This is a genomic window from Collinsella aerofaciens (genome assembly GCF_040926185.1).
GTDB classification, from domain to species: domain Bacteria; phylum Actinomycetota; class Coriobacteriia; order Coriobacteriales; family Coriobacteriaceae; genus Collinsella; species Collinsella aerofaciens_BC.
On sequence record NZ_JBCOIQ010000008.1, the window covers coordinates 1 to 57,671 of the forward strand.

Annotated in this window: 48 protein-coding genes (1 of these 48 running past the window's edge); 27 read left to right on the top strand and 21 right to left on the bottom strand. The window is 61.3% G+C overall.

Going from position 1 to position 57,671, the window contains the following annotated elements; all coding sequences use genetic code 11:
• The first annotated feature begins 312 nt into the window (after window positions 1-312).
• From AB5750_RS04985 to AB5750_RS05005, 5 genes are all read left to right on the top strand, one after another.
• The gene (locus AB5750_RS04985; RefSeq protein WP_368145606.1) at window positions 313-1,743 is read left to right on the top strand and encodes a 6-phospho-beta-glucosidase; all 1,431 of its coding nucleotides are present in this window, start codon (window positions 313-315) and stop codon (window positions 1,741-1,743) included.
• A gap of 225 nt (window positions 1,744-1,968) precedes the next feature.
• Window positions 1,969-2,364, top strand: coding sequence for a hypothetical protein (locus AB5750_RS04990; RefSeq protein ID WP_368145607.1), 396 nt, complete (start codon window positions 1,969-1,971; stop codon window positions 2,362-2,364).
• 6 nt (window positions 2,365-2,370) lie between these two features.
• Window positions 2,371-3,768 (top strand): histidine kinase N-terminal 7TM domain-containing protein, encoded by a 1,398-nt coding sequence (locus AB5750_RS04995; protein WP_368145608.1) that lies wholly within the window; start codon window positions 2,371-2,373, stop codon window positions 3,766-3,768.
• A 2-nt stretch (window positions 3,769-3,770) separates the two neighbouring features.
• Complete coding sequence (locus tag AB5750_RS05000; RefSeq protein WP_368145609.1) at window positions 3,771-5,264, top strand: sensor histidine kinase; 1,494 nt, start codon at window positions 3,771-3,773, stop codon at window positions 5,262-5,264.
• Window positions 5,261-5,881, top strand: coding sequence for a response regulator transcription factor (locus tag AB5750_RS05005; RefSeq protein WP_368145610.1), 621 nt, complete (start codon window positions 5,261-5,263; stop codon window positions 5,879-5,881). Before AB5750_RS05000 ends, AB5750_RS05005 begins: the two co-directional genes overlap by 4 nt.
• A gap of 108 nt (window positions 5,882-5,989) precedes the next feature.
• Here the strand turns inward: AB5750_RS05005 and AB5750_RS05010 are convergent, their stop codons facing one another.
• The 6 genes from AB5750_RS05010 to AB5750_RS05035 form a co-directional block, all read right to left on the bottom strand.
• Complete coding sequence (locus AB5750_RS05010) at window positions 5,990-6,832, bottom strand: hypothetical protein (protein WP_368145611.1); 843 nt, start codon at window positions 6,830-6,832, stop codon at window positions 5,990-5,992.
• 80 nt (window positions 6,833-6,912) lie between these two features.
• Window positions 6,913-8,154 carry an SPFH domain-containing protein gene (locus AB5750_RS05015; protein ID WP_368145612.1) on the bottom strand — a complete coding sequence of 414 codons (1,242 nt, stop codon included), beginning with the start codon at window positions 8,152-8,154 and terminating at the stop codon, window positions 6,913-6,915.
• Window positions 8,155-8,202: 48 nt separating this feature from the next.
• Window positions 8,203-9,525, bottom strand: coding sequence for a hypothetical protein (locus tag AB5750_RS05020; protein ID WP_368145613.1), 1,323 nt, complete (start codon window positions 9,523-9,525; stop codon window positions 8,203-8,205).
• A gap of 24 nt (window positions 9,526-9,549) precedes the next feature.
• Window positions 9,550-10,287, bottom strand: coding sequence for a DUF4428 domain-containing protein (locus AB5750_RS05025; RefSeq protein ID WP_138340566.1), 738 nt, complete (start codon window positions 10,285-10,287; stop codon window positions 9,550-9,552).
• 232 nt (window positions 10,288-10,519) lie between these two features.
• Window positions 10,520-12,031: a nucleoside hydrolase-like domain-containing protein gene (locus tag AB5750_RS05030; RefSeq protein ID WP_368145614.1), complete on the bottom strand. Its 1,512-nt coding sequence runs from the start codon at window positions 12,029-12,031 to the stop codon at window positions 10,520-10,522.
• 266 nt (window positions 12,032-12,297) lie between these two features.
• Window positions 12,298-13,635: a prolyl oligopeptidase family serine peptidase gene (locus AB5750_RS05035; protein WP_368145615.1), complete on the bottom strand. Its 1,338-nt coding sequence runs from the start codon at window positions 13,633-13,635 to the stop codon at window positions 12,298-12,300.
• A gap of 490 nt (window positions 13,636-14,125) precedes the next feature.
• On the opposite strand from AB5750_RS05035, the gene AB5750_RS05040 reads away from it, so the two are divergent.
• On the top strand, window positions 14,126-15,553 hold the full coding sequence (locus AB5750_RS05040) for a PTS transporter subunit EIIC (protein WP_329738869.1): 1,428 nt from the start codon (window positions 14,126-14,128) through the stop codon (window positions 15,551-15,553).
• A gap of 210 nt (window positions 15,554-15,763) precedes the next feature.
• Complete coding sequence (locus tag AB5750_RS05045) at window positions 15,764-17,077, top strand: glycoside hydrolase family 140 protein (protein ID WP_368145616.1); 1,314 nt, start codon at window positions 15,764-15,766, stop codon at window positions 17,075-17,077.
• 103 nt (window positions 17,078-17,180) lie between these two features.
• Here the strand turns inward: AB5750_RS05045 and AB5750_RS05050 are convergent, their stop codons facing one another.
• A complete protein-coding gene (locus AB5750_RS05050) occupies window positions 17,181-17,822 on the bottom strand; it encodes a TetR/AcrR family transcriptional regulator (protein WP_368145617.1) in 642 nt (213 codons plus the stop codon).
• A 307-nt stretch (window positions 17,823-18,129) separates the two neighbouring features.
• Between AB5750_RS05050 and AB5750_RS05055 the strand changes: the two genes are divergently transcribed.
• The 4 genes from AB5750_RS05055 to AB5750_RS05070 all read left to right on the top strand — a co-directional run bounded on the left by AB5750_RS05055 (window position 18,130) and on the right by AB5750_RS05070 (window position 23,908).
• Complete coding sequence (locus AB5750_RS05055) at window positions 18,130-19,422, top strand: MFS transporter (protein ID WP_368145618.1); 1,293 nt, start codon at window positions 18,130-18,132, stop codon at window positions 19,420-19,422.
• A gap of 87 nt (window positions 19,423-19,509) precedes the next feature.
• Window positions 19,510-21,042: a DUF5605 domain-containing protein gene (locus AB5750_RS05060; protein ID WP_368145619.1), complete on the top strand. Its 1,533-nt coding sequence runs from the start codon at window positions 19,510-19,512 to the stop codon at window positions 21,040-21,042.
• A 111-nt stretch (window positions 21,043-21,153) separates the two neighbouring features.
• On the top strand, window positions 21,154-22,065 hold the full coding sequence (locus tag AB5750_RS05065; RefSeq protein ID WP_161160607.1) for an ROK family protein: 912 nt from the start codon (window positions 21,154-21,156) through the stop codon (window positions 22,063-22,065).
• Window positions 22,066-22,372: 307 nt separating this feature from the next.
• Entirely contained in the window at window positions 22,373-23,908 is a 1,536-nt protein-coding gene (locus AB5750_RS05070; RefSeq protein ID WP_368145620.1) for a helix-turn-helix transcriptional regulator, read from the top strand.
• A gap of 181 nt (window positions 23,909-24,089) precedes the next feature.
• Here AB5750_RS05070 and mgtA read toward each other — a convergent pair whose 3' ends face one another.
• Entirely contained in the window at window positions 24,090-26,858 is a 2,769-nt protein-coding gene (gene mgtA / locus AB5750_RS05075; RefSeq protein WP_368145621.1) for a magnesium-translocating P-type ATPase, read from the bottom strand.
• A gap of 437 nt (window positions 26,859-27,295) precedes the next feature.
• Between mgtA and pyrE the strand changes: the two genes are divergently transcribed.
• Window positions 27,296-27,979, top strand: a complete 684-nt coding sequence (gene pyrE, locus AB5750_RS05080) for an orotate phosphoribosyltransferase (protein ID WP_117848347.1) — start codon at window positions 27,296-27,298, stop codon at window positions 27,977-27,979.
• Between the two features lie 468 nt (window positions 27,980-28,447).
• Window positions 28,448-29,068 (top strand): helix-turn-helix domain-containing protein, encoded by a 621-nt coding sequence (locus AB5750_RS05085; protein WP_195363482.1) that lies wholly within the window; start codon window positions 28,448-28,450, stop codon window positions 29,066-29,068.
• Between the two features lie 138 nt (window positions 29,069-29,206).
• On the opposite strand, the gene AB5750_RS05090 is transcribed toward AB5750_RS05085, so the two are convergent.
• The gene (locus AB5750_RS05090) at window positions 29,207-30,061 is read right to left on the bottom strand and encodes a MurR/RpiR family transcriptional regulator (RefSeq protein ID WP_368145622.1); all 855 of its coding nucleotides are present in this window, start codon (window positions 30,059-30,061) and stop codon (window positions 29,207-29,209) included.
• A gap of 42 nt (window positions 30,062-30,103) precedes the next feature.
• The gene (locus AB5750_RS05095) at window positions 30,104-32,704 is read right to left on the bottom strand and encodes a glycosyl hydrolase family 2 protein (protein ID WP_368145623.1); all 2,601 of its coding nucleotides are present in this window, start codon (window positions 32,702-32,704) and stop codon (window positions 30,104-30,106) included.
• A gap of 116 nt (window positions 32,705-32,820) precedes the next feature.
• Between AB5750_RS05095 and AB5750_RS05100 the strand changes: the two genes are divergently transcribed.
• From AB5750_RS05100 to AB5750_RS05115, 4 genes are all read left to right on the top strand, one after another.
• Window positions 32,821-33,828, top strand: a complete 1,008-nt coding sequence (locus tag AB5750_RS05100) for an AraC family transcriptional regulator (RefSeq protein ID WP_368145624.1) — start codon at window positions 32,821-32,823, stop codon at window positions 33,826-33,828.
• A 173-nt stretch (window positions 33,829-34,001) separates the two neighbouring features.
• Window positions 34,002-35,450 carry a glycoside hydrolase family 1 protein gene (locus tag AB5750_RS05105; RefSeq protein ID WP_368145625.1) on the top strand — a complete coding sequence of 483 codons (1,449 nt, stop codon included), beginning with the start codon at window positions 34,002-34,004 and terminating at the stop codon, window positions 35,448-35,450.
• A 267-nt stretch (window positions 35,451-35,717) separates the two neighbouring features.
• A complete protein-coding gene (locus AB5750_RS05110) occupies window positions 35,718-36,254 on the top strand; it encodes a PTS sugar transporter subunit IIA (protein WP_055310775.1) in 537 nt (178 codons plus the stop codon).
• Between the two features lie 235 nt (window positions 36,255-36,489).
• Window positions 36,490-37,047: a hypothetical protein gene (locus tag AB5750_RS05115; protein ID WP_055310036.1), complete on the top strand. Its 558-nt coding sequence runs from the start codon at window positions 36,490-36,492 to the stop codon at window positions 37,045-37,047.
• Between the two features lie 317 nt (window positions 37,048-37,364).
• On the opposite strand, the gene AB5750_RS05120 is transcribed toward AB5750_RS05115, so the two are convergent.
• The 8 genes from AB5750_RS05120 to trxA all read right to left on the bottom strand — a co-directional run bounded on the left by AB5750_RS05120 (window position 37,365) and on the right by trxA (window position 44,609).
• Entirely contained in the window at window positions 37,365-38,033 is a 669-nt protein-coding gene (locus AB5750_RS05120) for an HAD family hydrolase (RefSeq protein ID WP_368145626.1), read from the bottom strand.
• A 126-nt stretch (window positions 38,034-38,159) separates the two neighbouring features.
• Window positions 38,160-39,194, bottom strand: coding sequence for a hydrogenase expression/formation protein HypE (hypE, locus tag AB5750_RS05125; protein ID WP_195192682.1), 1,035 nt, complete (start codon window positions 39,192-39,194; stop codon window positions 38,160-38,162).
• A gap of 29 nt (window positions 39,195-39,223) precedes the next feature.
• Window positions 39,224-40,336, bottom strand: a complete 1,113-nt coding sequence (gene hypD, locus AB5750_RS05130; RefSeq protein ID WP_368145627.1) for a hydrogenase formation protein HypD — start codon at window positions 40,334-40,336, stop codon at window positions 39,224-39,226.
• On the bottom strand, window positions 40,336-40,596 hold the full coding sequence (locus AB5750_RS05135) for a HypC/HybG/HupF family hydrogenase formation chaperone (RefSeq protein ID WP_368145628.1): 261 nt from the start codon (window positions 40,594-40,596) through the stop codon (window positions 40,336-40,338). The genes hypD and AB5750_RS05135 overlap by 1 nt, the downstream gene beginning before the upstream one ends.
• A 131-nt stretch (window positions 40,597-40,727) precedes the next feature.
• Window positions 40,728-43,196 (bottom strand): carbamoyltransferase HypF, encoded by a 2,469-nt coding sequence (gene hypF, locus AB5750_RS05140; RefSeq protein ID WP_368154933.1) that lies wholly within the window; start codon window positions 43,194-43,196, stop codon window positions 40,728-40,730.
• Between the two features lie 103 nt (window positions 43,197-43,299).
• Window positions 43,300-43,818: a nickel-responsive transcriptional regulator NikR gene (nikR, locus tag AB5750_RS05145; protein WP_368145630.1), complete on the bottom strand. Its 519-nt coding sequence runs from the start codon at window positions 43,816-43,818 to the stop codon at window positions 43,300-43,302.
• Window position 43,819: 1 nt separating this feature from the next.
• Window positions 43,820-44,068, bottom strand: a complete 249-nt coding sequence (locus AB5750_RS05150) for a hypothetical protein (RefSeq protein WP_117746515.1) — start codon at window positions 44,066-44,068, stop codon at window positions 43,820-43,822.
• 220 nt (window positions 44,069-44,288) lie between these two features.
• Window positions 44,289-44,609 carry a thioredoxin gene (gene trxA / locus AB5750_RS05155; protein WP_117776407.1) on the bottom strand — a complete coding sequence of 107 codons (321 nt, stop codon included), beginning with the start codon at window positions 44,607-44,609 and terminating at the stop codon, window positions 44,289-44,291.
• Between the two features lie 201 nt (window positions 44,610-44,810).
• On the opposite strand from trxA, the gene tnpA reads away from it, so the two are divergent.
• The 3 genes from tnpA (at window position 44,811) to AB5750_RS05170 (ending at window position 47,054) form a co-directional block, all read left to right on the top strand.
• The gene (gene tnpA / locus AB5750_RS05160; protein ID WP_195364121.1) at window positions 44,811-45,206 is read left to right on the top strand and encodes an IS200/IS605 family transposase; all 396 of its coding nucleotides are present in this window, start codon (window positions 44,811-44,813) and stop codon (window positions 45,204-45,206) included.
• Window positions 45,207-45,211: 5 nt separating this feature from the next.
• The gene (locus AB5750_RS05165) at window positions 45,212-46,393 is read left to right on the top strand and encodes an RNA-guided endonuclease TnpB family protein (RefSeq protein WP_368145631.1); all 1,182 of its coding nucleotides are present in this window, start codon (window positions 45,212-45,214) and stop codon (window positions 46,391-46,393) included.
• Window positions 46,394-46,484: 91 nt separating this feature from the next.
• Window positions 46,485-47,054, top strand: coding sequence for a hypothetical protein (locus AB5750_RS05170; protein ID WP_368145632.1), 570 nt, complete (start codon window positions 46,485-46,487; stop codon window positions 47,052-47,054).
• A gap of 63 nt (window positions 47,055-47,117) precedes the next feature.
• On the opposite strand, the gene AB5750_RS05175 is transcribed toward AB5750_RS05170, so the two are convergent.
• Together AB5750_RS05175 and AB5750_RS05180 are read right to left on the bottom strand one after the other, a co-directional pair.
• Window positions 47,118-48,395 (bottom strand): GHKL domain-containing protein, encoded by a 1,278-nt coding sequence (locus AB5750_RS05175; protein WP_368145633.1) that lies wholly within the window; start codon window positions 48,393-48,395, stop codon window positions 47,118-47,120.
• Window positions 48,395-49,117: a LytR/AlgR family response regulator transcription factor gene (locus tag AB5750_RS05180; protein ID WP_368145634.1), complete on the bottom strand. Its 723-nt coding sequence runs from the start codon at window positions 49,115-49,117 to the stop codon at window positions 48,395-48,397. Before AB5750_RS05180 ends, AB5750_RS05175 begins: the two co-directional genes overlap by 1 nt.
• A 292-nt stretch (window positions 49,118-49,409) precedes the next feature.
• Between AB5750_RS05180 and nadA the strand changes: the two genes are divergently transcribed.
• Genes nadA through AB5750_RS05200 form a run of 4 tightly spaced genes read left to right on the top strand, consistent with a single transcriptional unit; the run spans window position 49,410 to window position 53,277 of the window.
• The gene (gene nadA, locus AB5750_RS05185) at window positions 49,410-50,435 is read left to right on the top strand and encodes a quinolinate synthase NadA (RefSeq protein ID WP_349090100.1); all 1,026 of its coding nucleotides are present in this window, start codon (window positions 49,410-49,412) and stop codon (window positions 50,433-50,435) included.
• Window positions 50,436-50,491: 56 nt separating this feature from the next.
• A complete protein-coding gene (locus AB5750_RS05190; protein ID WP_368145635.1) occupies window positions 50,492-51,868 on the top strand; it encodes an FAD-binding protein in 1,377 nt (458 codons plus the stop codon).
• A gap of 3 nt (window positions 51,869-51,871) precedes the next feature.
• Complete coding sequence (gene nadC, locus AB5750_RS05195) at window positions 51,872-52,732, top strand: carboxylating nicotinate-nucleotide diphosphorylase (RefSeq protein WP_368145636.1); 861 nt, start codon at window positions 51,872-51,874, stop codon at window positions 52,730-52,732.
• A complete protein-coding gene (locus AB5750_RS05200) occupies window positions 52,732-53,277 on the top strand; it encodes a transcription repressor NadR (RefSeq protein ID WP_368145637.1) in 546 nt (181 codons plus the stop codon). Before nadC ends, AB5750_RS05200 begins: the two co-directional genes overlap by 1 nt.
• Window positions 53,278-53,370: 93 nt before the next feature.
• Here the strand turns inward: AB5750_RS05200 and AB5750_RS05205 are convergent, their stop codons facing one another.
• Window positions 53,371-53,622: a ferredoxin family protein gene (locus tag AB5750_RS05205; RefSeq protein WP_158564522.1), complete on the bottom strand. Its 252-nt coding sequence runs from the start codon at window positions 53,620-53,622 to the stop codon at window positions 53,371-53,373.
• Window positions 53,623-54,151: 529 nt separating this feature from the next.
• On the opposite strand from AB5750_RS05205, the gene dnaK reads away from it, so the two are divergent.
• The 3 genes from dnaK to AB5750_RS05220 all read left to right on the top strand — a co-directional run.
• The gene (dnaK, locus tag AB5750_RS05210) at window positions 54,152-56,044 is read left to right on the top strand and encodes a molecular chaperone DnaK (protein ID WP_368145638.1); all 1,893 of its coding nucleotides are present in this window, start codon (window positions 54,152-54,154) and stop codon (window positions 56,042-56,044) included.
• Window positions 56,045-56,046: 2 nt separating this feature from the next.
• Window positions 56,047-56,889, top strand: a complete 843-nt coding sequence (locus AB5750_RS05215) for a nucleotide exchange factor GrpE (RefSeq protein ID WP_368154935.1) — start codon at window positions 56,047-56,049, stop codon at window positions 56,887-56,889.
• Window positions 56,890-56,997: 108 nt separating this feature from the next.
• Window positions 56,998-57,671, top strand: the 5' portion of a protein-coding gene (locus tag AB5750_RS05220; protein ID WP_195503000.1) for a DnaJ C-terminal domain-containing protein. It continues 292 nt past the right edge of the window; 674 of the gene's 966 nt are visible here — the first part of the coding sequence; its start codon is at window positions 56,998-57,000; the stop codon falls past the right edge of the window.

Sequence of the window (57,671 nt, forward strand, 5' to 3'; positions counted from 1 at the left end):
ATTACGAGCTCCTGTGCGAATTGAAGGGAGCGCTCCCGCAAACTGCCTATTGACAACTTATAGGAGCGTCGGTTTTGATGGCGTCAAAGGCGGGTCTGGTTGAGTTTTGCCAAAAAGTCTACTCACTTGACGTTCGCGGCGTGTGGGCGGGTGCTTTTTCGTGCACGCGAGGTATCAAAAAGTGTCAGGAGCGCACCGTCTGCCGATATGCGGGAGCGAAAAGAAGTGTCGACCTGCGCCGTTGCCGTTGAGCGACGTGCCGTTTATAGAGATACTGAGCCTATGACAAACAGCGTATGAAAGGATCGATGCATGGCTTTCCGTAATGACTTCCTGTGGGGCGGCGCGACGGCTGCCAACCAGTGCGAGGGCGCCTACAACGTGGACGGCCGCGGCCTGGCCAACGTGGACGTGGCCCCGCACGGCTCCGAGCGCTTCGCGGTGGTCTCCGGCCAGCGCAAGATGCTCGACTTCGAGGACGGCTACTACTATCCCGCGCAGACCGGCATCGATTTTTACCATCACTACAAGGAGGACATCGCCCTCTTTGCCGAGATGGGCTTTAAGACCTTCCGCATGAGCCTGGCATGGACCCGTATCTTCCCCAACGGTGATGAGACCGAGCCCAACGAGGCCGGCCTGGCCTTCTACGAGGACGTGTTCCGCGAGTGCCAGAAGCACGGCATCGAGCCGCTCGTGACCATCACGCACTTCGACTGCCCAATCCACCTCATCAAGGAATACGGCGGCTGGCGCAACCGCAAGCTCATCGACTTCTACAAGAACCTCGCGACCACGATCTTCACTCGCTACAAGGGCCTGGTGAAGTACTGGCTCACCTTTAACGAGATCAATATGATTCTGCACCTGCCGTTTATGGGTGCCGGCCTGGTCTTTGAGGAGGGCGAGAACAAGGAGGCCGTCGAGTACCTGGCCGCCCACAACGAGCTCGTCGCCAGCGCTTGGGCCACCAAGATCGCCCACGAGATCGACCCCGAGGTCAAGATCGGCTGCATGCTCGCCGCCGGTAGCTACTATCCCTACAGCTGCCGTCCGGGCGACGTGCGCCAGGCTCAGCTCGACAACCAGGACAACTACTTCTTCGTCGACGTCCAGAGCCGTGGCTATTACCCGGCCTATGCCGTCAAGAAGCTTGAGCGTCTGGGCATCGACGTGGGCATGACCGACGAGGACCGCGAGATTCTGGCCGCCAACACCGTCGACTTCATCAGCTTTAGCTACTACAGCACCCGCTGCTCCGCGGGCGCCGACAATCCCGATGTCGAGAAAACCCAGGGCAACGCCTTCGCCGGCGCCAAGAACCCCTACCTGCAGCAGAGCCAGTGGGGCTGGGCCATCGATCCGCTGGGCTTCCGCATCACCCTCAACGACCTGTACGACCGCTATCAGAAGCCGCTGTTCGTGGTTGAAAACGGTCTGGGCGCCAAGGACGTTGTCGAGGAGGACGGCTCCATCAACGACGACTACCGTATCGACTACCTGCGCCAGCACATCGCTGCGATGCGCGACGCGGTGACTGAGGACGGTGTCGACCTGCTGGGCTACACCACCTGGGGCCCGATCGACCTGGTCTCGGCCGGCACGGGCGAGATGTCCAAGCGCTACGGCTTCATCTACGTCGACCGCGACGATGCCGGCAACGGTACCCTCAAGCGCTCCAAGAAGAAGAGCTTCGACTGGTACAAGAAAGTTATTGCTTCGAATGGCGAGGACCTGTCCTAAGGGCACCGAGCCCCCAACCTCATAGTCTCCTAACCAAAGCGCCCGGCGAGTAGTTTGTGCTTGCCGGGCGCTTTGCCGTCCGCGGATTTTGGGACATGCGGCCCGTTTTTTGAGCCCGCCTGTCGGTACACTAAAAGCACTATGGGTACCCGCGAGCGACATATCGGCCATGCGGCCGCCCGATCCGCGCCGGTAGCGGATCCCAGGGGCGGCAGGCTCTTCGCCATGCCGCGATTCCTTGTTGGCATAACACATCAGGTGTACCGTCACCGCGTCTTTGCTATCGCCGGCGCCATCACCGCGCTGTTCCTCATGCTTTTGGCAGTCTTGCCGGCGCTGTTTGCCTCCGACCCCAAGCTTTCCAACGCCGTGCCCGCCTATAGCGAGGTGTCCGAAGAGGTCGTGGATGCGCTCGTCCACTCGAGCTCTCTCCCGTTGCTTGTCGCCGCAATTATATTTTCGATCTGGGGTGTATCGGTCTATCTACGCTGTTTGGACTATGTGTTGCGCCGCCGCCTTGTTGCCGTCGCCACCATCTGTGCCCTCTGGATGATTGAGGTCATCCTCAAATACAAGTCGTTCACGCCGTTCTATGCCACCGTGCTGTGGTACCTGTACTAAGTGCCCATGACGCTCATTCCGCTCCTCTACCAGCTGTGCGGCCTGCGCCTTGCAGGGTTGGAGCAACATCGTGCGGGTCGCCGCTACCGCACAGCCCTGTGGATCGCGGCCATCCTGCTCATTGGGTTTGTGCTTACCAACGATTTTCACCAACAGGTCTTTCATTTCGATCGCTCGAGTGAAACCTGGAGTAACGATTACACGTACGGCTGGGGCTATTTTGCCGTTCTGATATGGACGGCCTTTAACTTTGTCGCCTTTTTCATTTTGGTGGGTCGGTCATCGTCCTTCCGTATCCAACGTTTTTCGGGCACGGCGGCACTCGTGCTGCTGGGCGGCGCGTTCTTTGCCATTTCGTACGCCCTGCGCGTGCCTTGGGCATGGAAGCTCAACTTTTCGCTCGTCTATTGCGTGCTGTGCGTGGTGACGCTCGAGATTTGCCTCGATTGCGGCGTCATTCCGTCGTACCACGGCATTGCCAACATTTTCGACACCCTGCCGCTCGATCTTAAAGTTATAACGCGCGACCTGCAGGAAGTCTATGCCACGCCGGTATCAAAGCCGATTCCGGCGGGTGTGCGCGAAGAGCTGCGCGCTCAGGAGCACGGGCATGCCCACGCCTTTACCGTGGCGTCCGATCCCGATGTGATGTACCGCGCCTTCCCACTGCTAGGCGGATCGGCATTGCTCGCCCAAGACGTATCGGAGCTCAACGAGCTCAATCGCGAGCTGGCGTACCGGCGCATGGAATTGCAGCGCCAAAACGAGCTACTTACGGCCGACTACGATCTTAAGACGCATCTTGCCGACCAGGAGGCCGAGGCCTTGCTGGTTAAAGATGTCGACCAGGCGCTTGCCCGTGCACTTGATGAGATGTATGGCGTGCTGAGCTCGTTGCCGCCGCTGGCCGACGAGGCGTCTTCGCGCGAGCGCTTTCGCATGCTGCAATGCGCCAAAATGCTTGTCGCCTATTGCAAGCGCAAGGGGTCGCTTACTTTGGCACAGCACGGGGAGAGTGGCTTTGATCGCGACCGCATCCAGCTAATCGCTAACGAGCTGGCAAGTGACCTGCGCACCATCGATGTTGATTGCGCCTCGATTATCGCCATACGACGTCCGATGCATGCCAGCACGGTAAGCGCGCTGTATGACTGCGTGTACGACTTTGCGTTTTTCTCCTACACCACCGATCATCCGGCGCTCATGTACCACTTGAGCGATCACGATCCGTGCAGTGTTGAGCTGCGTGCCACGCTCTTCTCCGACGACGAGGAAGACCTGTCACAGACGCCTGCCGCGCATGAACTCGAGCGCGAGTTGCAGGGTCGCAACGTGGCGTATCGTCTCGAGGGCGAGCCTGGCCAGCTGCGCATGATCGTCTTGATGCCGCGGGCAGGTGAGTGACTATGCAGATACCGCTCATTCTTCCCCAGATTGTCGCGCTCGACGTCGTCTTTGCCCTGACTGCGTGCTTGCAGATGATTCACGTTCCGCTCATCGCGTCGCGCCGCTCACCCTATAACCGCAAGGTGATCTGTGCTTACGAGGCGAGCCTGGTGCTTCACCTGATTATCTCGGCGCTTATCTTGTTCGCATCGAGCGGCTCATATCTGGTGGCGCCGCTCTACGTCGTCGCCAAGGCGGCGGGTGCGCTGCTGTGGATCAACGCTGCAATTGTTATCTATGGCGTGGTGCTTATGGTGCACTATCGTCGCCCCGTCATGTTGGTCGAGCTGCTGCTCGTTGCCGCCGTGACGCCGCCTGCCGTCCATGCCATGGGTCCGGCATGGACGGCGGTTCTTGTCGCAGAGGCCGCGTTCTTCCTGTTCCGCTCCGTCGCGGCGCTTTTGATGGACGTGCGCAACCGCCAGGAGGACATCACGGCGTTTTCGACGATCGAGACCATTAACGTGATCCCCGTCGGCATTCTGTATCTGGATTCGAAGGGCCGCCCGTTGCTCATGAACCGCTGCATGCGCAGGAATCTCGTGGAGCTTCACATGCCCACCGACCTGCACGACATGAGCGATACGTGGGGCGGTCTTCGAAAACTCAGTGCGCAGATGCCCGAGAGCAGCAAAAACCGCGTTCGAATCGACTTGGACCGCTTTGGGGAGGCGCGTGCGGTGGTCGAGGTTTCCCCCTCCGAGATTCGTCTGTTCGCGTGCGATGAGGTTATGGTTTCGGGCCGCCCCTTTGAGCGCATTATCGGCTTGGACGTGACGGAGTACGCGCATGCCCACGACCGTCTGACGCAGGCCAACCACCTGCTTGAGCTTGCGGGTCAAGAACTTCAGACTCAGATCGAAGAGGTCAAGAAGGTTGCCGACAATGCAGCCTACCTGCGCATGCGTGCCCGCGTGCACGACGTGATCGGGCAGCGCCTGTCTATTCTCCATCGATACTTGGAGGAGGGGCGTCTGGATGACGAGTCGCTCGAGCAGATCGATCCGCTGCTGCGCTCGATTGCCGCCGACCTGCGTAGCGGCGGCGCTAGCGAGCCTGCGGAGCAACTGGGCGATATCGTTCATGCCTTTGGCCTGGTGAGCGTTCAGATCGATGTAGATGGATCGCTTCCGGACGATGCACACGTCGCTGCCGCCTTTTTGCAGATTATCCGCGAGGCATCGACCAATGCCACCAAGCATGCGCAGGCCCACCAGGTCCAGGTGCGCCTGTGGCAGGAGGTATCGGATGGCGGTGCCATTGCGCACATGACGGTGTCAAACGACGGCGCGCCTGCCCCCGTATCGTATCGCGAGGGAACGGGTATTCCAGGTATGAGGCATGTCGCGCAAAATCTGGGCGGCAGCCTGGAGGTTCATGCCGCCCCGCCCTTTACGCTTGCGGTATCCATTCCGCTGAACTCCAACGCAACGGTCCAAAGGAGAAGCTCATGATTCGTATCCTTATCGTCGAAGACCAGGCCATCCTGCGCGAGAGCCTCGCACGTTCCGTTGGTGACCAGCCCGACATGACCGTTGTTGCCGCCATCGCCGATGCCTCAGATGCCTTGGACGTCGCGCTCAAGGAGCGTCCGGACATGATTTTGATGGACGTGTGCACCGAGCACGATTCCAACGGCATCGTGGCGGCGGCGCGCATCAAAGAGCAGCTGCCCGAGTGTCGCATCATTATCATGACGGGCATGCCCGAGATTACGTTTGTGGATCAGGCGCGCGAGGCAGGCGTCGACAGCTTTGTGTACAAGAATGTCGGTATCGATGAGCTGTTCGCCGTGATGCGCTCCACGTTGGCAGGTTACTGCACGTTTCCCAAGCCGCCCGAAAGCATCTTTTCGGGCACGGCGGCGCTCGACGACGTTGAGCTATCGATTTTGCGCCTTGCCTGCGAAGGCAAGAGCCGTCGCGAGATCGCGGCCGAGTTGTTTATGAGCGAGGGCACGATCAAGCGCCGCATCTCGGAGATTCTCAACAAGACCGGCTACGACAACATCATGCGCCTGGCCGTGCACGCGGTGACCGAAGGCAGCATCGTCCCCAATATGGAGCGCTAGCGCTCGTTACCTATCGGCGCAAAGTGACGGGGCCGCAGGATCAACTCCTGCGGCCCCGTCTTGTGTGCGCGGATGTGTCCGCCAATCCGCGACTGTCGTGGTCTGCCGTTACGCGATGGTTGCGCTGTAGGAGGCGACGTCCTCGTAGGAATCGGTCAGGTAGGCGTCGATGCCGATGGTCGTGTTGACCAGGTCGTCGAGGCTATCGAGCGTGCCGTTCGAGAACGTGAATTCCTCGGTGGCGTTGGTGCCGGGCATCAGGTGAGCCGAGAACCAAGGTTCCTTCATGGTGCCGTTGACGTTGGTCTTACCGCTGGGAGCGTAGAAGGTCAGGTCCTTGTCGCTCTTGTTGGTGATGTTGACGACAAAGCCGATGTCGCCCCAGTCGTCCTTGAACTTCTCGGTGATGGTGATGGTGCACAGATCGTCATCGGCGACGGTGACGGCGGGGGAGATTTCGACGCGCTGGACGTCGTCGTCTTCGACGGCCTCATCGATCTCCTCTTCCTTTTCGGCAGCCTCGCGATCCTTCTTCACCGTGCCGGACAGATCCTTGTCGGACTTGGTAAAGACGAGGTTGCCGTCATCCTCTTCGAGGATGAGTTTGCCGTCCTTGAGCTTCATGTCATGCGACTCATCTTCGGCGGTGATCGTTACGGTAGTGGCGTCCTTTGCCTCCCATTTAAGGTCGACAACCTCAAGGAACAGGTCGAGGGCGCCTGTACCGTCCTCATCGAGAATCAGGACGCAGTGGATACCCCAATCCTCGAGCATCTTCATGTACTCATCGGTCAGCTCTTCGCCATCCACGGTTCCACCCGAGAGCTCCCAGCTGCCGACGAAGTCGGCCTTGGGGTCTTTGGCGCCGCCGCTGCAGCCCGTCAGGGCAAAGGCGAGCGCCAGGACGCATGTCAGGAATGCGAGCACGGACTTTTTGAACGTTGTCTTCATGGTGTCCTCCTTAATCGAACGAAACCCATAGAAGCAGGAGCGGGGGCGGCGGATCCCCCGCCAATTACCAGATAGAGGGGCTAGGACCTGGGCGTTCCGCAGTTGCTGCAGAACTTGCCGCCGTTTTCGCTACCGCAGTTGGGGCAGAACCACTTGGCCGGTGCCGGGGCAGGCGCGGGGCTGCCGCACTCGGGGCAGAACTTGCCGGTGTTGGTGGCGCCGCAGCTGCAGGTCCACGTGCCGGCCGCAGGCGCGGCGGCGGGAGCCGGTGCGGGGGCGGGGGCCGGAGCCGGTTGCGGGGCGGCCTGCTGCTGCGCCTGGCCGGCAGCGAACAGCTGGCTGGCGTTCATGCCGCCCATGCCGCCTGCCATGCCCATGCCCATAAAGCCGGCCATCGCGCCGTTGGGGTTGGCTGCTGCCGCACGCATCGCGTCGCTCTGGGCGCTGGCGATATTGGCGGCCGCCATCGTGGGATCGCGCATGACCGCGGCCTTCTGCAGGTCCTTGATCATCTGCTCGTCTTCTTGCGAAGCGGCGATTGAGTTGACGCCAAAGCTCACGATCTCGACGCCGCGCAGGTCACGCCAGTCGGCGGAGAGGACCTCGTTGAGCGCGCGGGCGAGCTCGGTGGTGTGGCCGGGGATGGCGCTGTAGCGGATGCCCATCTCCGAGATCTTGGCAAAGGCGGGCTGCAGGGCGGTGAGCAGCTCGGACTTAAGCTGGCTGTCGATCTTGTCGCGCGTGTAGCTATCGGTCACGTTGCCGCATACATTGGTGTAGAACAGCAGCGGGTTGGTGATGCGGTACGAATACTCGCCGTTGCAGCGCACGGAGATGTCGACGTCCAGGCCAATATTGTTGTCGACCACGCGGAAGGGCACGGGCGAGGCGGTGCCGTACTTGTTGCCGATAATCTCCTTGGTGTTAATGAAGTAGACGCGCTGGTCCTTGCCCGCGTCGCCGCCGAAGGTGAAGCGGCTGCCGATATTGGCGAAGGTCTCCTTGATGGAATCGCCCAGGTTGCCGCTAAAGACGCTCGGCTCGCTGCCGGTGTCAAAGACAAACTCGCCAGGCTCCAGCGCGACTTCGATGATCTTGCCGTTTTGCACCACGAGCATGCCCTGGCCGTCGTTGACGGCGATGACGGAGCCGTTGGAGATGACGTTGTCCTCGCCATGCGTGTTGGAGCTGCGGCCGCCGGTGCGCTTAACGCCCTTGCAGGCCAAGACGTCAGCGGGCATCGATTCGCAGTAGATAAATTCCTTCCACTGGTCGGCCATGACGCCGCCGGCAGCTCCCAATCCAGCTTTCAAGAGTCCCATGGTGATCTTCCTTTCTCGTCAAAGTCCGGGTGGTGTTGATCGGGTTACTTAGTCGTCCTTGTCGTCCTTCATGACAACGGTGGTCTCGGTGTGGCTGAAGGTGTCGTGCTTCTCGGTCAGGTCGAGCTCGCCACAGTAGCAATCGGCGTGGGTGGCCTCGTTGGCTGTCTTGAGCTGGCCTACCAGCAACACGTCTCCGATGATCACGATGATTAGCGGCGCCACGATGTTAATGAGGATGCCCTCGATATCAAAGCTGAGGTAATCCGGATCGAAGGCGTATTCGCCCATAAAGAGAATCTGGGAGAGGATAAATCCGATCACAAAGAACAGCAGCGAGGCGATAATGAGCTTGGGCTTGGAGCAGGGGAGCTCGCCGACCATGCGGCCGGTCTGGCCGTTCATGGCAAACAGATAGCTCTTGCCATTCCATGAGGTTGAGAGCATCCAGACGGGGAACAGGGCATAATCGCTGTCTTCCCAGGTGTAGTCGAGCTGCTTGCTTTCGACCGTGGCGTCGTCGTACTCGTCGACGACGGTCTCGCGCAGGGCTGAGATCGTGCTCTCCTCCATGCGGCGCTCGGCGCGCGTCTTGCAGGTTTCGCAATCCTCGTCATAGCGGTTGGCGATGTAGCCGGGCATATAGGCGACCGAGAACGGGCGCAGCGCGTCGTAGTCAAACGGCTCGATGGCGTCCATGTGGCCGTCGGGCATCTTGGACGATCCGTCGACGGGCACGCGCTCAAACGAGATATTGCCCTTACGGTAGGCGTCGTAGTGGTCGGTGGTCGTGACGGTGCGGTCGGATTCCTCGGTCACGGTCTCGTTGGTCGCGTCAAAGTACACTTCGCCGTCAACGCGGGCGCCGTAGAGCCAAAACGGCACGTAAACGCCTTGGACCTCGTCGATGTGGTTGCCGGTGACAAAGCTCTTGGGCAGCAGGATTTTACCCTTGTAGTGGTCTTTGAGCGCGGCCATGACATCGTCGCGCCCGAGCTTAAACGGAATCACCAGGTCGGGTGAGAAGTCGCCCGAGAGCTGGCCGGGTGCCACGGCGGAGTTGCCGCAGTACGGGCAGGTGGTGACGGCGACGGTGCCGTCGGACACGAGCTCGGCGCCGCACGACGAGCAGATGTAGCCGGCGTTTTGAGCCAGCTCCTGCACGGCATCGTCGACAGCAGGCTTGGGGGCCGCGGCTGCGGCATCGGCTTTGGCATCTGCCTTGTCCTGGCGCTCGCGATAGAGGGCCTCGACTTCTTCGACTTCAAAACGCGAATCGCAGTAGTCGCAGACGAGCTTTTGCTCGGCACTGGCAAAGTGAAGGGGGCCGCCACACGCGGGGCACTGATAGTTGACGCTCTCAAAGGCCATGATCGGTCCTTTCGCTGCCGGAGGCTATGCGCCGATGGCGCCGCCGCAGTATTCGCAGCGCCCGCTGGCATCGGGAATGGTGGTTGCACCGCAGAAGGGGCAGGTGACCGCGGTCTTGGGGGCCTTAGCGGCCACGACGCTGTCGCGCGTTTCCTGACGCAGCTGCACCAGCGCGTCGCGGACCTCGGTTGCCTGGCGCTTGGCCTCGCGGTATTCGATGGAACCGCGCTGATCGATGGTGGAGTCGTTCACGCGCAGGTTGATCTCGGTAAAGTACGGCGTGTTGACGTGGATGGTCAGGTTAAAGTCGTAATCCAGGTCGTAGCGCGGCGGATTGTAGCTCTCGCGCTCGCCGTCTTTTGTCTCGCGATAGATCTCGGTGCGGTGCTCGTCGATATCCATATCGCAGCCGAGTACCTGCGAGAACTCGATGATGTCGGGATTGGCGTCGCGCCAGCGGCTCTGCGAAGTGATGATCAGCAGGCCCGCGTCTTCGTCGAGCATGATGTTGGTGCGCCCGGCCGAGAGTGTGCGCGTGGGGTTGAACGACGCCAGGCGCTCGGCATTGGCCTCGCGGTAGGCGAGTTGCTCGCGGATATCGTCCGCGGTGCTGGAGCGATAGCCGTGGAAGTAGGGGGAGAGCTTGCCGGCACACTCTTTGCACAGGTAGCCTTCGCTGATCTTGGTCTTTCCCAAAAGTCCCAGCTCGGTACCGCAAATCGCGCACTCTTTCTTTTCGAACATCTTGTCAAAGAAGCCCATGGCTGCCTCCCATCAACAGGTAGCGTGTGTCACTTTTGATGATGGGGGAGTGCGCGATCTTTCACGATACCCAGACGGCTCAACGAGTCTCCACAACTGGGACACATGGCCCATTTTTGACTAGTCGTTGGAGGCACTCTTCGGCCACTCATTGGGGACGCACTTAAATGAGTGGCAGTTGGGGACGCTCCATGCCGAATGTGGCGGTTGCCGAATGTGGGCGCCGTCCTTGCTATGCCACGGTTACGGCAATCTGGGCGTAGCGGCTGCAGGGGCGCTCGGCGCGTGTCTGCACGGTAAGGGTGAGCACGAAGCGGTTGCCGGGCTGCGCGTCGGCGGGCACGATAAAAGCGGTGCTCACCGCGCATTCCTGCCATAGCGAAAGATCCTGCGCGCCTGCATAGCCCGACGGGTTCACGGCGACATCCCAATGTGCATCAAAGCCCTTACCGTCGGGGTCGACGACAGTCGCTGCAAGGGCGACGCGCTCGCCGGCTGTAGCGCTGCGGTCGGCCGTGACCTCGATAACATGTGCCGGATGCGAGCAAGCTGCCGGATCATGGGCACACCATTGCGCGCGGGCGGCAAAGTCTTCCTGATAGGCGCGCAGGTAGGGATTGGGGTTGCCGTCTATGGGCGTGCCGATGGCGGCAAAACCGGCGGGCGCGTCCGAATCGGGATGCCCATCAAGAAACATACGGCCGAGCAGTGTATCGAAGTTGCGGTCATCGATACCGCGCAGGCCAAACGGCAGTAGCGGAATGTAGGTCATGCTGTCGCCTTCGGCCATAAAGTCGCCGCGCTCAAACTGCATCGCGGGCATGCCCTCTAGGCCCCAATCCAGATGGGCATGCTTGCCAAACTGGAAGCGCTCGGGCTCGTTTTCGTAGACCTTGCCATCGCCATAGAGCATGTAGCGTGCCATGAGGGGGCCGTTACCCTGCGTGAGATTCTGCTCAGGCCAAGGTGCCTTAAACAGCGGCAGCGTATCGGGTTGAGCCATCTTGGCATCGACATAGCCGCCATACATATAGGGCACACACCAAAAGATGAGCTCGGGAAAGAGCTCACGTCCATGGTCGAGCCATGAGTTGTCCTGCCCCACGCCATCGGCAACGCCCATCACGCGCACCTTCTGATAGACCCGCTGCTGCACGGCAGGCCATTCGGGCGTGGCGCGATAACACTCGGCAATGCTCATGAGGGCGCGAACGATGGTGTTCATGCCACCCCAGCTGAGCAGCCATAACGTACGCGGGTCATCATCCAAAATCGCCTGCGCAATTACGTGAGACCCCTCAGTTTCCTCAGTCACATCACCCTCAAAGGCAACATTTCCCACAAAGGTGCGCTCGATCATCTGGGCAGGCGTGGGAAACGGCGGCTCACCGGCAGCGCCCGCATTCGCTTGCAACTGCGGCCAAGCCTGGGCATATTCATTACTCCAGAGGCTTTCGATCCAATGTTCGGGAAACGGACGATACTCACAAAGCTCCCCGGCCAGCGGATCAGGCTCATGAGGCACAACAGCCCACTCGTAAGAGCGACGCCCTTTGGTCCGCCAATGCGAATTCACCTCGCCCAGCGTATGAACCCCATCCCCAAGAAAGTGATACTGCGAAGCCGTATACACCACAGCCTGAACATCAAGTAAGTTGAGATACAGAGCCAAATGAACGAGCGAGTTCATATCGTCGACTTCCATATCGGTAGTAACAATCACCCGAGTCAACTTCTGGGACATAGGAACAGCTCCAATCAAAATCAATTTAGCCAGTTACGCGCAAGGCAAGACGGGACCCACGCCCTCACCGCCACCGACCCGGCGTGCTGCCGGAAGCGCCCGGCCAGCGTTTCGAACAACGTTAACTTAGGGGGCCCTGACCTTTAGTTTTGTAAACATTCCGCAGCGCGGGCCCCGCTTATCCGATGCTCCGAAGGAGCAGGATAAGCGGGGCTCAGGCGCGAGGACGTTTACAAAACTAAAGGTCAGGGCCCCCGATGGGATGGTTACCTCGAAACTCTGGCCGACCACTCCCAGCAGCCCACCGGCTCGCCGTCGATGAGTACGTTACCCCCGTCGAAGTCTTGATAACACAGGTCGTTGAATTGGTGGATCCACACGCCGTGGTTGAACGTCTTCTTGGGCGAGCCGTCGGCCTCGCGATAGCGCCCGGTCAGGTCCTCGACATGGCTAAAGTAGGTGAGGTGCACGTTGGCTCCGGCGTCACGCAGGCGCGCCGTGAGCGGCAGCACGGTCTGTTGCGGCGGCACGAGCTCGTCGCCCTTGGAGTGCGTAAACCACAGCGGCGTCTTGGCGAGCGCGGCTACGTCCTCGTCCGTGGCGTTGTACCACGGGGCACAGCAGGGAAGGCCCGCGGCGAAGAAATCGGGGTAGTCGGCGCACAGGCGCAGGGTCATAAAGCCGCCGTTGGAAAGGCCAGCGATCACGATGCGGTCGGTGTCGATACGCTCGGCATACTCGGCGACAAACTCGTCAATGAGCGCTTTGAGTACGGGGGAGTAGATGCTCTGGTTGGAGCGACCGAGCTGCTCGACGCCGTTGTCCATCCAAAACGTCGGAGACTGCGGCACGAGCACCCAGGCAAAGCCGCCAAAGTAGCGCTGGATTTGCGCCTGGCTAATGGCTGTCACGCGGTTGCCGGTATAGGCGCGCGTGGCGCCTTCGCCCTGTGCGGCGCCCTTGCCTTCGCCGGCGCCGTGTAGGTACACCACGAGCGGGGCCTTTTGGGGCACGACCGTGGCCTCGGGCGCGAAGGGATTGAAGCAGGCCGAGTCCTCTGCCTTAAAGCTGGGCTCAAAGAAGCCGTACTCGAGCGCGATGCCATCAATGGCGGTCTTTTGTACGGCATTGCTCCAGCCCTTGAGTGCGGGGCAGATGTCGCCGCGACAGGTATCGAAGACCAGGCCGCAGGTGGGGTCGTCGCCGTCGTTGCCGGGAAGAGCCGCGAGCTGCGTGATGTGCAGCTGGTCATCGAGCATGCGCGAGCCCATGACGCCGCCTTCGATCTTTTTGGTCAGGCGCTGCTCGGCGACCTCGAGTGCCACATGGGTGCCCACGGCGAGCTTGCGGCCGTTCTCGTCACATGGATACGCGGCGAGAACGTCGATGTAACCCACGGAGGGCGCGGCATGGTCGGCGCCGTGCTCCTTGCGCATCAGGACCTCGCCCGTGCGCTCGTGACGCTCTGCATATATATGGAAAGTGTTCGAATCGAGATCGTTGGCGCGCACGGTGCAGGGCAGGTCGAGAACGACCTTGCTGATCCAGGGGCCAAAGTCACCCAAGGTGGTGACGGTTGCGTAGGTGCACGATTTGAGTTCCATGAGCTGCCTCCCTTGTGCCGCGAGAGTTAAACGTGTGCGGCAATACAATCTAAACATGTTTAGTGTAAAGCAGAATTAGAGAATTAGCAGATGAACTCGGTAAACGGTCGCATCAAACGCTCAATGAACTACTAAACACTCGTTTACCACTATCTAGCAGGGTTTTTGTTGATGGGTCAACAAGGCATTTGGGTGCCAGATTATATAAAATCCCACGTAGACGGCTATTTATTAATAAACGGTACTATATGTAATGCCTTAGCGTTCAATTACGTTCACCCCCGATTTCCTACCGTTCACCGGACTGCAAACGGCAAAACTGCCACAAATTCAACGCTGCGTGTAAACTAAGTGCTGTAAACGTTTAGTAATCAGATTGTTTACGACAGCGTATCCAAGGGCTCGGCAGCCGTAAGGGGTTATAGTCGCCGGGTCAAAGGCGTGCCTACGTCCAAACGGGTAGGCACACGATGATATGGGGAGGGGTCCCATGGCAGTAGATAACAAGCAGATTGCCACCGATGTCCTCGAGCTCGTGGGCGGTGCGGAGAATGTTGCCGTCGCCACCAACTGCATGACGCGCCTGCGTCTGACGCTCAAGGATAACAGCAAGGCCGACGTGGAGAAGATCAAGAAGGTCAAGGGTGTTCTGGGTTGCCAGTTCGCCGGCAGCCAGCTCCAGGTCATCATCGGCCAGAACGTGCCCAAGGTGCTCGCCGAGTTCGTCGCCATGTCCGGCGTCAAGCAGGGTGCCGCGGTCGACGAGAACCTCGACGCTCCTAAGGAGAAGTTCGAGCTCAAGAACCTGCCCAACATCATCCTCGACTATCTGTCGGGCTCCATGACCCAGCTGATCCCGCTGCTCATGGCCGGCGGTCTGTTCCGCACCATCGCCGCGGTCCTCGGTCCCACTATGCTCGGCGTTCTCTCCGATACCGATCCGACCTACACGTTCCTCTACACCACCCTGTACGAGGCCACGTTTACCTTTATCCCCATTTACCTGGGCTATGCCGCTGCTAAGAAGCTCGGCGCCTCTCCGGTTCTGGGCATGCTCCTCGGCGGTGCTCTCATGGCCCCGTCCGTCGTGAGTGTCGCGACTCAGGAGGGTGGCGGAATCATCTCCGTCTACGGCATCCAGATCGCCGCTGCCAACTACCAGCAGTCCGTCCTGCCGATCATCCTCTCGGTGCCGGTCCTGTACTTTGTCGAGAAGTTCTTTAAGAAGGTCATGCCCGACGTGCTGTCCACGGTCTTCACGCCGTTCTGCACCATGATCGTCACCATCCCCATCGCCTTCATCGTCCTTGCCCCGATCGGCAACGAGATCGGCAGCCTCATCGCCAACGCCCTCTTTGGTCTTGCTGACCTTGGCGGTATCGGTATCCTGATCGTCATGGCCATCCTCGGCGCCTTCTGGCAGCTCTTCGTGGTCTGCGGCATGCACATGCCCGTCATCCTGCTCGCTCAGGTTCAGATCATCGCTGCCGGCTACGATCCCTTCGTCTTCGTTTCCACCAACTGCGCTATGGCCGCTGTCTGGGGCTGCGCCTTCGGTGCCTTCCTCAAGATGAGGAACCCCGACGAGAAGGGTCTTGCTCTGGGTTACGTCATCTCCGCCATCGCCGGCGGCGTCACCGAGCCCGCACTCTTCGGTATCCTCATGCGCTTCCGTCGCACCATGCTCGGTATGTTTATCGGCGGTGCTATCGGCGCTGTGTTCTCCGGCCTCATGGGTGTTACCTACTACCTGGCCGGCGGTGCCTCCAACTTCCTGGTCTTCACCAACTACCTGCAGGGTGGCCAGATGAACACCGTCTGGGCTATCGTCGGTATGGCAATCTCCTTTGTCATCGCCGCTGCCGTCGTCTTTGCCACTGGCTTCTCCAAGGAGGAGCTCGCCGAGATGGAGGCCTAAGGCCAAACCATTCGGACGCATACGACCTTACCTACACGACAGGGCCCCGTCAGGCGCAAGCCCGGCGGGGCCCTTCTTACAAGGTAGACTGATTGGGGGCGCGCGGCGCCTACTCGCCGGGGCTTGCTAAGCGCCAGGGGCTTTCGCGCGGGGTTACCGCGAAAGAATCTGCCGGTTCGCAACTCCTTTATCAAACGAAAGGGCATGCAGATGAGTTTGGGAAAGCTGACCGTTAACGGTCGTCAGGACGGCTTTTTGTGCGAGGGCAAACCGTTCTTTTGGTTTGCCGATACGTGCTGGAGCGCGTTTACGAGCATTACCGAGGCCGATTGGGACTACTATCTGACCCGTCGCGCCGAGCAGGGCATGAACGTGCTGCAGATCAACACGCTGCCGCAGTGGGACCGCTGCTGTCCCGATCTGGGCATTTGGCCCTATGCCAGCGAGGACGGCGTGCATTTTGATTGGTCCCGTCCCAACCAGGCGTACTGGGACCGTGCTGCTGCCATGTGCCGCGCTGCCGTCGAGCACGGCATTCGTCCGGCACTCGTGCTTATGTGGTGCAACTACGTGCCCGGTACCTGGGGCGCCAAGATTGCTGAGCGTTGCGGTGCCGAGGTTATGCCGCGCGAGGAGGTCCGTGCCCACGTTGCCCGCGTCGTCGAGAACCTGGGCGAGTTCGACCCCGTCTATGTGGTGACGGGCGATACCGACTTTACCAGCGACGAGGCGATCGCCTATTACGAGGATGCCCTCGACGAAGTTGTCAAGCGCGCGCCCGAAGCGTTGCGCACCATGCATATCAACCGCGGCAACCGCACCATTCCGTTGCAGTACCTGGACCGCCTGGACTTCTACATGTTCCAGCCCGGCCACAACTACGAGGGCCAGCCCGAGGCCTGGCGCCTGCCGCAGGACTTTATCGCCAACTATCCCAAAAAGCCGATGGTCAACTCCGAGCCCTGTTACGAGCAGATGGGCGCCTCGCGCAACGTGTACTGGCGGTTCACCGCGCAGGACTGCCGCGCGAGCGTGTGGTCGTCGATCCTCGCCGGCGCCAGTGCGGGTGTGACCTATGGCGCGCACGGCGTTTGGAACTGGCAGACCAGCAAGAGCCAGGGCTCGGTGCTGGGCGAGGGCTTCGATATGCCGTTCCGCTGGCAGGAGTGCCTGCAGTTTGCGGGCGTTTGGGACTTTGGCGCGATTGAGCATGTGCTTGCCGGCCTGGGCGCTACGGCTGGCGATGACGCACTTGCCGTGGTTCCGGCGCAGGAGCTGCTCGATGACGCGCGCGAGGCCATTCGTGTGGCGCGCGTTGGCGATCGCGTCGTCACGTACCTGCCGCGTACCACGGCGCTCAAGTTTAAGCTCGACGGTGCGCGCGACTGGACGGCGACGGTCCTCGACATGGAGGACAAGCGCATCGCCAAGCTGCCCGTCCGCGACAACGGTGACGGCACCGTGCGCGTGGCCCAGCATCCCTTTGAGCACGACGCGCTGCTCGTGGTCTCGCCGGCGCGTTAAGGAAAACGGAATAACGCAAGAGAAAAGGCCCGGGTGGTAGCCCGGGCCTTTTTGTATCGACACAGCCGTTGCGGTTGGTAATGGCGATTGCATACCGCCGCTCTTAACGGTAGCCCTCCCAGAGGGGAAGGGGAAAGAGGATGTCCTCGAACTTAGACCACTCGGCGGGATAGTCGATCTCGTCGGGTCGCGCCACCCAACGGCCTTCCAATCCGTACATCGCCGCCAGCGCGCACGAGATGGCTTCGGTGGCGTCGATTCCCTCGGGAACGCTCCAGTTAACATCGGGCTCGGGCTCGATAACTCCGCGCGAGCGGTCGTTGAAATACTCGTGCAGGGGGCTCTCCGTGCTCATGGCCTCGGTATTGAGCATCTGGAAGAGCATGACGAGCTCGGGCTGACTGTTGTTCTCCGCCACGAGCAGACGGCAGTATTCGGGAATCTTGGGGCTCTGGCCCTCAAATGCCCCGCCAGGATGAAAGAGGGAGAGATAGTCGTCTAAGGTTGAGCTGCGATCGTAATAGCGACGGATCACCTCGACCAAAAGCCCGTGCTTGCTGCCCACGTAGTGCAGCACGCCCGCCTGGGTGATGCCCACCTCGTCGGCTACCGCCTGGAGCGACATGCCGTTAAAGCCGCGCGCGTTGATAAGCCGCACGGCCGCCGAAACAATCTGGTCAAGGCGTTCCTGCGCCGCAGCGCTGCGTTTCTTTGCCGCGGGTGTGGGAGTTTTCTGAGTGTCCATATAAATCGCGCTGCCTTATTTAGGGCGGCTCGAGTATTGCCGCCAAATGCCTTTTGTATACCCCCATAGCTTACCTCAGCCGTTCAGCGGTTCAAAACAACCGTTTACCGCTCTTATAGGTTACTAAGTACTTAGTAAGCGTACTATACAGGTCGTGGAGTTACTTACTAGTTAGTAAGTAACAACTCAACAGACGCTCGCGAGCAGCCGTACCCCATTCCACGGCCGCCGCATCCAGCGGGTTTGACCCCTTGACCCTTGGTGCACGAGCGCCCTCGCGCATTCCATCACAGAGAGGATCTATTCCATGGCAAATCAAACCGCCGCGGCGATTGACGAGAACGCCATCGCCCCCGATACCGGAAAGCCCATGACCAAAACCGAGACATGGCGCTTTATGATCGGCTTTATCATCTTCGGAATCATGTGGATGATGTCGGGCACGATCGGCTCCAACGTCTTGTTCCCCGAGCGTTTTAACGGCCTTAATATTGGCCAGCCCGAGGCAATTCTCGCGGCGATGAACTCGGTCGGTTCGATCTTCGCCCTGTTCTCAAATCTCGTTTTCGGCGCGCTTTCCGACCACTGCCACAGCCGCTTTGGCAAGCGCACGCCGTTTATCGTTCTCGGCGGCTTTATCTGCGGCTGCGCCTTCTGGAGCACTTCGGTCGCGACCACACTTCCCATGATCGTCGCCTCCTGGTGCGTGCTGCAGATTGGTCTTAACTGCATGCTTGCCCCTGCTGTTGCCGTGCTTTCCGACCGCATCCCGCTTAACAAGCGCGGCACGCTCTCCGCTTTCTATGGCGGCGGCGCAACGGCCGGCCAGTCGATTGGCACCATCATCGGTACGCAGTTCCTCTCCAACCCAGTTCCTGGCTTTATCATCGGCACGGTCTCTTGGTTGCTGACCGGTATCCTCGCCGTCATCATTTGGCCGCGCGAGAAGTCTGCCGCTCTTGACGAGGGCGAGCAGTCCGAGAAGCTCAACCTCAAGTCGCTGCTGCTCATGTTCGTTCCGCCCACCAAGAACTGCCGCGACTTCTACCTGGCACTCTTTGGCCGCCTTCTCCTCATCTTCGGTTACTTCTGCATCAACGGCTATCAGCTATACATCCTCGAGAAGTACATCGGTCTTCCAGTGGCAGAAGCCGGCGCGGTCCTTTCGAGTATGTCCGTCGTGATCATGGTCGTGTCGCTTGTCGCCTCGCTCACCTCGGGCGCCATCTCCGACAAGATCGGCCGCCGCAAGCCCATCATCCTCGTCGCAACGATCATGATGTGTATCGGTATCGCCCTGCCCTGGCTACTTAAGTCCGTTATCGGCATGTACGGATTTGCTCTGCTCGCCGGACTTGGCTACGGTATCTACTCTTCCGTGGACCAGGCGCTCAATGTCGACGTCCTGCCCGATAAGGAGAACGCCGGCAAGGACCTGGGCATCCTCAATATCGCCAACACCATCGGTCAGATCCTCGGTCCCATCGTGACCTCGGCAATCGTTGTCGCCACCGGTTCCTACTTCACGGCGTTCCCGATCTCCATCGTGCTCATCGCCGTGGGCTATGTGTCCATCATGCTCATCAAGAGCGCCAAGTAATCCGCCACTCTCTTTCATTCCGTCGGGCTGCGTTCGTGTTGCCCGACGGACTCCGACTATTCAATCGCTTAACTTGGAGGCGTTATCATGACTATCGTCGAGCAGTACAAGGTGTTTAAGCTCGAGCTCGCGGGCACTGCGGCCGGCAATCCCTATGTCGAAGTCGAGCTGTCGGCACACTTCGATCGAGCGGACGGCATGGACAGCTTTGAGGTCCGTGGCTTCTACAAGGGTGACGGCAACTATGGAATCAACTTTATGCCTGAGAGTGCCGGCGTCTGGAACTACGTGGTGAGTTCCAATGACCCCGAGCTCGATGGTGCCGCCGGCTCTTTTGAGGCCGTGCCCGCCACGGGCGCCAATCATGGTCGCGTGCTGCTGGCAAAGGATGTGCTCGCCCACGGAGCTCCGTTCATTACTGACGAGGATTTCAATTTTGCGTACGAGGACGGCACACGCTACCTGCCCTTCGGCACCACTTGCTATGCGTGGACCAATCAAGATGCCGAGCTGCAGGAGCAGACGCTTCAGACGCTCGCCACAGCGCCCTTTAACAAAATCCGCATGTGCGTCTTCCCCAAGTTTTACGACTATAACGTCGAGGATCCGGCGATGTATGCTTACGAGGGCGAGAAGGGCAGCTTTGACCATTTTCGCTTCTATGAGCCGTTTTGGGAAAACCTCGAGCACCGCATCGAGCAGCTTGACGAGCTGGGCATCCAGGCGGATCTCATCGTTTTGCATCCGTATGACAAGCCCGAGGACTGGGGCTTCTCTCGTATGACGCGCGAGGAGGATATTTTCTACCTGACGTATGTCGCTCGTCGCTTCTCGGCATACAAGAACATTTGGTGGAGCCTTGCCAATGAGTGGGACCTTATGCCGTGGAAGCCGGCCGAGGACTGGGACCGCTATGCCCGTATCATCATGGCGAACGACCCGTATGGTCATCTGCGCAGTATCCACAATTGCCGTGAGATCTTTGACCACAGTCATCCGTGGATTACGCACGTGAGCTACCAGAGGTGCGACCTCAAGAACACAGCCGAGGACGTCACCATGCTGCGCGCGCAGTATAGCAAGCCGGTTTTGATCGACGAGGTCGGCTATGAGGGCAACATCAACTGGGGCTGGGGTAACCTGACCGCTCAGGAACTCGTACGTCGTTTTTGGGAGGGCAGTTTGCGTGGCGGTTATGTGACCCACGGTGAGACCTACGTCGACCGCGGACCCAAGCTGTGGTGGGCGCACGGCGGCAAGCTCTACGGCGATTCGCCCGATCGCATTGGCTTTTGCCGTCGCTACATGGAGGCGCTGCCGGCCGATTTTGACTGGGTGCCCGATGAGGTCGGCATCCTTGACGGTACGTTTACCTGGGATGTCACCTGTATGTCCAACGATCATGGCCACGGGACTGCCGATGTCCTTATGTACTTTGGGTTCAACCGTCCGGCGTATCGTGAGTTTGAGGGCGAGGCGGGCGCTCGTTACAAGGTGAATGTCGTGGACACATGGGACATGACGGAGGAAGAGCTTCCCGGAACCTTTGAGGGCAAGTTCCGCATCGACCTCCCTAGTAAGCAGTATATGTTGCTTCGTCTGACTAAAGTAGAGGCGTAATAATAGAGATAATCGGCTCCGGGCGCGATTTGCTGCACGACCATCATAAGGGCAGCCCCTGTGGTGGTCGCGGCGATGCGCGTTCGGGGCTATGGCACGTGAGGGGCGAATATGCAGGAGTTCTTTGGAATCGATGTGGGCGGTACGGCCGTTAAATGGGCTGTGCTGGGCGAGGATTTTTCCATCCGCGAGCGCGGGAGCCTGCCGACGGGCTTTACCACGGCTGAGGAGACCGTTTCGGCGTTGATCGGGCTCGTCGAGCCGTACCGCGAGCGCGTGAACGCCGTAGGCGTGAGCGCACCCGGCGGTATTTACGAGGGAGATGTCACGGGAACGATCCATCGCGGCGGTGCGCTCACGTTTATGGACGGCTGCCCACTGGGAAAGCTCATGCGCGAGGCGCTGGGGGTGCCGGTTGCCGTCAATAACGACGGTAAGTGCTGTGCACTCGGTGAGTATGCGGCTGGCGCCCTGCGCGGGACGCGTTTTGGCGTGGTACTCGCTATTGGCACGGGCATCGGCGGCGGTATCGTCATCGACGGCAAGGTCCTGCGCGGCGCGCACTGCTTTGCAGGCGAGTTCAGCTTCTTGCGCAACGATGTCACGACTGCCGCGAGCATGGAAAACTCCTTTGCGGGCTCGGGCGGTTGGCGCGCGCTCCGCGATGCCGCCGTTGCCGAGAAGGGCCTGCCTGCGGATTCTCCGGTGGACGGCCGCCGCGTCTTTGAGTGGATCGCGGATGGCGACATAGCGGCGCAGCGCGCGCTCGACCGCTACGCTCGCGCATTTGACGGACAGCTCATCAACCTGCAGGCCGTGCTCGACCCCGAGGTCTTTGTGATCGCAGGCGGCATCTCGTGCCATCCCGAGCTCGTCGATGCCCTGCGTGCGCAGATGCCGCTGGCCCTCGCGAGTTACGAAGGGACCCTTGCTGGCATTCCTGTGCCGCAGATAAAGGTGGCCGAGCTCGGCAACGACGCCAACCTTTACGGTACTGTCCAGGAGGCCATGCGCCTGGTGTAGCGCGAGCCAAACAAGGCTGTCGAAAAAGATAAAGGCCGGCGTGAACCGCCCCTATTTCCTTAGCACGGGAAATGGGGGTGGTTTTACTCATTGGGGACGTACTTAAATGAGCGCAGTTGAAAACACTCCTTGCCGAGCTAGAGGTCGCGCGTGCCCCTTCTGGGCCATGCGGCTCAAAATCTCGGCGTGATGTGGACGACTGGGGTCGAATTAGCAGCATTTCGAGCTTGGTTTTGATATTGAGATTGATTCTTTATTAAAATAGATTCCAGACCAATTAAGCGGCCGGGGGTTAACCGTGAGGGGCATGGGAGACACAACCGCATATCTGCGTCGGGGCATTCGGGAGATTATATGCCTGGCGCTGTTCTTCTTCACGTTTTTGGCGTGCGAGTATCTTTTTGATGTGCGCATAGCCGAGTTCGTGCCATCGAGTGAGGTCGTCATCTACGAGAGCATCGTTGTCGGCGCGAGCGTGATTGGCTTTTTCGTGCGCCCATTTCTGTACTATCGCCGTCCCCAGACGATCGATGCGACGAGCGATATTACAGGCGTGCTTTTGGTATCGGCGTTGCTGCTGATGATTATGGCAGTGCGGTTTGAGGTGGTAATTGCCGGCGGCCTGGTGGCGTGCTGCGCCCTGGGCTACTGCGGATCGACTGCCCACGCAAACTTTGCGCGACGCTTTGCGCGGACGCCCTGCTTGGCGCGCGCCGCAGCACTTTCCTATGCCATGGGCGTTCTGGTACAGGTGTTCAACCACATGGCGATGCCTGTTGGTATTCCTCAGCAGGCTGTTCTGGTCATCTGTGCGATCGCGCAGGTAGCGTTGCTCCACGGTGTCCGACGCGCCAAGCTGCGCGACGAGTCCGATCCCAACTTCGAACCCAGTGCTGCCGGGCTTTCGGTAGATGCTCTGGAATATGGCGCCAAATGGCATGACGATCCCGAGGCAAAGGCGGCATTTCGCCGCACCGTAGTTCGCCTGACCGTGGCGACAGCGTATCTTTCCGGCGTATTCGCCGCTCTCAACGCGGGCCTCACAACCCTGTATGCTACCGGAGCCGTTGATTTGGGTGACTGGCCGCGCCTGCTGCTTGTCGTGAGCTCGTTGGCCGCCGGCGCACTATTTGACCTGCACGACCGCTCGTATATGAATATCGGCATGACATGTGTCGCCATGCTGTCCACGCTTTCGTTCTTTGTGCTCATCATCGATGGCAATGGCGGCAACGAGCTTGCTGCCACGATCATCTTTTATCTGGGCTCGGGCTTCTTTGTGGTGTTCTTTACCACAAAATTCGCCGCCATCTCACTCTATGCGCGCTGGTCATATTTTTGGCCGTGCATGGGTCGCGTCGTCAACAACGTGTGCTCGATGCTCGTGACGGCGCCGGCGGTGGCGATCATCTCGAGTCAAAACGTGCTGGTGGCAGTCGGCGCGGCGCTCGTGATGTTTGTGGGTATTGCGATTACGCTGCTGGGGCAGTTGGGGCAACGGGCCGATGATGTCGTGATGCAGGACGGCCTGCCGCTTGCCACTGATGATCTTGGTGGGGATCTTGCGCCCACATGCTCCGACTCCGAGCCCGTGGAGGCAGCGGAGCTCACGTCCGATGAACGCCTCGATGCCTTCGTCGCCACCTTTGAGCTTACAGAGCGCGAGCGCGATATTCTTGAGGCCTTGGTCGTTTCGGACCAGAGCGTTCAGGACATCGCCGCAACGCTTTTCCTTTCGCGCTCCACGCTCTACCGTCACATTTCCTCGATCAACAAAAAGACCGGCACCGCCTCGCGCGTGGCCCTTATCAACTTCTTCTGGTCCTGGACACCCAAGGACTAGCTAATCCTCCAATATGTTGCGGTGGAATAGTCCCTAAATTAAAGTCGCGGGACCTTAAACAGGAACTATTTCACCGCAACTGCTGAGGGGATAGACTGCGGCGGCGACAGAGGCAACGGCAGCGGCGTCGGCAGCTGTGGTAGCGGTAATGGCGGCTGGCAGGGTGTTTTTCGCCTGCTTGCTACAGCAGTTCGCCGTGGCGGGCGATGTAGCGGCGTTTTGCCAGCTGGGTGAGCGCGATGTAGGCGGTGACGATGCCGATGAGCAGCGCGAAAAAGCTTGTGGGCAGCGTCATGAGGCCGAGTGCATCGGCGATGGGGCTTGCCGGCAGCCAGGTGACAAGCGCCAGGCCTAGCACGGTGAGCGCGCACAGCGCGGGCGCGGCGTGGTCGCGCGGGCTCGGCAGGCGCGGGGAGCGCAGCATGTGGATCACAAGCGTCTGCGACCACATGGACTCGACAAACCAGCCGCTTTGGAAGAGCGCAGCAAAGGTCGCTATGCCCGCGACGTTGCCCGTCCCGGCGAGCTCGGACCAGCTTGCGCCTACGGTGGCAGGGCACACCACAAAGAAGAGCGCGGCGAAGGTCACGATGTCAAACAGCGAACTCACGGGGCCCAGCTCGAGCATAAAGCCCTTGATGGACGCGGCATCCCAAGCACGCGGGCGGGCAGTCCAGGCGTCATCGACGGTGTCCCACGGCAGCGCGATGCACACGATCTCGTAGACGAGCGATAGCAGCACCAGCTGCAGAGCGCTCATAGGCAAAAACGGCAAGAACAAGCTCGCGACGGTCACGGACAGCACGTTGCCAAAGTTGGAGCTCACCGTGGTCTTGAGGTACTTGAGCAGGTTGCCGTAGGTGCGGCGGCCTTCGATGATGCCGCGCTCGAGCACGCCCAGGTCCTTCTGAAGCAAGATGATATCGGCGGATTCCTTGGCAATATCGACGGCCGAATCGACCGAGATGCCGCAATCGCTCGCACGCATGGCGGCGGCGTCGTTGATGCCGTCGCCCATAAAGCCCACGGTGTGGCCGAGCATCTCGCGCATGACACGTACCAGGCGCGCCTTCTGCAGCGGCGAGAGCTTGGCGAAGAGGTGGGTTTTCTCGGCGCGCTCGGCAAGCTCGGCGTCATCGAGCGCATCGATCTCGGAGCCGAGCAAGACGCTGCTCGCATCGATACCAATCTGCTCGCAGACGGTGGCGGCGACGCGGTCGTTGTCGCCGGTTAGGATCTTGACCGCCACGCCCTTGGCCTCGAGGGTGGCGACGGCGCCCGCGGCACTTGCTTTGGGCGGATCGAGGAAGGCCAAAAAGCCCATCAGCACCATGTCGCACTCGTCGGCGATGCCAAACTCGCCCACGCAGCGCGGATTGGTCTTCTGCGCCACGGCAATTACGCGTAGGCCCTCGGCGTTAAGTCCGGCGATCTGCTTGCGAATCTGGGCGAGCTTCTCGTCGGTGAGCGGCTGAGCGATGCCATCGATCTCGACAAAGGAGCAGATCTCGAGCATTTCCTCGGCAGCGCCCTTGGTAACCATCTGGGTTTTGCCTTGGGCGTCGGCGACAACTACGCTCAGGCGACGGCGCGAGAAATCGAAGGGAACCTCGTCGACCTTGGTGTAGCGGTCGCGCAGGCTCTGGCCCAGCATGGAATCGGGTGCGACGGTCGAGGGCGTCACATCGGCGCGGTCGATTACGGCCAGGTCGATAAGATTTTTGAGGCCGGTCTGGAAGAAGCTGTTCAAAAACGCATGGCGCAGCACGCGCGCGTCCTCGTTGCCATCGGTGTTGAGGTAGCGCTCGAGCACGATGCGGTCTTCGGTGAGGGTGCCGGTCTTGTCGCAGCACAGGACGTCCATCGCTCCGAGGTTTTGAATCGCCGGCAGCTCCTTGACGATAACCTGGCGACGGGTGAGGTCCTTGGCGCCCTGCGACAGGCTCGTGGTCACGATGACGGGAAGCATCTGCGGCGTGATGCCCACGGCCACGCTCGTGGCGAACAGCAGCGCGTCGATGACGTTGCCCTTGGTGGCGGCGTTGATGGCAAAGACGGCCGGCGCCATAACGAGCATCAGGCGCACCAGCAGCATGGAGACGCTCGAGACGCCGCGGTCAAACGCGCTCTTTTCGCCGCGCCCGTTGAGCATCTTGGCGATGCCGCCCAGGTAGGTGTCCGAGCCGGTGGCAACGACAAGCGCCATGGCGGCGCCGTTTTGCACGGAGGTGCCGGTAAAGACGATGTTCTTGCAGGCAGAGAGTGGCAGTGCGGAGCCGTCGGCGCCCTCGACGACGGTGACGGCGGTGGTCTTCTCGACGGCCTCGCTCTCGCCGGTGAGTGCGGACTCGATGACAAACAGGTCGCGCGCGGTGATGATGCGGGCATCTGCCGGCACCATATCGCCGGCAGAGAGACGGATTACATCGCCGGGGACGAGCTCGTCGAAGGGGATCTCGATGCGCTCGCCGTCGCGCAGGGCGGTGCAAGTGTTGGAGACCAGGTCCTTGAGGGCCTCGGCCGCATTGCCGCTGCGGGCTTCCTGAATAAACTTCATGCCGCCCGATACCAGCAGCATGGTGCCGATGACGATGACCGTGGAGGGGTCGCGCTGCGGTTCGGGCACGGCGAGCACGTCGATGTAGAGCGAGACCAGTGCGAGCGCGGCGAGGATGCCGGCGAAGGGATCGATGAACGCGTCGGCGATGCGGCGGGCGAGCGTTTTGGTCGTTGCCTCGATGGTGTTGGGGCCGACGGCGTTCAGGCGCTCAGTTGCCTGCTCGACGGTGAGGCCGTTTGCCGTGGCGTCAAGCAGTACGAGGGCGTCCTCGGCACTATGGGTGGCGGCGAATATGGTGTTCTTGGACAGGCCGGTATGAGCGGCAGGGCGCGCCGTGCGGCGGCGCTTGGAGATGGCTTCGAGTACCGTGACGGTTTTGAGCATCAGCATAGGGTCCTCCTTGTTGAGGGGAGTTAGCGTACGTGTCGTATTTGCTTCAAAAAACCTAGATGTCGCTCACGTCAAGCTCTTGAGCCCACAAAGGGTGCAGCGCGCCTTTGCGGTGGTTTTGGCGATCTGCCGGTGGCGTTTATGTGTGTGCGGAGTCCTCGCGGCGCGCCGAGGGCGACATGCAGGTTTTTCGACTAGGACTGCCTTCCATGGCACACCTCCTAAAGGCCGAGCGCAGCGCGCTTTGGGTATCTCGTACCCCTTTTTAATCCGCCCGTATTCTTGATGAGGGGGTTTGACATGTCAACCCCATTGTTCGGAAAACCATTCCCCCTGACAAAGCCTTTACGGAATGCCGTGGCCCCAAAGCGCGCCCGCATCGACGCTTCGCCTGCGCTAAACTGGAAGGCACGTACGCGATTACGAGAGGAGCCCGCATGGAGGCTTACAAGCAAGAGTTCATCAAGTTTATGGTCGAGTCCGACGTCCTTAAGTTCGGCAGCTTTACGCTCAAGAGCGGCCGTCAGTCCCCGTTCTTTATGAACGCCGGCGCTTACGTGACGGGCTATCAGCTCAAGAAGCTGGGCGAGTATTACGCCCAGGCCATCCACGATAACTTTGGCGACGACTTTGATGTGCTGTTTGGACCGGCCTACAAGGGTATTCCGCTGGCCGTCGTGACCGCAATTGCCTACCACGAGCTGTACGGCAAGGAGGTCAAGTACTGCTGCGACCGCAAGGAGGCCAAGGACCACGGTGCCGATAAGGGCAACCTGCTGGGTTATGAGCCCAAGGACGGCGACCGTGTGGTCATGGTCGAGGACGTTACCACCAGCGGCAAGTCCATCGACGAGACCTATCCCAAGGTCAAGGCTGCTGCCGACGTCGAAATCAAGGGCCTCATCGTGTCCCTCAACCGCATGGAGGTCGGCAAGGGCGGCGTGACTACCGCGCAGAAGGAGATCGAGGCCAAGTACGGCTTCCCTGTCGCGAGCATCGTTTCCATGGCCGAGGTCGTCGAGACCCTCTACAACCACGAGATCGACGGCAAGGTTGTCATCGACGACGAGCTCAAGACCGCCATCGACGCCTACTACGAGCAGTACGGAGCCCGGGAGTAGTTACGCGGTTTTCCAAACCGCGTAACGGCTCGACGCTGCAAACGCCCCTAAGCGGCAATCTGCCTTTCAATCGTCGGGCATGGCCAGAAGGCCTATGCCCTCCTCTTTCAAGGCACCTTGCTCGCTTAGGGGCGTTTTCGCTGTCGGTGCCAAAACATCGGTGCGGTCGTTGGGTAGCTAATTTGGGACGGGGCTATTTTGACTACTTTACATGTGAAAGCAGTCAAAATAGCCCCGTCCCAAATTAGCTACCCTTGCACCAAAAATGAGCGTGGGTAATCTCCCGGTTTTGGCCTGTGTGGGGGCTCAAAGTGGGAGATTATCCACGCTCGTGATTTGAGTGTCCGAAAATCCACGCTCGTTTGGTCGGTGCATGTCTACGCAGCGTAGGTTGTCGAGGGCTGTCTTCAAATGGATACTGGCTCTTGAACCGGTTCGCTCCATTCTTCCAATCTGATCGGACATCTCATGAACCAGACACCGCAAAGCAATGTCCCCCATACTTTTTTGGCAGCACATGCCATCAAGCGGCTGCGCGAAGATCGCGGCCTCACCCAGCGCGCCCTGGCGGAAAGCCTTGGCGTGACCGATAAAGCCGTCAGCAAGTGGGAGTCCGGCCGCGGCCTTCCCGACATTTCCCTCGTTGAGCCTTTGGCCCAGAGACTCGGCATAAGCGTGGCTGAGCTTTTGGCTGGTGACATTCGGGCCAACGCCAACCGTGCAGGCAATATGCTCAAAGGCATCTTTTACGTTTGCCCTATCTGCGGAAACGTTGTGCACGCGCTCGGAGAAGGCAGCTTTAGCTGTTGCGGCTCCACGATGTTTCCCCAGGAGGCCGAAGAGCCGGACGCGGATCACGCCTTTTCCATCGAGCGCATCGAGGACGATTGGTACGTCACGCTCGACCATCCCATGACCAAGGATCATTACATTAGCTTTGTGGCATATGCGACTATGGATGGCATCTGCCTCAAGAAGCTCTATCCAGAGCAATCGGTGCAACCGCGTTTTCATATCACCGGACGCGGCAGAATGTACCTCTACTGTAACCAGCACGGACTCTTTGTTTTGCCGACGCCTCGCAAGTAAAAGCCCGCTGTCCGCCCGATGCCCCTGCGCCAACGAGTTGCGGTGGAATAGTTCCTGAAAGTGCTGGTTTAGAGCCTAAACAGGAGCTATTTCACCGCAACTTAGGAGGGCGATTGGAGGCGCGGTGGGGCCGGATTGTTATTTGAGGCCGGAGAGGCGGGTGTAGGGGAACGAGCGCTCTAGGAACTCGGCGCAGCGGGCGTAGTCTTTGGCAAAGTAGCTGCTGTAGAGCGAATCGAGCACGTATTGCACGGCGATGTGGCTGGCGAACTGCGTGATGCGGTGCGTCATGCTCTCGTGGTCGCTCACCGTGAGGTAGGCGGCAAAGCCGGGGTGCAGGCGCGCACAATAAGGTGTGCCGATGACAATGACGGGAACATGTCGGCTGCTGAGGATCGGCAAGATTTCCTTGAGGTTGGGTGCAAGGCCGCTGTAGGAGATGACGATCGCCACATTGCCGGAATCCGAGGCGAGCGCCGTGCGCACCTGGGCCTCGGTGCTGCTGTAGCATGTGGCGCTCTTGCCGGACGAAAGTAGGCGGTCGCGGAACATCCCCGCTGGATAGAGGTTGTGCGAGCCGGTGTAGATATCGACCTGCCGTGCCTTCGCGATCAGTTTGGCGGCGTGGTCGAGCTGCGCGGGGTCGAGCAGCTCCTGCGTCTCGGCCAGCGTGGTCTGGTAGAGCCCTTCCATGCGCTCCATAACCTGCGCGGGCGTGGACGTGGCATCGAAGGGAAAGTTGATGTCCACGTCGCGGCGGTTGCCTGCTTCGGTCGCCAGGCGGATAAGCTCGACCTTGAGGTCCTTAAAGCCCTCGAGGCCGAGCTTTTTGCAAAAACGGTGCACGCTTGCGACCGAAACATTGGCGCGGGCGGCAAACTCCTTAATGGAGAGTCCGCGGATGTCCTCGCCCATGGCAAGGGCCGAGATGCCGAGCTGCTGCTCGGTAGGGGTTAGGCCCTGCGCCTCGGTAATCTTGCGTTTGATATCCATTCGAACTCCCGCACTCGCCAAACCTGCCAAAAAGAGACGGGTTTATTTTGGCAGGTTTTGCCCGAGAAGGGTAACGGGGCCGAGGACACCGCTGGGCGCGACGGGCTCGGTGAGGGCGAAGATGTCGGAGGTCGCATGGTCGAGCGTGTTGATGACATCGATGGCGAGCTCGTGTGCGCCGGCGGTAAGCGCGCCTGTCGCAAAGCGGTAGGGCGGGCAGATGCGCGTGCCGAGCGTTTGTCCGTCGAGTGTGAGCGTTGCGACTTCGTAGACATCCCCTAGGTCAATGACGGTGTGGGCGAGGTCGTCGGCCAGCTCGAACGACGTGCGATAGCGGAACGTACCACATACGCCGGGGAACTGCTCGGCCGTGAGGTCGCACAGGCGCTCGAGCTTTTGCGGCTCGCCAAAGGTTCCATCGCTGCCGGCAGGGGAGAGGGCGACGGTCCAGGAGTGGCTGATGTCGAGGGCGAGCGTTGCACGTGTGCTCGTGTCGGTGCAGTCCGCGGGCTCGATTGCGCCGCTTGCCTCCAGAACAACAACGCAGCTCTCGTAAGGCGCCAGCTCCAGCACGCCGTCAAACGCAACGGGCTTGGTGCTGTTCAGCAGGTCGAGGCGCGTTCCGCAAAGACACTTGTCTTGCGGAAGCGAAACCGTGCAGCAAATGCTTTCACGTGGGTGCTCGTTGACCAACATGACGTAGGTCTCGCCGGCACGCTCGTAGCGAAGCGCGCGTAGCCGGGGCTGCGGCGTATCGGTCACAACAGTCTGCAGCCCCGCGCGTGCGAGCGCAGCCGCCACATCGGCAAGCGGGGTCGCGGCAAGACCGCTCAGCTCGGCCGCGCCATCCGCGTCGTAAAGCGCGCCGGGCACCTCGTCGACGGCAAGCGCCATAACCCCCGCGGCCATCATGCGCCCGACGGCACGTGCTGTGACAGCGCCAATAAACGAAGCCCCGGGCATAACAAACGCCTGGTAGCGACAGCCATTAACGGCAAACGTCCCATCGGCAATCGAAACCTCGTAACGCTCCTCATTCGCAAAAGCCTCTGCCGGCACAAAATCAAAGTCGATCTGCGCGCGCGTGAGTTCGGCCGCCACGCGCTCGACGGGCATGACGTTGCCGGCCCATTCGGCGTCGGCATGGTACAGAATGGCGACGGGGCGAGCGGCAGCGCCTTCCGAAAGGAGCGTCGCCGTGCGATTCATATAGCGCATGAGCTGGCCAAAGTGCGGCCATTGCGGGTTGTTGCCGTGCGCGTAAAAGTGCGGCGGGCAGTCCCAATCGGGGAAGGGCGCCATGCTAAACGCGTGCGGCGTAAACCAGTTAATACCGCGGACGAGCATATGGTCGGCGATCCACTTCATCTCGCGCAGGCCCTCGTGCCAGCCAAAGGCGCCAAAGACCTCGGCCATGCAGCGCCCCTGCTTTTTGGGGTCGAGGCGCGCTGCCGAAGATCCCAACTTGGCGAGCGCGTACGTAAAGAACTCCATGTTCCATGCGCCGTGGAAGTAGCTGTAGCGCCCGCGGTCAATTCCGGGGGCAAGCTGGTTGATGACCACATCCACGCCAGCCATGTCCTGTCCTGCGACCGCGCGGAAGTAGTGCCCAGCGCCCTGACCCAGGCGCGTGTGACAACTCTTGTCCTCGATCACGTGGCCAATGTGCATGACGCCGTGCGCGCGGCACCAACCGCCAATCTGCTCGTCAAAGCAGCTGCGGTAGAGCTGCGTAGCAAGGTCCATATAGGCGTGGCGAACCTGGGCGCCGTTTGCCTCGCGCGTCCAAAGGCCGTGCAACTTAGCAAGCCAATTCTCGCCAAGCGCATCGCGCAGGCGGTGGGCAAGCTCGTTCGACCACGGCAGCGCTAGGTCGCCTCGCCCGATAAAACTGCTGGTAGAAGCATCGTCGAGCGTGGTTCCCTTCTCGTTCATAAAGCCGGGCTCATCGGTGAAAAAGCCCAAGATCGTTTTGCCAAACTCGTCGCTCAGATGCTCAAACGTGGGCTCGTAGACGGCGTCGATGAGCGCGTGGCACGAGGCGGCGTCGACCATGTTGATGTACTCATCGCGAAAGCCGGTCTTTTGGCTGGTGGCGTACAGCACGATCGTAGTGACGCCGGTGGGGGCGTCAAAACGCAAGCGGGCGGGCGTTCCATCGTCTCCTTGCTCAACAGCGAGCGCAAGGTCGAGCGGCGCACCAGCGGCATCAAAAGCTGCCACGCCCACAAAGCGCTCGGTGGGGTCCATGAGATTACCGAGCTTGATAGTCGTGGACGGTTGGGGACCAACAACCGTAATCGTGCGATGCTTGAGCACGGTTTTCTTGAGCGCGGGGTCGACGCCATCGCCCGCAAGCGCGCCGTTGGCATAGCCTGTGGGGAAGTGGGCGTCGTCGAGCAGCCAGATCTTTAACCCCAGGCGCTTGCACTCGCCGATGATAAAGCGCAGGTCAGACCACCAGCCGTCGCGACAGAAATCGGGATGCGTGCGCGATTCCAGGCAAACCTCGTGGATGTCCGCCCCGGCGATCTGCTCCAGATACTCGGTAATCGTCTCGCGCGCCTCGCCCTTGAGCCACAAGAACGGAAGCACGTGGTTGTCGTAGGTGCCGCCAAGCACCTGCTCAAAATACGCCGCCATATACGCTCCTCCAAAACCGGCCTTTCAAATCCATTGAAGTCAGAGTACGCCGAGCGCGCCGCCCTGCTAATATCAAAACCACGGCAGAATATGACCGAATCAACGATGGGAGCACTATGGAGCTCGCGCACTTGGATAACCTGCTACTCGAGCTGACCGACAGTGAACGCGCCTATCGCGCGGGCGCCCATTACGACTGGAGCGATGCACTCGGTCAAGGTAATCAGGCAGATATTGATGGCCGATTCATTCGTAAAATTGGCAACCCAACGCTCGCTCTGCACCAAGAAGGCATGCCCGAGGGGCTATCGATTGTTCGCAACTCGCGCTTCAATCCTGTGCCGGAACACGTGCACGATTATGTCGAAATCAGCTATGTCTATCGAGGACGAGCGCCGCAGATCGTCAACGGCGCGCCGCTCATGCTCGCTCAAAACGAGGTCCTCCTGCTCGATGCCGCCTGCCCGCATGCTGTTGGCGAGCTCGGTGAGCACGACATAATGCTGAGCGTCATCATCTCGCGGCCAATGCTGCGCCGTAGCCTGGAGCAAAGCCTTTCGCCCACAAGCGCGGTCTCGCGGTTCCTGCTCAACGCCCTCACGGACGAAACCGACCACCGCGGACACGTGCATTTCCATACGGGCGGCAGCCGTCGCGTGCGCCGCTACATGCAGGAGATGCTGTGCGAGCGTCTGGACCCCACGCCAGCGAGCCCCCAGATTGTCTCGAGGCTGTTTGAGCTGCTGTTGGTCGAGCTCATGCAAAGCTACGAGGCCGGTCTTCTGCGATCGGACGCGCCCGCGCTGCCATCGGCGCAGGTCGCGGCTGCTATGGGCTATATCGAGCGTCACGCCTGCGATTGCGCGCTCGACGACCTCGCCCGCCACCTGCATCTGAGCCCCAACTACGCAAGCGCCCTACTCAAGCGTCAGACGGGCCGCACGTTTATGCAGCTGGTGCAAGAGAGCCGCCTAGCGCGCGCGGCGACGCTGCTCGATGCCGGCGCCATCGCGGAGGTCGCAGCGCACGAGGCGGGCTATGCCAACATGAGCTTCTTCTACAAAAAGTTTGCCGAGCGCTATGGCTGCACGCCGGCTGCCTATCGTCAGCGTTTGCCCAGATAAAACCGACCAAAATAAACCTGTCCCTTTTTGACAGGTATCAGGAAGTGTCAGGGGCGGGCAGGCGGCGGGGCGCCGCTGCGAAAAGAAGTGTCGGGTTTGGCGCCCCCCGCCTCCGCATGTCTCCCGCGTGGGCGATACTCGGCTTATCGACCCACGATGCAAAGGAGATGCTCATGGCAAACATCAAGTTCCCCGAGGGTTTCTATTGGGGCGGCGCCACTGCCGCCAACCAGTTTGAGGGCGCTTGGAACGTGGACGGCCGCGGCGCTTCCGTCGACGACCACTTCCTGGGCGGCAGCTACAAGGAGCCGCGTCAGATCACGATTGACATCGACCCCAACCGCTTCTACCCCAACCATGACGGCATCGATTTCTACCATCACTACGAGGAGGATATCGCGCTGTTCGCCGAGATGGGCTTCAACATGTTCCGCATGTCCATCTCCTGGAGCCGCATCTTCCCCAACGGCGACGATGCGCACCCCAACGAGGCCGGCCTCGCCTTCTACGATCGCGTTTTCGACTGCCTGCGCGCCCACAACATCGAGCCGCTCGTGACCCTCTCGCACTACGAGATGCCCTATCACCTGGTCGAGAAGTACAACGGCTGGGCAAGCCGCGAGCTCATCGGTTTCTTTGAGAAGTACTGCCAGACCGTCTTCGACCGCTACCAGGACAAGGTCAAGTTCTGGCTGACCTTCAACGAGATCAACTGCGGCACCATGGACATGGGCGCCATGATGGAGACCGGTCTGATCCAGGGCTTCGAGGGCCCGGCGAGCGCCATCAAGACCACCGCTCAGCAGCGCTACCAGGCCCTGCACCATCAGTTTGTGGCCAGCGGCCGCGTCGTGCGCTACGCTCACGAGCACTACCCGCAGTTCAAGATGGGCAACATGGACTGCTTCATCCTCTCCTACGCCGCTACGTGCGATCCGGTCGACGTGTTCGCCACGCAGCAGCAGATGAACTCCATGAACTGGTACTGCTCCGACGTGCAGGTGCGCGGCAAGTACCCGTTCTATGCCAAGCGCTTCTGGGCCGAGAACGGCGTCGAGCTCGCAATGGAGGACGGCGACCTGCAGGATATCGCCGACGGCAAGGTCGACTTCTACACCTTTAGCTACTACATGTCCGGTACCGTGGGCACCCACAAGGACCACGAGATGACCGAGGGCAACATGACTTTTGGCGGCAAAAACCCCTACCTGGAGTCCACCGACTGGGGTTGGCAGATTGACCCGCTGGGCCTGCGCATCGCCCTCAACGAGATTTACGCCCGTTACGAGATTCCGCTGATGGTGGTCGAGAACGGCATGGGCGCCTACGACGAGGTCGAGGACGATGGCTCCATTCACGATCCGTACCGCATCGCCTATCTGCGCAGCCACATCAAGGCCATGGGCGAGGCCGTCGCCGATGGTGTTGACCTGATCGCCTACACCTGGTGGGGCCCCATCGACCTGGTGTCCGCCGGCACCGGCGAGATGCGCAAGCGCTACGGCTTCATCCACGTCGATAAGTACGACGACGGCACCGGCACCTACGAGCGCCGCCGCAAGGACAGCTTCTTCGCATACCAGAAGATCATCAAGTCCAACGGCGCTGAGGGCTTGGAGTAATTGAGTTCCGGCGATTGAGTTCCGGCGTTCTGACGAACGCCGGACCGGCGGCCGATTTCGTGACCACGAATGTCGACGACGACGGCATCTGGAACGCCTTCGTGCACCTAGGGCTCATCGAGGGTTAATCAACAAAACGGGCGCCGATGGACAAAGACGTCGGCAGAGTTTTCGATTCGACTCCCCACCTTAGTTTTTGGTCCAATTGGCACTATAATCACCATAGGCATGCGCACTACGTTGCGCTTAATCAAGAGGAGAAAACGTATGGGTCTGTTTGACATGTTCAAGAAGAAGGCTGAGCCCGCGGCTGCCGCTGCTCCTGCCTCCATCTCTGCTTCTGCCGGCGCCGACGTGCTGTGCTCGCCCGTCAAGGGCAAGGTCATCAAGATGGCCGACGTGCCCGATCCCGTCTTTGGTGGCGAGGTCCTGGGCAAGGGCTGCGCCGTGTGGCCCGAGGACGATCTGGTCTACGCTCCCTGCGACGGCAAGGTTACCGTCACCATGGGTCACGCCGTGGGCCTGCAGTCCGATAGCGGCATCGAGGTTCTGGTGCACGTCGGCGTCGATACCGTCAACATGAACGGCGACGGCTTCGAGGGCTTCGTCAAGGCCGACGACGTCGTCAAGGCCGGCCAGCCCATGCTCAAGATCGACCGCGCCAAGATCGCCGCTGCCGGTTACAAAGACTGCGTCGTCGTGGCCGTGTCCAACACTGCCGAGTTTGCCGACGTCGAGCTTGCCGTCGAGGCCGACTCCGCCGTCGCTGCCGGCGATGCTATCGTCAAGGTTGTCCGCAAGTAAATCGCGGCATCGCATAATGTCTAAGGGTGGTCGGATTATCCGGCCACCCTTTTTTATTGCACGGTACGGATGCGTTTTATTGCACGCTGAGCGGACTCGCAGACCGTTCGGACGTTAAAACGAACCGACCGCGCCTTCGTGCTGCCGAGGGTGTTCATAAGTGGATAGTATGTGCTTACTATCACAACGTGTGCCGTGTCTGGGAAGCACGGTGCCGCTCATTGGGAGGAACAACATGAAAAAGAAGCTGCTGCTTGCGCCCCTCATGGCCGTTTTGGTTGCATGCGTGGTCGTGCTTTCCGGCTGCGGAGGCCCTTCGATCGAAGAACTCATCACCGAGGACCTTACGACTCAGTTCGATGAGGTCAAAAACGGTGGCGACGATTTCCTCTCTGGTCTGGAAGAGGCTTCGGGCGACGAGTTCGAGCAGCTGGGCATCGATCCCAAGGAGTATGCCAAGACCTATCTCGAGGGCTTTGATTACGAGATCGGCGACGTGACGGTCGACGAGGACAAGGGCGTTGCAACCGCCGAGGTCTCCATCACCTGCAAGTCCATGAACAAGATCGTCGAGGACTTCTCCACCCAGTATCAGGAGAAGGTCGCTGCACTTGACACGGTTCCTTCCGATGACGAGCTGTACAAGATGGCCGGCCAGGTGATGGTCGATGTGACCAAGGCCACCGAGCCCAGGAAGACCACGGTTATCTTCAAGTACACCTGCAACGACGACGGCGAGTGGTCTGCTGACGACTCCGTCAACTCCGAGATGATGGATGCGATGCTGAGCTAGGGGAGTTACGCGGTTCTACGAACCGCGTAACCAGTTGACGCTGCGCGCCGCCCAAGCCGACAATTTGTCATTCAAAAGGCGAGGCATGACCAGAAGGTCTATGCCTCGCCTTTTTCATGCCAACTTGTTCGGCTTGGACGTCGCTCGCTGTCCGTCCTCTACCTGTGGTGTCGCCATTGTTGAGGGGCAGCTAAAAGAGCCCCGTCCCAAATTAGCTACCCCGTGCCCATCTAAGTTGCGGTGAAATAGGGACTGTTTGGGGGCAGTAGGCCGGCAATCAGTCCCTATTTCACCGCAACTTATTGGTGGGCGGCTCGCTAGTCGCCCAAGATCAGCGAAGTGAGTTCGTCCTGGGTGTCCACTACGTAGTCGGCGCCAGCGGCTTCGAGCTCTGCTCGGCCGCGGAAGCCCCAGGTGACGCCGGCGCTCTTAAGGCCGGCATTGTGGCCGGTCAGAACATCGACATTCGAATCGCCCACGTAGAGCGTGGACGTCGGGTTGGCGCCCAGCTCCTCCATCACGTGCAGCGTGACGGGCGCCTCGGGCTTGGGTGGAAACGCGTCGACGCGACCCTGCACCAGTGCAAAACGATCGGGGCCAAAGTACTTTTCGATAAGCGGGGCCGCCGAAATATGATCCTTGTTGGTGAGCACGGCAAGCTCAACGCCCGCGGCGCGCAGACGGTCGAGCATCTCGACCGTGCCGGCATAGGGCGCGGTGTGGTCCTCCTTGTGCTCGCCGTAATAAGCCCTAAACTCGGCAAGCGTCTGCTCAAACATTCGGCCGTCGCCCGCGTACTCGGCGGGCATAAAGCGCTCGACCAGTTTGAGCATGCCGTTTCCCACCTTGTAGCGGTACTCGTCCACGGCAAACGTGGGCCAGCCGTGCATCTCGCAGGTATGGTTGCCGGCTGCCGCCAGGTCCTCGAGCGTATTGAGGATGGTGCCGTCCAGATCAAAAATCACATGGGAAAACGCTGCTGCCATGGGTGCTCCTGCCGTTTGAGTTGTAAAGCGCACCCCATGATACTGGCCCTGCACGTCGGGCGTGCCTGGAATCTGAATATCTGTAACAACCTTGAGTTGCACTGCGGCGGCTGCGCGCCATGTCCGCTAGCAAATCCTCGGCAGCTGCTCTCCCACGAGCATGTCGAGGATACGCGTCGAGCCCCAGCCGGTGCGCACACGCACGGCGGGACGAGCACCTTCGGCGACCGGCAGCACGCGACCGATGATGGCGGCGTTCTCGCCGTAGCGGGCGGCACGCATGGCTGCTAGCGCCGCGTCGGCCTGCTCGGCTGGCACCACGGCGACCATCTTGCCCTCGTTGGCAACCTGCAGCACGTCGTAGCCGAGCATCTCGCAGGCGGCCTGCACGTCGGGGCGCACGGGTACGGCGTCCTCGTCAATCTCCATGGCAACGCCGCTGGCCTGGGCAAACTCGTTGAGCGTGGATGCCAGGCCACCGCGCGTGGGGTCGCGGAAGCAACGCGTGTCGGGGGCGGCGGCCAGCACGTCGGCAATCAGGTGGTTGAGGGGCGCGGCGTCGCTCTCGATGCTGCTCGAGAACGCCAGGCCCTCGCGCTGGCTCATGATGGCGATGCCGTGGTCGCCCAGCGTGCCCGAGACCAGGACGACGTCGCCGGGCTGGCAGCTGGCGCCGCTGAGCGTCACGCCCGCGGGAACCTCGCCCACGCCGGCGGTGTTGATGTAGACGCCGTCAGCTCCGCCGCGCTCGACCACCTTGGTGTCGCCGGTGATGATTTTGACGCCCGCCTCGCGCGCCGTCTCGGCCATGGTCTGCACAATCTGGCGCAGCTTATCCATAGGATAGCCCTCTTCGAGGATAAAGCCGCACGAAAGGAAGCGCACGTTGGCGCCCGAGGTCGCGACGTCGTTGACGGTTCCGCACACGGCGAGCCTGCCGATATTTCCGCCGGGGAAGAACTGCGGCGTCACCACAAAGCTGTCGGTCGACATGGCGATGCGCCCGCTCGCGGGCAGGGCGGCGACACCGGCATCGTTGCCTTCGAGCAGCTCGGGCGACCCAAAGGCATCCAGAAAGACCTCGTCGATAATGCGCTTCATCATCTGGCCGCCGGAGCCGTGGCCCAGCAGGACAGTGCTATCGGTGACGCTATGGGACATATCGAAAACTCCAATCGAGGGTGTTTGGGCTAGTCATGATAACGATAATGTGCCGCGCAGCTGCCTTCCGAGCTCACCATGCACGGGCCAACAGGATGCTCGGGCGTGCAGGCGTGGCCGAACAACGGGCAGTCGCTCGGCGCGATTGCCCCGCGCAGCACGTCGCCGCAACGGCATCCGCGCGGCTCGACCGTCGGCTCGATCGGAACGTCATAGCGAACGCCGGCGTCAAAGCGCGAGAACTCGGGGCGGATGGAAAGGCCCGAGGCGGCAATCGGTCCCAGCCCGCGCCACGTGGTATCGCACGGCTCAAACACCTGCTCGACCAGCTGGCGCGCTACGGGATTACCGTCCGCATTGACGCCGCGACGGTACGCGTTGTCGATCGCGGGCCGCCCCTCAACGACCATCTGCACTAGCATGCAGATGCCCTGCAGAATATCGACCGGCTCAAATCCGGTAACCACGCCCGGGGTCTTAAACACGTCGGCCAAAAAGCCAAAGGGTGCAAGCCCTGTGATGGTGGCGACATGGCCCGGCAGGATAAAGCCGTCGATGGTCGTCTCGGGGTCGTTGGCAATCGCGCGCAGCGCCGGTGGCGTGGTCTTGTGGGCGCAATAGACCGAGAAGTTCTGGAGTCCGCGTGCATCGGCCTCCAGGATGGCGGCGGCGATGGTGGGCGTCGTAGTCTCAAAGCCCACGCCCATAAAGATGACCGGGCGGTCGGGGTTGTGTTTGGCGATATCGAGCGCGTCGAGCGGCGAGTAGACGATACGGATGTCGCGTCCGGCTGCCTTTTGCGCGGCAAGCGAGGTGGACGATCCGGGCACGCGCATCATGTCACCAAAGGTAGTGATGACGGCGCCGTCCATCTTGGCGAGTGCGATTGCGTGGTCGATGTCGCGGTTTGCGGTAACGCAGACGGGGCAGCCCGGACCGCTCAACAGCTTGAGCCCCGCCGGCATAATGGAACGAAAGCCATAGCGGCCAATGCTCACGGTATGCGTGCCGCAGACTTCCATAAGGTTGATGCTGCGGTCGCCGACAAGCTCATGAATGCGGTCGATGAGCTCGCGAGCGAGCTTGGGGTCGCGAAATGCCGAAAAGTCGATACCGGAGTGAACCGGTTGCGCCGCCGCCACTAGTATGCCTCGGCCGGGTTGGTGGCGAGCTGGTCCTCTTCGACCAGCTCGGTCATGGCGTTGACCAGCTCGAGCGTCTCCTGGGCTTCCTGCTCGTCAACAATCTGGATGCCAAAGCCGGCGTGTACGAGAACATAGTCGCCCACCTGTGCCGTCGGCACAAGTCGCAGCGACACGGGGCGCTCGATGCCCATCATGTCGACGGTCGCCTTTAGGTCGTCGTCGCGTTTGACCACTTTACCGGGAACGGCAAGGCACATAATGTTCCCCTTTTATACGCTTTGCGCTGGATGGGCGCTTAATAATCCATCAGTTGATGGTAGCGCTCGCGGGGGTTGCGGGCAAACGCGTTACACCTGTGAGACGGCGGCGCATGGGCTAGCCAAACTGCCTACTGCGGTATGACCTGCGTGAGGCGAGCGCGGGCGACCGCCGCCTGGCCGTAGGCGATGCAGCCGTCGTTGACGGGCACGGTGTGGGGAACCAAGACGGCAAGACCGGCGTCTTTGAGCTCGCGCGTGAGGAGCCGAAGCAAAAGTCGGTTCATGAACACGCCGCCCGAGAGTGCGACGATGTCGATGCCTTCGCGAGCGCAGATTTCGCTTGCGATACGTGCCGATGCGCGTGCAATGACGATATGGAAGCCGAGCGCGAGCCTATCGGGCGATACGCCGGCTTCAATACCCTCCAAAAGTGCTTCGATGAGCGGTTGGGAATCCAAGATGGTGGAGTCGTCGACAGACGTGGGTATGCCTGACTGATAGTCGATGGGGCGGACGGTTCTGCTGCCGAGCGCGTACCAAGCGGCGGCTTCGAGCTCAATGGCGGGTTCGCCCTCGTAGGTTGCAGTGCCGCAGATGTCCAAGATCGCCGCCGCGGCGTCAAACAGACGGCCCATACTGCTCGTTCGCGGGCTGTTGATGTTCCGCTTGATCATCGTGGTCGTGATACTGCGCGTCTGCTCATCGAGGCCGCCCAGGAGTCCCGCGGCACCCGGATGTTCGAGTAGATCGAGCTCGCTCAGCAGGGCAAAGGCGTTGCGTCGGGCGTCGCGCACAGATGCGGCGCCACCGGGGAGTGCCCAGGTACGCAGGTGCGCGGTGCGCTCAAAATCGGCGAGGCCGGCGACAAGAAACTCACCGCCCCAAATGGTTCCGTCGGTGCCAGCGCCCGTTCCATCGAAGGCGATGCCAAGTACGCGCGCATTGGGTGCAAGCTGTCCTGTGGCGATAGCCTCAGCCATCACGCTCGCGATATGCGCATGATGGTGCTGGACTTCGATAAGCGGCAGATTGTGCTCGCGCGCCTGTTCGCGTGCCCACTGACTCGATAGGTAGCTGGGGTGCAAGTCGCAGGCCAGCGCGGCGGGCGCTAGGTCAAAAAGGTCTTCCAGTCGCGTGCGTGCCGCATTCCACGCATCGAAAGTCGCACCGTTTTCGACATCGCCGATATGCTGCGACACAAAACAGGCCGACGTTCCATTCGCGTCTTCGCGCGTGAGTGCGATCGTGGCCTTTTGCTGCGGGCCGCAGGCGAGCACACAGGGCGCGGCGCTGGCGAGTGCCGGCAGCGGCAACGGCTGCGGGGCGTACCCGCGAGCGCGGCGCACGGGCATAACGACCCCGTCGACCACACGTACCACGGAGTCGTCGTAGCGCGAGAGGATCGCGCGGTCATTGCCGAGCAGCGCGTCGGCGATGCCGGCGGCAACGAGATGCTCCCAGGCAAGATCGTCATCGGTCTCGATGGGCTCTTCGCTCAAGTTTCCGCTGGTCATAACCAGCGCGTGCATGCCATGCGTTTCTGCCGCGGCAAGCAGCAGATGCTGAAGCGGGGTATAGGGGAGCATGACGCCGAGCTCGGGCAGATCGTGCGCAACGGACGGCGCAAGTGCGAGAGCATCGAAGGAATCTCCCATGCCAACACCACGCCGGCGCAGCAGCACGATGGGGCGGATGCTGCCGGCCAGCAAGTCGCGCTCGGCGTCGTTGACACGGCACAGGCGCTCGGCATCGGTAAGGTCGCGTACCATAACGGCAAGCGGCTTGTTGCTGCGGCGCTTGTGACGGCGCAGCTCGACTACTGCTTGCTCGTTGGCGGCGTCGCAAGCCAGATGGAATCCGCCCAGGCCCTTGATGGCAACAATGCCGCCGGCCTCGAGCAGCTCGACACAGCGCTCGATAATAGCGTCGCTAGACTCGCGCGTGTCGCCGACAGCCGGCGTCGCCTCTGAGCTCTCGAGCACCATGCCGCCTGCCGCCTCGCGCCAGGTAATATGCGGCCCGCAGTCAAAGCAGGCATCGGGCTGCGCATGAAAGCGCCGGTCAAGTGGGTCGGCATACTCCGCGGCGCATTCGGGGCACATGGGAAAGCGATCCATAGAGGTGGCCGCTCGGTCATAAGGCAGCGAGCGGATGATGGTAAAGCGCGGGCCGCAGTTGGTGCAGTTGATAAAGGGGTAGTGATAGCGTCGGTCGGCGGGGTCGAACAGTTCGCGCAGGCAGTCGTCGCAGGTGGCGATATCGGGCGAGACGAGCGTCGTATGCGCAGTCTGGTCCTGTGACGCCACAATGCGAAAGCCCTGTTCATTGGCAGCATCCCAAGTGCCGGGCTCCAAATCCGCAACGTCGACGCGCTCCACGCGGGCAGCCGCGGGTGCGTGCTCCGACAGCGCGGCGACAAAGCCGTCGACGGCCGCACCCGAGGCATGCGCCTCGACATGCACGCCGTCGCCTGCGTTGAGCACCCAGCCGCAGATGCCATGCGCCATGGCCTCGCGATACACAAACGGCCGCATGCCAACGCCCTGTACAATGCCCGTCACATGAATATGCACATGCCGCATGCGGCTCTCCCTCATCAAAACCGACCAAAAAGGGACAGGTTTATTTTGGTAGGTAAAACATCTAAACCTGCCAAAATAAACCTGTCCCTTTTTGGCAGGTGCGCTGCGGGAAATCCCGCTACAGTCCTAGGCTTTGTCCGGTGGCGGCACACGTGAGCTCGCCGTGCTTAACGCCACGCAGTCCCAGCAGACGGTCGGCCAGCTCGTAGACGCGCTCGCCGCGGCCCTTAAGCGCCAGAATCTCCAGACAGTTGTGGTGGTCCAGATGCACGTGCAGGGTCGAGACGATCTCGTCGGTGTAGTCGTGCTGCACCTCGTCCAGGCGGCGTGTCAGATCGCCGGTGTGGTGGTCGTAGATCATGGTGAGCGATCCGATGACCTGCTCGTCGGGCGTGCGCATCTGCTCCTTGGCGATCGAGGCGCGAATCAGGTCGCGCACGGCCTCGGAGCGGTTGGCCACGTCACCGCGGCGCGCGATCTGCTCGTCAAAGCGGCGCAGCAGGTCGTCGGGCGCGGTGACCGAAAAGCGTACCAGCTCGGAGCTGGAGCCGGCGCAACGGCAGCTCGCCTGGTCGGCCGGACCGTGCGGATGCTCGTGCTTGTGGTCGCAGCCGTGCTCGTGCTCGTGCTCGGCCACGCTACACCAGCTTCACGGAGCCGACGGAGTTGTGGTCGGCCTCGATGGCGTCCTCGTAGCCCTCGAGCGCGTCATGCGCCTCGTGCAGCGCAGCCATGGCGGCCTCGAGCTTGGCGCCAATACGCTCCATGTCAAAGTTCTCGGTCGCATGCAGCAGCTGATGGCTCCACTCGTGGGCGAGCTCGATGGTGTCGTCGACCTGCTTGACGCTCATGGCAAGCTGGCTCATGTTCATTCCAACGTCATGCATGGGAATCTCCTTTTGTACGGGGCAATCCAGTGGTTCAGATTCTACTACGCCCGCCCCGGGCGCCGCCGCATAAGAAAACGGGTGCGAGTCCGTCTGACCCGCACCCGTTCACTGGGGGCTGTTTGTGTCTACCATACTATCCGTGGTCGCGCGCCCTGCACCCGGCACTCCGGCGAGCGGTGCAAAACCGCTCATGGACGGCAGATACGTAACAAGCGTATTACAGATGCTTCTCCAGCAGCGCCTGAAGCCTCGCCTTGGGTAGCGCGCCGACCGAGCGGTCAACCTCTTCGCCGTTCTTAAAGACGATCAGCGTGGGGATGCTCATGACGCCAAACTTCATGGCCAGGTCCTGGTTGTCATCGACGTTGCACTTGGCCACGGCCAGCTTGCCGGCCAGCTCGTCGGCGACCTCGTCCACGATGGGCGAGAGTGAACGACACGGCCCACACCACGGAGCCCAAAAATCAACCAGCACGGGCAGGCTGTCGTTAACGATGGAATCGAAGTTCTCGGGGGTAATCTGCTTAATGTCAGCCATGGTGACCTCCATAATGCGACGCGGCTCGGCCGCGTAAAACTCAGTACGACCGTGCTTATACCCAGCGGCCCGCAAAGCAACCACTCGCGGGCGGCTCTTTTATCAAAAGCGCCGCAAAACCCCTTTCTTCAGATATGGGGATATAAGGCGCATCGGCGTCAGCCGATATACATATACGGCTGCAAGTGGTATACTGTTTTCATGGATAGATACAGGAGCAACGACAACATAGTCTGGGACTGCGACTACCATGTGGTCTTCTGCCCGAAATACCGCAGGAAGGTGCTCGTGGACGGCATCGGCTCCCGCTTCGAGGAGATCGCGCACGAGGTCGCGGAGGAACTCGATTTCGAGATAAGGGAAATCAAGGTCATGCCCGACCGCGTGCACATGCTCGTCTCAGTCGACCCCCAGTTCGGCATCCACCGGGCCGTGAAGCGCATCAAGGGCAGGACCAGCCACGACCTGCGCGCCGAGTTCCCGCAGCTGAAGCGCAAGCTGCCGACGCTCTGGACGAACAGCTACTTCGTCTCGACCGTCGGCGGGGCGACGCCCGAGGCCGTCAGGCAGTATATCGAGGACCAGAGGAACGCGTGAGGGCCATGGACAAGACCTTCGAGTACCGCATATACCCGAGCGCCGAGCAGGAGGCCCTCCTGCAGAAGACCTTCGGCTGCTGCCGCTGGGTCTACAACAGGGTGCTGGCGATGAGGCGGGACGAGTACGCGTGGACGGGCAAATCGAGGCACATCAACTCCTACATCACCCAGATCCCCGCCTGGAAGAGGGCGGACGCGCCGTGGCTCTCCGAGGTGGACTCCATGGCACTGCAGCAGTCCCTGCGCGACCTGGACAAGGCATTTAAGAACTTCTTCCGCGCACCAGGCAAGGTGGGCTTTCCGAAGTTCAAGTCCAAACGCGCGGGGAGGAAGAGCTACCGCACGAACGGCGTCGGGATAATCGACGCCAGGCACGTGAGGCTGCCAAAGCTGGGGACCGTCAGGGCGCGGGTGAGCCGTCCCGTGGAGGGGCGCGTCCTGTCCGCGACGGTCAAGCAGGTGCCGAGCGGCAAGTACTACGTGGCGATATGCTGCGCGGACGTCCCCGCCACGGACGCGCCGGCCCCGACCGTCGTGTTCCTGGGAGTCGATGCGGGAATACACGACATAGCCACCTGCTCCACGGGGGAGCGCCTGCCCAACCCCAAAAACCTGCAAAGGAGCGAGAGGAGGCTGGCGCGGGAGCAGCGGCGGCTCTCGCGCAAGCGGAAGGGCTCCGCAAATCGCGCCAGGCAGCGTGTCAGGGTCGCGCGGGCGCACGAGAAGGTTGCCAACCGGCGGAAGGACGCCCTGCACAAGTTCACGACGCATGCGGTGGGAGAAAGCCAAAACATCGCGGTCGAGGACCTGAACGTCAGGGGCATGCAGAGGAACCGCCGCCTCGCCAAGGCCGTGGGCGATGCCGCCATGTCGGAGCTGGCGCGCCAGCTCGAGTACAAATGCGCATGGTCGGGGCGCGGCTTCGTAAGGGTGGGCAGGTTCTATCCGTCCAGCAAGACGTGTTCCGCATGCGGTTACGTCTACAGGGGACTGACGCTGGCCGAACGGGTATGGGACTGCCCCGCGTGCGGCATGCGTCACGACCGCGACCTGAACGCCGCCGTCAACATCGCCCGCGAGGGAAGGAGAATCCTGGAAGGTGCCGCAGGGCATGCGGGAACCGCGGCAGACGCCGCAAACGCTTGTGGAGAGGGCGTAAGACCTACGGCTGCATGCGCAGTCTAGGCAATTCTCGGTGAAGCAAGAATCCCCTGGCTTTAGCCATGGGGAGTGTCAAATAATGGTGGGCACGCAAACGATTGGAGAGCGCATACCTATGTCACAAAGCCAGAAAAAAGAAGCCATCGCCCAGGCGGCCGAGCAGGAGCTCGCATCGCTTGCGGGTCGTGGCGTGCGCATCGCAGGCAACGCGTGCTCGCCGATTGTGCTGGTAAAAGGCGATTTGGATGAGGCCGAGCGCTCAGGCGGCGAGCTTGCCGCCGGCCCGGATGGCGCCGCGCTGCGCAAGGCGCTCGGGGCCATCGGTTATGCGCCCGAGGATTTCTGCGCGCTGGCAAGCGTTTCCGGCGCGGGCAATGGGACGGTCGCGGTGGGCGAGGCCCTGCCGTGCGACCTGTTCCGCGAGGCGCTGGAGGCCCTGGACCCCGAGGCAGTGCTGCTGCTGGACAACAGCGCGGCCGATGTCATGCGCGAAACCTACGCCGACATGCTCGTGGCGATCGACGACTTTGACACCGCCATGCTCAAGCCCGGCCTGGTCGCCCACGTGCAGGGACGTCGCGTACTCGCGCTCGACGGCTTTGAGGCGGCACTCACCGACAAGGCGGCCAAGCAGCGCATGTGGGCCTACATTAAGCAGCTGACCCCGGCGGCCGCGCCGCTGTAGCGGGCTTGCGCCGGCAAGGCGACCCGGGCGGTTGAGTCGCGCCACGAGTCCAGTGTCGCGCCCCTACATCACAGCGCGCAGCTCAAATCGGTCGCCGTTAATGCGGAACTGGCAGTTGCCGCTCATGCGCTCCACGGCAAGCTTAATGCTCTTGGTGCCAAAACCGTGGCCGGCGTGTTGGGTCACGGGCATGCCGTCGACCATGCGCGGCGCGCGTCCAAACGTGTTGGAAACCAAAAGCAGCAGCTGGCCGTCCTCAAGCCGCAGGTCAAGGTCGACAAAGCGTTTGCCTTCGGGGGCGGCGCTTGCAGCGATGATGGCGTTTTCCAGGGCGTTCGAAAGCACACTGAACAGGTCGGCATCGCCCACGTGAACGGTTTCGGGCACGGCGGCACGCAGGTCGGCGGTGATGCCGTGCTTGTTGATATCCGAACTAAATGACGAAAGCACGATGTTGACGGTCTCGTTGGCGCAGTAACGGCGCACGGCGGTGCGGTCGTTGGCCTCGCAGAGCTCATCGATGCGATCGAGCGCCTCGTCGATGTGCCCTTCCTCAACAAGAATGGCCAGACCGCGCAAAAAGTGCCGCATGTCGTGGCGAAGGATCGACAGCTCGCGTCCAGATTGGCGCCAGGCCTCGAGCTCTTTGATGGCGGCGCTGTCGCGGGTTTCGAGCATCCAGCGCTCTCGCTCGGCGGTTTCCTTTTCTTCGTATTCGCGCAGGTAAACGGCAAGAAACATAAGGTAGAAGGCACAGAGCGCAAAGGCCAAAAACTCAACCGTCACCACCGAGCCCGAGTGGAACAGCGTGGTGTAGACGTTGGTGGCATAGTCAAAGACGTAATAGACGAGCGGCAGGATTAAAAGGATGCCCAGCTCGGTGGTGCTTTTAATCGCCAAGCGTGGACCGATGTCGCCGGCCCAATGCAACAGGACGGCAAAGACGGCGAGTGTGGTCGCGATGCGCGCCAGGTAGTACGCGATCTGAGAATCGGTTGCGGCAAATGCGGCGATGCCCATCCAATTGCTGAACTGGCAGCTCAGATAGGCACTCGTAATGCCGAGCACGGCAAGCAGCGGGCTCAGGCGGTAGCGCGCGCACAAATAGATGACGAGCGGCAGATGCACGACGAGCGGATATACCTGGCGGGCGAAAAGCTCGCCGCCGACGGCATTGGCGAGGCCAAATGCGCATCCGGTTACGGCACCGACCAGCACCAGTTCAAGCGCATGACGCCGGTTGATCTCGACACCGCACAGCGCCGCCGAGGCAAAGACGCCAAAGAGCAATGTCGTGGCGTGGTGGATTGCCCAAAGGATCATTTCGACCGAGGAGACCATCAGCGCCGCCCGCCTTCGAAGCGCACCGCAAAGTAGGCGTCTTGGAACCCCTGCTTGCTGCTGCGCGACAGCGGAATGCACGCGCCGGAGCGCATGACGATGTCCGTGCGATCGAAGTGGTCGATGTTGCGCAAGTTGACCTGGTAGCTACGGTGGCATTTAAAGAAGGTGGCATTTTGCGCCAAACGGTCCTCGACGCTGCGGAACGACTCGAGTGCCTCGATATCGCGTCCGTCGCGCAGGTGGAAGACCACGTGCTTGTTGCGCGCCTCGGCATATTCGATGTCGGACAGGCGCAGGGCGTGGTAGCCAAAGGAAGTTTTGATCACGAGCTCGTCGGTTGCCGCCGGGCGCATGCTCGAAAGCTCGTCGAGTAACTGCGCCAGGCGTTCGTAAGTCACGGGCTTGAGCAGGTAGTCGAAGGCGCGGACCTCGTAGGATTCCAGCGCGAACTCGGGCGACGAGGTGAGGAACACCAGGCGCACGGCGGTGTCGGCCTGGCGCAGTTCGCGTGCGGTGTCCATGCCGTTGACGAGCGGCATGATCATATCGAGCAAGATGATGTCGGCGCGCGATGCGGCATGGCGGGCCAGCAGGTCCTCGCCGCGCGTGACGAGCGCAACATCGACCGCCGTGCCCGTCTCGGTCGACCAACGGTCGATCATCCGGTGCAGTCTATCTAGAAAAGCGACATCATCGTCGCAGGCAATAATCTTGAGCATTCGGCCCCCTTAAGTAGTTCGATTTTGCCACATCGGGCACGCGCCGCTTGCGGGGGTGCGGACCGTTTGCGCCCCACGGCGTGCAGCTCGCGCCAAGCGGTGTTGCGGTGGCGAAAGATGCCTCCTGCGCTATCGAAAGCCCGGCTATCCTCAGCTTGCCAGTTCGAAAATGGACTTGCCACATGATTGAATCTTTATTTCAACTTTACACCTAGGTTTACAGCTGTCTTGTCAGCTGTAAACCTAGGTGTCATACTAAAGCCCCAAGATTCGCCAAAAGAGAGGGGCCTTGATGGCACAGAGCGCGAACATGGATGCGTCGGAGCTTGCACGCGATATCGCGGCCGGCCTGGCATCGGCAACGACGGCAACGGAGCGTGCGGCGCTGGTGCCCGCAGAGCTCGTCGAGGCCATTCATCAACTAAAAACCCAACGTGACGCGGTAATCCTGGCGCACTATTACGTGGCGCCTGAGGTCCAAGCCGTTGCCGATTACGTCGGCGACAGCTTCTACCTGGCAAAGCTCGCCAAAAGCCTGCCGCAGCAGACCATCGTGCTGTGCGGCGTGGAGTTTATGGGCGAGAGCGCCAAGCTGCTCAATCCCACTAAGACCGTGCTGCTGCCCGAGCCGGGCGCGGACTGTCCCATGGCGCACATGGTCAAGCGCGAGACGGTCGACGCGGCGCGCGCCGAGTACGGCGACGACCTGGCCGTGGTGTGCTACGTCAACTCCACGGTCGAGATCAAGAGCTGGAGCGACGTGTGCGTCACCAGCTCCAACGCCGTTAAGATCGTGTCCGAACTGCCGCAGCAGCATATCCTGTTCATTCCCGACCAAAACCTGGGACGCTTCGTAGCCGAGCAGGTGCCGCAAAAGCACGTCATCCTCAACAACGGCTACTGCCCGCGCCATCACATCATCACCGTCGAGCAGATCGTCGACGCGACGGAGGCCCACCCCGACGCGCTCGTGCTGGCGCACCCCGAGTGCAAGGCCGACGTTCTGGCCGAGGCCGACTACATCGGCTCCACCGCCGGCATCATCAAGTATGCCGAGGAGTCCGACGCGAGCGAGTTCATTATCGTGACGGTCCGCGGCGTGCTCTACGAGCTCGAGCGCCGCTGCCAGGGCACCGGCAAGAAGTTCTACTTCCCCGCGGTGCAGCCCATCTGCGTCAACATGGATCTCATCACGCTCGAGAAGCTCGTGCGCTGCCTGGAGACGGGTGAGGGCGAGGTGCAGATCGGCGTCTCGGACGAGGCTGCCGACCAGGCCAAACTCACGCTCGACCGCATGCTCGAGTACGCGGCGCGTTAGAACGATGTGACATGAGGGGCAGTCCCTTATGCCACATTACAAGGGAGAGGATTCCTGTGGAAACCAAACAATACCCCGACATGGAGTGCGACGTCGTTATTGCCGGCTGCGGCGTAGCGGGCTTGTACGCGGTTCTCAACCTGCCGACGAGCACGCGCGTGATCATGCTCTCCAAGGGCGCTGTCGACGAGTGCGATTCGATGCTCGCGCAGGGCGGCATCTGCGTGCTGCCCGAAGGCTCGGACTACGATGCCTTCTTTGAGGACACCATGCACGCCGGCCACTACGAGAACCGCCGCGAGAGCGTCGACATCATGATTCGCTCGAGCCGCTCGGTCATCAACGACCTGCTGGCGATGGGCGTGGACTTTGAGCGCAAGGCCGACGGCAGCCTCAATTTTACCCGCGAGGGCGCACACAGCCGTCCGCGCATTGCCTTCCATGCCGATATCACCGGCAAGGAGATTACGACCAAGCTGCTTCAGGCTGTCCGCAAGCTGGACAACGTGCAGATTTTGGAGTACGTGGCCATGACCGACATCCTGACGGGCGAGCGTGACGGCGCCACGGTGTGCACCGGTATCGTCGCCGTTCCCGTGGACGAGAACAACTCGGTTCGTCCCGCCGACGAGCTGGTAAATGCCGCCGAGGGCGCGCATGCCGGCGAGCCGTTTAAGATCCATGCCCGCCACACGCTGTGGGCAACGGGCGGCATCGGCGGCGTATACGACCATTCGACCAACTACCCGCAGCTCACGGGCGACGCCTGCTACATCGCTCAGGAGCATGGCATTAAGATGGAGCACCTGGACTACGTGCAGATCCATCCCACGGGTCTGTTCTCGCCGCAGCCGGGTCGCACCTTCCTGATCAGCGAGAGCTGCCGCGGCGAGGGCGCGATTTTGCTCAACGCCGCCGGCGAGCGTTTTACCGACGAGTTGCAGCCGCGCGACGTTGTCGCCGCCGCCATCCGCGAGCAGATGAAGCAGGATGACACCGAGCACGAGTGGCTGAGCTTTGCCCCCGTCGAGCGCGACGTGGTGACCGGGCACTTTGCCAATATCCGCGCGCGCTGCCTGGAGGACGGCCGCGACATCTTGGACGAGCCCATTCCCGTTACGCCCACGCAGCACTACTTTATGGGCGGCGTGTGGGTCGACAAGGACGGCCACACCTCGATGCCCGAGCTCTACGCCGCGGGCGAGACGGCCTGCAACGGCGTTCACGGCAAGAATCGCCTTGCATCAAACAGCCTGCTCGAGGCGCTGGTCTGGGGTCGTCGCGCCGCGTGGTACATGCGTACCGGCGAGTCGCTGGCCGTGGAGCAGGCGGGCGAGCCCGCGCTCGACGGGCGTCACCGCGCCTTGAGCGCCGACACCCTTGCAATCGATGATTTGGCCCGTGCCGCCGGCACGCAGGCCGTGGAGGAGTAGACCATGAATCCCATTACCATGAAGCTCGTCGTCGATGATCTGATTCTGCAGGCTCTGCGCGAGGACATTACGTTTGAGGACGTGAGCACGGCGAGCGTGTGCCCCACGGCGCGTCCCGCCACGGTGGAGCTTATCGCCAAGGCCGACGGCATCATCGCCGGCTTGGATGTGTTTGCCCGCACCTTTGAACTGCTGGATTCGCAGAGCTCGGTGCTGCTCGACGTTGCCGATGGCGACGAGGTGCACGCCGGCGACCATGTGGGTCAGGTGCGCGGCGACGCGCGCGTGCTGCTTTCGGGCGAGCGCGTGGCACTCAACTACCTGCAGCGCATGAGCGGTATCGCTACCTATACGCACCAGATGGCCGCGGCGCTCGAGGGCACCAAGACCGTGCTCGTCGATACGCGCAAGACCACGCCGGGCATGCGCGTCTTTGAGAAGGCCGCGGTCGAGATTGGCGGCGGCAGCAACCACCGTTACAACCTGTCGACGGCCGTCATGCTCAAGGACAACCACATCGATGCCGCCGGCGGCGTGACGCGTGCAATCGAGATGGCGCGCGCCCATGCATCGTTTACTGCGACGGTCGAGATCGAGTGCGAGAACCTGGACATGGTGCGCGAGGCCGTGGAAGCCGGTGCCGACATTATCATGCTCGACAATATGACCCACGACGACATGGCGGCCGCTATCGAGCTTATCGCCGGTCGTGCCAAGACCGAGTGTTCGGGCAACGTGGACGCCGACAACATTCGCGCCCTGGCCGATCTGGGTGTCGACTATATTAGCTCGGGCGCCCTGACGCACTCTGCGCCGATTCTCGACCTCTCGCTTAAGCACCTGCGTCTGCTGGACGGTAAATAATGGACGCCCGCGAGCGTCGCCGTGCCATCATGGGCGTGCTCGAGCGAGCCAAGGGCCCCGTCTCCGGCAGCGCACTTGCTCGTGAGGTGGGTGTGAGCCGCCAGATTGTCGTGCAAGACATCGCCCTGCTGCGCGCCGATGGGCACGATATCGTGGCGACCAATCGCGGCTACGTGCTGCAGGAGGCCCCCAGCAGCCCCGCTGTGCCCACGCGCTTGGTCAAGGTTCGCCACGGCGTGGAGCAGGCAGGTGATGAGCTTACGAGTATCGTCGACGCCGGAGGCGCCGTGCTCAACGTGATCGTCAATCACCGCGTGTACGGTAAGATCACGGCCGACCTGGACATCCGCAATCGTCGCGATGTTGAGCGCTACCTGCACGATATCGAGAGCGGCAAGAGCTTTCCGCTACTAACGGTGACGAGCGGCTATCACTTCCATCGCATTGCGGCGGAGGACGAGCAGACTCTCGACGAGATCGAGGCCATACTCAAGGAGAAGGGCTACCTTGCCGATTTAATGCCCTACGAGGACGACCTGTCCTAGTAAAGACGAATGCAAAAGGAGGCCTCCGCGGCGATGCGGAAGCCTCCTTTTTTTGTGCACGGTGTACTTTTGAGTGTGCAAGTGGGGGAGTTGTTACTCCTCGACGATCTCGGTGATCGCGCCGGCGGGGCAAGCGTCCTGGCAAGCGCCACAGGCGACGCAGGAGTCCTCGTCAGCGACGGTAGCGACGTCCTGGAGCTCCAGAACGCCAGCGGGGCAGGAGTCGACGCAAACGCCACAAGCGATGCACTCGTCGGCATCAATTACGGGATGAGCCATGGTAGTTTCCTCTCTGTTGACCGACGCTACAGGCGATGCGCGCCGGTTTGATTCGGGCAAAAACATACCACGGGAGCGACCGTTTGCAATACCCTCTGACCGGCATCTTCATACCGTTCGCCGAGTATGCCAAGGTTTACTAAAAAACGCGCAGGTGGGGCCGTTGAGCTGCGCAAATGTTAGCTAAAGGTGACTTGAAATATTGAGCTATTGAGCGCGCCTGCGGAAAGGGCATCCCGTTATTTGGCCGAAAAACGGGTCGTAGTTTCCGGTTGGGCCCGCTAGCGGAAACTGCGACCCGGAATCCACGCTCAAACCGGGACAAGCTTTCCGCAAGGCAGCCCCAGGCACCCTCGGACCCAAACCTCAGTCATCTCTACATAGATCTCGATAGATTTGCCTAGAACTCAAACAATGCGTCTACCTGTGCATTTGCGAACCTAAACTCTCAGAGATAAGAAATCTTATATGAATTGACTTAGATTTTGTATATTCCGGCCCATAAGGGGATACACTACATCCTGAAAGACAAGCCGAAACACCGCGCGGCAGACCGCCGAGTCGGTGCAAACGCACAAGAGAGAGGGAATTTCTAATGGGCAAGATTCTTGGTATCGACCTTGGTACTACTAACTCCGCTATGGCCGTTCTCGAGGGCGGTTCTCCGACCATTATCGTGAACGCCGAGGGCGACCGCACCACCCCGTCCGTCGTGGGCTTCCGTGCCGACGGCGACCGCGTCGTGGGTAAGGCCGCTAAGAACCAGGCTGTCACCAACCCCAAGAACACCGTGTTCTCCATCAAGCGCTTCATGGGCCGCAAGTACTCCGAGTGCACCTCCGAGATCAAGACCGTGCCGTATGAGGTCAAGGAGGGCCAGGGTGGCCGTGCCGTCGTCGATATCGAGGGCAAGGATTACACCGCCGAGCAGGTGAGCGCCATGACGCTCGCCAAGATGAAGGCTGACGCCGAGAAGTATCTGGGCGAGACCGTCACCGACGCCGTCATCACCGTCCCGGCCTACTTCAACGACGCCCAGCGTCAGGCCACCAAGGACGCCGGTAAGATCGCTGGCCTCAACGTCAAGCGTATCGTCAACGAGCCGACCGCTGCTGCTCTGGCCTATGGCCTGGACAAGCAGGGCACCGACCAGCGCATCCTGGTCTTCGACCTGGGCGGCGGCACCTTTGACGTCTCTATCCTCGATCTCGCCGACGGCGTGTTTGAGGTTCTGTCCACCTCGGGCGACAACCACCTGGGCGGCGACGACTGGGATCAGCGCGTCATCGACTGGATGGCCGACAAGTTCCAGCAGGAGAACGGCGTCGACCTGCGTCAGGACCCCATGGCCCTGCAGCGTCTGAAGGAGGCCGCCGAGAACGCCAAGAAGGAGCTCTCCGCCGCCCAGCAGTCCACCATCAACCTCCCGTTCATCACCATGAACCAGTCCGGCCCGCTGCACCTCAACTACACGCTGACCCGCGCTGAGTTCGAGAAGATCACCCGCGACCTGCTCGAGCGCTGCAAGCAGCCTGTCACCAACGCCCTGCGCGACGCTAAGCTCAAGCTTTCCGATCTGACCGAGGTCATCCTCGTCGGCGGCTCCACCCGTATGCCCGCCGTCCAGGACCTGGTCAAGACCATGACCGGCAAGCAGCCCAACATGTCCGTGAACCCCGACGAGGTCGTTGCCGACGGCGCTGCCGTTCAGGGCGGCGTGCTCACCGGTGACGTCGAGGGCATCCTGCTGCTCGACGTGACCCCGCTGTCGCTGGGCGTCGAGACCATGGGCGGCATCATGACCAAGATGATCGACCGCAACACCACGATCCCGACCTCCAAGACCGAGGTCTACTCCACCGCTGCCGACAACCAGACCAGCGTCGAGATCAACGTGCTCCAGGGCGAGCGCGAGCTTGCCCGCGACAACAAGTCGCTCGGTAAGTTCCAGCTGACCGGTATCCCGGCTGCCCGCCGCGGCGTGCCGCAGATCGAGGTCACCTTCGACATCGATGCCAACGGCATCGTCAAGGTCTCCGCTAAGGACAAGGGCACCGGCAAGGAGCAGCAGATCACCATCTCTGGCTCCACCGCTCTGTCCGACGACGAAGTCGATCGCATGGTCAAGGACGCCGAGGCTCATGCCGAGGAGGATAAGAAGCAGAAGGAGGAGGTCGAGGTCCGCAACCAGACCGACAGCCTGTGCTACTCCACCGAGCAGACCCTCAACGAGCTGGGCGACAAGGTTTCCGCCGACGTGAAGTCCAAGGCCGAGGCCGCTATCGCCGACGCCAAGAAGGCGCTCGAGGGCTCTGACGTCGAGGCCATCAAGGCCGCTGGCGAGTCCCTGCAGTCCGTGGCCTACGAGCTGGCTCAGGTTGTCTACGCCGACGCCCAGCAGCAGACCGACGGTGCCGCCGGTGCCCAGTCTGCCGACGATGACGTCGTCGACGCCGACTACGAGGTTGTGGACGACGAGGACAAGTAATCATGTCCGCCCGTAAAGCTCGCACGGAGGCGGCTGCCGCTGGCACCGCCCCCGTTGACTCTGAGGAGAAGGACGTGAAGATTCCCGTAGAGGCCGTCGACGATACCGAGGCCAACGAGGCCGCGGCCGCCGAGGCTGCCGAGAACCAGGTAGAGGATTCCAACAAGGAGGCGACGATGACCGAGGACGAGATGGTGGAAGCCGCTATCCGCGCCGGTGAGGAAGCCGCCGACAACGACTTTAAGCTCAAGTTCGAGCAGGCTCAGAAAGAGCTTGCCGACGTGCGCAACGAGCTCGATGCTGCGGCAGAGGCTCAGAAGGCCGCCGAGGACAAGGCAAAGGACGCCACCGAGCGCACCGCCCGTCTGCAGGCCGACTGGGAGAACTTCCGTCGCCGCACCGCCAATGAGCGCATCGCCGAGCGCGAGCGCGCGACCGAGAAGCTCGTCACCGCGCTGCTGCCGGTGGTCGACGATATCGAGCGTGCGATCGACCATGCCCGCAGCCAGGAGCTTGCCGACGACTTTAAGCAGTTCGTCGACGGCGTCGACGCGGTGCATGCCAAGCTGCTCGATGTGTTTGCGCACGAGGGTGTTGAGCCCATCAACCCCAAGGGCGAGGCGTTCGATCCGCTCGAGCATCAGGCTGTGGGTCGCGTCGAGGACGCATCGCAGTACGACGAGACCGTCAACGACGTGTACCAGAAGGGCTACCGCATGGCGGATCGCATCCTGTGTTCCGCGATGGTGACGGTGACCTACGGTGGCGAGAAGCGCCCCGCACCGGAGCCCGAAGCGGCGCCCGAGGATGCTACGGCCGATACGGCCGAGAGCACCGAGGAGTAATTGAGAAGGGCCCCGGGGCAACACCCGGGGCCCTTTCTGGCCTAGTGCCATATGAAAGCATGAGCCGTCGTCTGCATGGGCGGCGGACGTAACAGGAGAGGAGCTACGATGGCTGCAGGCAAAACCTTCTATGACATCCTGGGCGTATCCAAGAGCGCCTCCGATAAAGAGATCAAGAGCGCGTTTCGCAAGCTCGCGCAAAAATATCACCCCGATGCCGGCGGCGACGAGGCCAAGTTTAAGGAGATCAGCGAGGCCTACGAAACGCTTTCGGACGAGAAGAAGCGCAAAGAGTACGACCAGATGCTCATGTTTGGCGGCATGCCGGGCGCGGGCGGCGCGTATGGCGGCGGCTACGGTGCCGGCGCGGGCGCCAGCGGCTGGGGCGACATCTTCGACAGCATCTTTAGCGGCAACGGCGCCTGGGGCAGCGATTGGGGCTCGGGCTTTGCCGGGGCTGCGGGCGCTGCCGGTGCCGGCGCGGGTCGCAGCCGCGCTCGCAAGGGCGGCGACCTGTCGCTGACCGTCGATGTGACGGCTGAGGACGCGTTCCGCGGCGTGACGCACAAGGTCACCTATCGCATTCCCTCGACAGGCGAGCAGCAGACCATTACGGTTTCGGTGCCCGCGGGCGCGGTCGACGGCGGCAAGCTGCGCTACAAACGTCGCGGCGAGTATGGCGTTGCCGGCGGCGAGCGCGGCGACCTGGTCGTGACCACGCACGTGGAGGAGCATCCGCTGTTTAAGCGTAAAGGTGCCGACGTGACCATGGAGGTACCGGT

Coding starts and splice junctions, on each gene's coding strand:
- nadC (WP_368145636.1), top strand. CDS start 51,872: ATGAATCCCATTACCATGAAGCTCGTCGTCGATGATCTGATTCTGCAG.
- AB5750_RS05000 (WP_368145609.1), top strand. CDS start 3,771: ATGCAGATACCGCTCATTCTTCCCCAGATTGTCGCGCTCGACGTCGTC.
- tnpA (WP_195364121.1), top strand. CDS start 44,811: ATGGATAGATACAGGAGCAACGACAACATAGTCTGGGACTGCGACTAC.
- AB5750_RS05215 (WP_368154935.1), top strand. CDS start 56,047: ATGTCCGCCCGTAAAGCTCGCACGGAGGCGGCTGCCGCTGGCACCGCC.
- AB5750_RS04990 (WP_368145607.1), top strand. CDS start 1,969: ATGCCGCGATTCCTTGTTGGCATAACACATCAGGTGTACCGTCACCGC.
- hypF (WP_368154933.1), bottom strand. CDS start 43,196: ATGAGGGAGAGCCGCATGCGGCATGTGCATATTCATGTGACGGGCATT.
- AB5750_RS05090 (WP_368145622.1), bottom strand. CDS start 30,061: ATGGATATCAAACGCAAGATTACCGAGGCGCAGGGCCTAACCCCTACC.
- AB5750_RS05175 (WP_368145633.1), bottom strand. CDS start 48,395: ATGGTCTCCTCGGTCGAAATGATCCTTTGGGCAATCCACCACGCCACG.
- AB5750_RS05055 (WP_368145618.1), top strand. CDS start 18,130: ATGGCAAATCAAACCGCCGCGGCGATTGACGAGAACGCCATCGCCCCC.
- AB5750_RS05020 (WP_368145613.1), bottom strand. CDS start 9,525: ATGGCCTTTGAGAGCGTCAACTATCAGTGCCCCGCGTGTGGCGGCCCC.
- AB5750_RS05065 (WP_161160607.1), top strand. CDS start 21,154: ATGCAGGAGTTCTTTGGAATCGATGTGGGCGGTACGGCCGTTAAATGG.
- pyrE (WP_117848347.1), top strand. CDS start 27,296: ATGGAGGCTTACAAGCAAGAGTTCATCAAGTTTATGGTCGAGTCCGAC.
- mgtA (WP_368145621.1), bottom strand. CDS start 26,858: ATGCTGATGCTCAAAACCGTCACGGTACTCGAAGCCATCTCCAAGCGC.
- AB5750_RS04995 (WP_368145608.1), top strand. CDS start 2,371: ATGACGCTCATTCCGCTCCTCTACCAGCTGTGCGGCCTGCGCCTTGCA.
- AB5750_RS05015 (WP_368145612.1), bottom strand. CDS start 8,154: ATGGGACTCTTGAAAGCTGGATTGGGAGCTGCCGGCGGCGTCATGGCC.
- AB5750_RS05100 (WP_368145624.1), top strand. CDS start 32,821: ATGGAGCTCGCGCACTTGGATAACCTGCTACTCGAGCTGACCGACAGT.
- AB5750_RS05170 (WP_368145632.1), top strand. CDS start 46,485: ATGTCACAAAGCCAGAAAAAAGAAGCCATCGCCCAGGCGGCCGAGCAG.
- AB5750_RS05060 (WP_368145619.1), top strand. CDS start 19,510: ATGACTATCGTCGAGCAGTACAAGGTGTTTAAGCTCGAGCTCGCGGGC.
- AB5750_RS05150 (WP_117746515.1), bottom strand. CDS start 44,068: ATGCATGACGTTGGAATGAACATGAGCCAGCTTGCCATGAGCGTCAAG.
- AB5750_RS05030 (WP_368145614.1), bottom strand. CDS start 12,031: ATGTCCCAGAAGTTGACTCGGGTGATTGTTACTACCGATATGGAAGTC.
- trxA (WP_117776407.1), bottom strand. CDS start 44,609: ATGGCTGACATTAAGCAGATTACCCCCGAGAACTTCGATTCCATCGTT.
- AB5750_RS05010 (WP_368145611.1), bottom strand. CDS start 6,832: ATGAAGACAACGTTCAAAAAGTCCGTGCTCGCATTCCTGACATGCGTC.
- nadA (WP_349090100.1), top strand. CDS start 49,410: ATGGCACAGAGCGCGAACATGGATGCGTCGGAGCTTGCACGCGATATC.
- AB5750_RS05025 (WP_138340566.1), bottom strand. CDS start 10,287: ATGGGCTTCTTTGACAAGATGTTCGAAAAGAAAGAGTGCGCGATTTGC.
- AB5750_RS05180 (WP_368145634.1), bottom strand. CDS start 49,117: ATGCTCAAGATTATTGCCTGCGACGATGATGTCGCTTTTCTAGATAGA.
- dnaK (WP_368145638.1), top strand. CDS start 54,152: ATGGGCAAGATTCTTGGTATCGACCTTGGTACTACTAACTCCGCTATG.
- AB5750_RS05105 (WP_368145625.1), top strand. CDS start 34,002: ATGGCAAACATCAAGTTCCCCGAGGGTTTCTATTGGGGCGGCGCCACT.
- AB5750_RS05110 (WP_055310775.1), top strand. CDS start 35,718: ATGGGTCTGTTTGACATGTTCAAGAAGAAGGCTGAGCCCGCGGCTGCC.
- AB5750_RS05115 (WP_055310036.1), top strand. CDS start 36,490: ATGAAAAAGAAGCTGCTGCTTGCGCCCCTCATGGCCGTTTTGGTTGCA.
- AB5750_RS05165 (WP_368145631.1), top strand. CDS start 45,212: ATGGACAAGACCTTCGAGTACCGCATATACCCGAGCGCCGAGCAGGAG.
- AB5750_RS05200 (WP_368145637.1), top strand. CDS start 52,732: ATGGACGCCCGCGAGCGTCGCCGTGCCATCATGGGCGTGCTCGAGCGA.
- hypE (WP_195192682.1), bottom strand. CDS start 39,194: ATGTCCCATAGCGTCACCGATAGCACTGTCCTGCTGGGCCACGGCTCC.
- AB5750_RS05070 (WP_368145620.1), top strand. CDS start 22,373: ATGGGAGACACAACCGCATATCTGCGTCGGGGCATTCGGGAGATTATA.
- AB5750_RS05205 (WP_158564522.1), bottom strand. CDS start 53,622: ATGTTTTTGCCCGAATCAAACCGGCGCGCATCGCCTGTAGCGTCGGTC.
- AB5750_RS05050 (WP_368145617.1), bottom strand. CDS start 17,822: ATGGACACTCAGAAAACTCCCACACCCGCGGCAAAGAAACGCAGCGCT.
- AB5750_RS04985 (WP_368145606.1), top strand. CDS start 313: ATGGCTTTCCGTAATGACTTCCTGTGGGGCGGCGCGACGGCTGCCAAC.
- AB5750_RS05085 (WP_195363482.1), top strand. CDS start 28,448: ATGAACCAGACACCGCAAAGCAATGTCCCCCATACTTTTTTGGCAGCA.
- AB5750_RS05040 (WP_329738869.1), top strand. CDS start 14,126: ATGGCAGTAGATAACAAGCAGATTGCCACCGATGTCCTCGAGCTCGTG.
- AB5750_RS05135 (WP_368145628.1), bottom strand. CDS start 40,596: ATGTGCCTTGCCGTTCCCGGTAAAGTGGTCAAACGCGACGACGACCTA.
- AB5750_RS05005 (WP_368145610.1), top strand. CDS start 5,261: ATGATTCGTATCCTTATCGTCGAAGACCAGGCCATCCTGCGCGAGAGC.
- AB5750_RS05120 (WP_368145626.1), bottom strand. CDS start 38,033: ATGGCAGCAGCGTTTTCCCATGTGATTTTTGATCTGGACGGCACCATC.
- AB5750_RS05035 (WP_368145615.1), bottom strand. CDS start 13,635: ATGGAACTCAAATCGTGCACCTACGCAACCGTCACCACCTTGGGTGAC.
- AB5750_RS05045 (WP_368145616.1), top strand. CDS start 15,764: ATGAGTTTGGGAAAGCTGACCGTTAACGGTCGTCAGGACGGCTTTTTG.
- AB5750_RS05095 (WP_368145623.1), bottom strand. CDS start 32,704: ATGGCGGCGTATTTTGAGCAGGTGCTTGGCGGCACCTACGACAACCAC.